The organism is Streptomyces sp. NPDC093071 (assembly GCF_044754545.1).
Lineage (GTDB): Bacteria > Actinomycetota > Actinomycetes > Streptomycetales > Streptomycetaceae > Streptomyces.
Genome location: NZ_JBIVPH010000015.1, coordinates 55,210 through 110,593, shown reverse-complemented (window position 1 = coordinate 110,593; position 55,384 = coordinate 55,210). Strand labels below are relative to the sequence as shown.

49 protein-coding genes and 1 tRNA gene (1 of these 50 cut by a window edge) are annotated in these 55,384 nt (G+C 73.1%); 20 read left to right on the top strand and 30 right to left on the bottom strand.

Annotation, left to right across the window (positions count from 1 at the left end; all coding sequences use genetic code 11):
• The 4 genes from ACIQD7_RS33105 to ACIQD7_RS33090 all read right to left on the bottom strand — a co-directional run.
• Positions 1-1,205, bottom strand: the 5' portion of a protein-coding gene (locus ACIQD7_RS33105) for an IS701 family transposase (RefSeq protein WP_402446822.1). It extends 16 nt beyond the left edge of the window; 1,205 of the gene's 1,221 nt are visible here — the first part of the coding sequence; it begins with the start codon at positions 1,203-1,205; the stop codon falls past the left edge of the window.
• A gap of 248 nt (positions 1,206-1,453) precedes the next feature.
• Entirely contained in the window at positions 1,454-2,674 is a 1,221-nt protein-coding gene (locus ACIQD7_RS33100; protein ID WP_402446819.1) for an MFS transporter, read from the bottom strand.
• 60 nt (positions 2,675-2,734) lie between these two features.
• Positions 2,735-3,343 carry a sigma-70 family RNA polymerase sigma factor gene (locus ACIQD7_RS33095; protein WP_402446816.1) on the bottom strand — a complete coding sequence of 203 codons (609 nt, stop codon included), beginning with the start codon at positions 3,341-3,343 and terminating at the stop codon, positions 2,735-2,737.
• 154 nt (positions 3,344-3,497) lie between these two features.
• Positions 3,498-4,442: a ScbA/BarX family gamma-butyrolactone biosynthesis protein gene (locus tag ACIQD7_RS33090; protein ID WP_402446813.1), complete on the bottom strand. Its 945-nt coding sequence runs from the start codon at positions 4,440-4,442 to the stop codon at positions 3,498-3,500.
• A gap of 112 nt (positions 4,443-4,554) precedes the next feature.
• Between ACIQD7_RS33090 and ACIQD7_RS33085 the strand changes: the two genes are divergently transcribed.
• Positions 4,555-5,181: a ScbR family autoregulator-binding transcription factor gene (locus ACIQD7_RS33085; RefSeq protein WP_402446810.1), complete on the top strand. Its 627-nt coding sequence runs from the start codon at positions 4,555-4,557 to the stop codon at positions 5,179-5,181.
• A gap of 301 nt (positions 5,182-5,482) precedes the next feature.
• On the opposite strand, the gene ACIQD7_RS33080 is transcribed toward ACIQD7_RS33085, so the two are convergent.
• On the bottom strand, positions 5,483-6,178 hold the full coding sequence (locus tag ACIQD7_RS33080) for a TetR family transcriptional regulator (protein WP_402446807.1): 696 nt from the start codon (positions 6,176-6,178) through the stop codon (positions 5,483-5,485).
• 176 nt (positions 6,179-6,354) lie between these two features.
• Between ACIQD7_RS33080 and ACIQD7_RS33075 the strand changes: the two genes are divergently transcribed.
• Positions 6,355-7,527, top strand: coding sequence for an IS701 family transposase (locus ACIQD7_RS33075; RefSeq protein ID WP_402446804.1), 1,173 nt, complete (start codon positions 6,355-6,357; stop codon positions 7,525-7,527).
• 52 nt (positions 7,528-7,579) lie between these two features.
• On the opposite strand, the gene ACIQD7_RS33070 is transcribed toward ACIQD7_RS33075, so the two are convergent.
• Entirely contained in the window at positions 7,580-8,578 is a 999-nt protein-coding gene (locus ACIQD7_RS33070; protein WP_402446802.1) for an NAD-dependent epimerase/dehydratase family protein, read from the bottom strand.
• A 250-nt stretch (positions 8,579-8,828) separates the two neighbouring features.
• Here ACIQD7_RS33070 and ACIQD7_RS33065 point away from each other — a divergent pair.
• From ACIQD7_RS33065 to ACIQD7_RS33055, 3 genes are all read left to right on the top strand, one after another.
• Positions 8,829-8,904: transfer RNA gene (locus tag ACIQD7_RS33065), tRNA-Arg, on the top strand.
• Positions 8,905-9,702: 798 nt separating this feature from the next.
• Positions 9,703-11,163, top strand: a complete 1,461-nt coding sequence (locus ACIQD7_RS33060) for a basic amino acid/polyamine antiporter (RefSeq protein ID WP_402446799.1) — start codon at positions 9,703-9,705, stop codon at positions 11,161-11,163.
• A gap of 70 nt (positions 11,164-11,233) precedes the next feature.
• On the top strand, positions 11,234-12,502 hold the full coding sequence (locus tag ACIQD7_RS33055; protein WP_402446797.1) for an arginine deiminase: 1,269 nt from the start codon (positions 11,234-11,236) through the stop codon (positions 12,500-12,502).
• Between the two features lie 90 nt (positions 12,503-12,592).
• On the opposite strand, the gene ACIQD7_RS33050 is transcribed toward ACIQD7_RS33055, so the two are convergent.
• The 6 genes from ACIQD7_RS33050 to ACIQD7_RS33025 all read right to left on the bottom strand — a co-directional run bounded on the left by ACIQD7_RS33050 (position 12,593) and on the right by ACIQD7_RS33025 (position 20,661).
• Positions 12,593-12,952 carry a DUF1269 domain-containing protein gene (locus tag ACIQD7_RS33050; RefSeq protein ID WP_402446794.1) on the bottom strand — a complete coding sequence of 120 codons (360 nt, stop codon included), beginning with the start codon at positions 12,950-12,952 and terminating at the stop codon, positions 12,593-12,595.
• A 177-nt stretch (positions 12,953-13,129) separates the two neighbouring features.
• Positions 13,130-13,774 carry an FxLYD domain-containing protein gene (locus ACIQD7_RS33045; RefSeq protein ID WP_402446791.1) on the bottom strand — a complete coding sequence of 215 codons (645 nt, stop codon included), beginning with the start codon at positions 13,772-13,774 and terminating at the stop codon, positions 13,130-13,132.
• 14 nt (positions 13,775-13,788) lie between these two features.
• The gene (locus tag ACIQD7_RS33040) at positions 13,789-14,883 is read right to left on the bottom strand and encodes a chemotaxis protein (RefSeq protein WP_121828356.1); all 1,095 of its coding nucleotides are present in this window, start codon (positions 14,881-14,883) and stop codon (positions 13,789-13,791) included.
• A gap of 98 nt (positions 14,884-14,981) precedes the next feature.
• Positions 14,982-15,509: a DUF1269 domain-containing protein gene (locus ACIQD7_RS33035; RefSeq protein WP_383410117.1), complete on the bottom strand. Its 528-nt coding sequence runs from the start codon at positions 15,507-15,509 to the stop codon at positions 14,982-14,984.
• A 130-nt stretch (positions 15,510-15,639) separates the two neighbouring features.
• Positions 15,640-17,700, bottom strand: a complete 2,061-nt coding sequence (locus ACIQD7_RS33030) for an MFS transporter (protein WP_402446786.1) — start codon at positions 17,698-17,700, stop codon at positions 15,640-15,642.
• Between the two features lie 159 nt (positions 17,701-17,859).
• Entirely contained in the window at positions 17,860-20,661 is a 2,802-nt protein-coding gene (locus ACIQD7_RS33025; protein WP_402446783.1) for a serine hydrolase, read from the bottom strand.
• A gap of 183 nt (positions 20,662-20,844) precedes the next feature.
• Here ACIQD7_RS33025 and ACIQD7_RS33020 point away from each other — a divergent pair, with 183 nt between their 5' ends.
• From ACIQD7_RS33020 to ACIQD7_RS33010, 3 genes are all read left to right on the top strand, one after another.
• Positions 20,845-21,543, top strand: a complete 699-nt coding sequence (locus ACIQD7_RS33020) for a GPP34 family phosphoprotein (protein WP_030219076.1) — start codon at positions 20,845-20,847, stop codon at positions 21,541-21,543.
• 210 nt (positions 21,544-21,753) lie between these two features.
• On the top strand, positions 21,754-22,614 hold the full coding sequence (locus ACIQD7_RS33015) for a helix-turn-helix transcriptional regulator (protein ID WP_121828359.1): 861 nt from the start codon (positions 21,754-21,756) through the stop codon (positions 22,612-22,614).
• Between the two features lie 190 nt (positions 22,615-22,804).
• On the top strand, positions 22,805-23,005 hold the full coding sequence (locus ACIQD7_RS33010; protein WP_053640748.1) for a DUF397 domain-containing protein: 201 nt from the start codon (positions 22,805-22,807) through the stop codon (positions 23,003-23,005).
• A gap of 106 nt (positions 23,006-23,111) precedes the next feature.
• On the opposite strand, the gene ACIQD7_RS33005 is transcribed toward ACIQD7_RS33010, so the two are convergent.
• From ACIQD7_RS33005 to ACIQD7_RS32995, 3 genes are all read right to left on the bottom strand, one after another.
• Positions 23,112-24,230, bottom strand: a complete 1,119-nt coding sequence (locus tag ACIQD7_RS33005) for an ADP-ribosylglycohydrolase family protein (protein WP_121828360.1) — start codon at positions 24,228-24,230, stop codon at positions 23,112-23,114.
• Positions 24,231-24,385: 155 nt separating this feature from the next.
• On the bottom strand, positions 24,386-26,971 hold the full coding sequence (locus ACIQD7_RS33000; protein ID WP_402446777.1) for a bifunctional FO biosynthesis protein CofGH: 2,586 nt from the start codon (positions 26,969-26,971) through the stop codon (positions 24,386-24,388).
• Between the two features lie 85 nt (positions 26,972-27,056).
• Positions 27,057-27,887, bottom strand: a complete 831-nt coding sequence (locus tag ACIQD7_RS32995) for an LLM class F420-dependent oxidoreductase (protein ID WP_402446774.1) — start codon at positions 27,885-27,887, stop codon at positions 27,057-27,059.
• Positions 27,888-28,163: 276 nt separating this feature from the next.
• Here ACIQD7_RS32995 and ACIQD7_RS32990 point away from each other — a divergent pair, with 276 nt between their 5' ends.
• Positions 28,164-28,913: a GNAT family N-acetyltransferase gene (locus ACIQD7_RS32990; protein ID WP_402446771.1), complete on the top strand. Its 750-nt coding sequence runs from the start codon at positions 28,164-28,166 to the stop codon at positions 28,911-28,913.
• A gap of 200 nt (positions 28,914-29,113) precedes the next feature.
• Positions 29,114-29,581 (top strand): carboxymuconolactone decarboxylase family protein, encoded by a 468-nt coding sequence (locus tag ACIQD7_RS32985; RefSeq protein ID WP_121828364.1) that lies wholly within the window; start codon positions 29,114-29,116, stop codon positions 29,579-29,581.
• On the opposite strand, the gene ACIQD7_RS32980 is transcribed toward ACIQD7_RS32985, so the two are convergent.
• Positions 29,547-30,047 carry a GNAT family N-acetyltransferase gene (locus ACIQD7_RS32980; protein WP_402446767.1) on the bottom strand — a complete coding sequence of 167 codons (501 nt, stop codon included), beginning with the start codon at positions 30,045-30,047 and terminating at the stop codon, positions 29,547-29,549. The genes ACIQD7_RS32985 and ACIQD7_RS32980 overlap by 35 nt on opposite strands.
• 56 nt (positions 30,048-30,103) lie before the next feature.
• Between ACIQD7_RS32980 and ACIQD7_RS32975 the strand changes: the two genes are divergently transcribed.
• A complete protein-coding gene (locus tag ACIQD7_RS32975; protein ID WP_402446764.1) occupies positions 30,104-30,316 on the top strand; it encodes a hypothetical protein in 213 nt (70 codons plus the stop codon).
• Positions 30,317-30,435: 119 nt separating this feature from the next.
• Here the strand turns inward: ACIQD7_RS32975 and ACIQD7_RS32970 are convergent, their stop codons facing one another.
• Positions 30,436-32,001 (bottom strand): APC family permease, encoded by a 1,566-nt coding sequence (locus ACIQD7_RS32970; RefSeq protein WP_402446761.1) that lies wholly within the window; start codon positions 31,999-32,001, stop codon positions 30,436-30,438.
• A gap of 523 nt (positions 32,002-32,524) precedes the next feature.
• Here ACIQD7_RS32970 and ACIQD7_RS32965 point away from each other — a divergent pair.
• Both ACIQD7_RS32965 and ACIQD7_RS32960 read left to right on the top strand, forming a co-directional pair.
• Positions 32,525-35,602: an AfsR/SARP family transcriptional regulator gene (locus ACIQD7_RS32965; protein WP_402446758.1), complete on the top strand. Its 3,078-nt coding sequence runs from the start codon at positions 32,525-32,527 to the stop codon at positions 35,600-35,602.
• Between the two features lie 203 nt (positions 35,603-35,805).
• Positions 35,806-36,024, top strand: a complete 219-nt coding sequence (locus tag ACIQD7_RS32960; protein ID WP_240449831.1) for a hypothetical protein — start codon at positions 35,806-35,808, stop codon at positions 36,022-36,024.
• A gap of 266 nt (positions 36,025-36,290) precedes the next feature.
• Here ACIQD7_RS32960 and ACIQD7_RS32955 read toward each other — a convergent pair whose 3' ends face one another.
• Complete coding sequence (locus ACIQD7_RS32955; protein WP_402446756.1) at positions 36,291-36,857, bottom strand: hypothetical protein; 567 nt, start codon at positions 36,855-36,857, stop codon at positions 36,291-36,293.
• 125 nt (positions 36,858-36,982) lie between these two features.
• On the opposite strand from ACIQD7_RS32955, the gene ACIQD7_RS32950 reads away from it, so the two are divergent.
• Positions 36,983-37,684 (top strand): hypothetical protein, encoded by a 702-nt coding sequence (locus ACIQD7_RS32950; RefSeq protein WP_402446754.1) that lies wholly within the window; start codon positions 36,983-36,985, stop codon positions 37,682-37,684.
• A gap of 13 nt (positions 37,685-37,697) precedes the next feature.
• On the opposite strand, the gene ACIQD7_RS32945 is transcribed toward ACIQD7_RS32950, so the two are convergent.
• Positions 37,698-40,136 (bottom strand): PQQ-binding-like beta-propeller repeat protein, encoded by a 2,439-nt coding sequence (locus tag ACIQD7_RS32945; protein ID WP_402446751.1) that lies wholly within the window; start codon positions 40,134-40,136, stop codon positions 37,698-37,700.
• Positions 40,137-40,294: 158 nt separating this feature from the next.
• Positions 40,295-41,137: a VOC family protein gene (locus tag ACIQD7_RS32940; protein ID WP_402446749.1), complete on the bottom strand. Its 843-nt coding sequence runs from the start codon at positions 41,135-41,137 to the stop codon at positions 40,295-40,297.
• A gap of 374 nt (positions 41,138-41,511) precedes the next feature.
• Between ACIQD7_RS32940 and ACIQD7_RS32935 the strand changes: the two genes are divergently transcribed.
• Entirely contained in the window at positions 41,512-42,159 is a 648-nt protein-coding gene (locus ACIQD7_RS32935) for a TetR family transcriptional regulator (protein ID WP_121828980.1), read from the top strand.
• 154 nt (positions 42,160-42,313) lie between these two features.
• Positions 42,314-42,979: a pyridoxal 5'-phosphate synthase gene (locus tag ACIQD7_RS32930; RefSeq protein WP_402446748.1), complete on the top strand. Its 666-nt coding sequence runs from the start codon at positions 42,314-42,316 to the stop codon at positions 42,977-42,979.
• Between the two features lie 17 nt (positions 42,980-42,996).
• On the opposite strand, the gene ACIQD7_RS32925 is transcribed toward ACIQD7_RS32930, so the two are convergent.
• The 4 genes from ACIQD7_RS32925 to ACIQD7_RS32910 form a co-directional block, all read right to left on the bottom strand.
• On the bottom strand, positions 42,997-44,877 hold the full coding sequence (locus tag ACIQD7_RS32925) for an AMP-dependent synthetase/ligase (RefSeq protein WP_402446746.1): 1,881 nt from the start codon (positions 44,875-44,877) through the stop codon (positions 42,997-42,999).
• Between the two features lie 186 nt (positions 44,878-45,063).
• Entirely contained in the window at positions 45,064-45,708 is a 645-nt protein-coding gene (locus tag ACIQD7_RS32920) for a TetR/AcrR family transcriptional regulator (RefSeq protein WP_402446743.1), read from the bottom strand.
• Between the two features lie 109 nt (positions 45,709-45,817).
• The gene (locus ACIQD7_RS32915; protein ID WP_402446740.1) at positions 45,818-47,164 is read right to left on the bottom strand and encodes a dicarboxylate/amino acid:cation symporter; all 1,347 of its coding nucleotides are present in this window, start codon (positions 47,162-47,164) and stop codon (positions 45,818-45,820) included.
• Between the two features lie 391 nt (positions 47,165-47,555).
• Positions 47,556-47,822, bottom strand: a complete 267-nt coding sequence (locus tag ACIQD7_RS32910) for a DUF4229 domain-containing protein (protein ID WP_121828976.1) — start codon at positions 47,820-47,822, stop codon at positions 47,556-47,558.
• Between the two features lie 129 nt (positions 47,823-47,951).
• Between ACIQD7_RS32910 and ACIQD7_RS32905 the strand changes: the two genes are divergently transcribed.
• Complete coding sequence (locus ACIQD7_RS32905; protein WP_402446737.1) at positions 47,952-48,485, top strand: GNAT family N-acetyltransferase; 534 nt, start codon at positions 47,952-47,954, stop codon at positions 48,483-48,485.
• 94 nt (positions 48,486-48,579) lie between these two features.
• Complete coding sequence (locus ACIQD7_RS32900) at positions 48,580-49,446, top strand: GyrI-like domain-containing protein (protein ID WP_402446734.1); 867 nt, start codon at positions 48,580-48,582, stop codon at positions 49,444-49,446.
• A gap of 48 nt (positions 49,447-49,494) precedes the next feature.
• Here ACIQD7_RS32900 and mqnE read toward each other — a convergent pair whose 3' ends face one another.
• Together mqnE and ACIQD7_RS32890 are read right to left on the bottom strand one after the other, a co-directional pair.
• Entirely contained in the window at positions 49,495-50,658 is a 1,164-nt protein-coding gene (gene mqnE, locus ACIQD7_RS32895; RefSeq protein WP_062754569.1) for an aminofutalosine synthase MqnE, read from the bottom strand.
• Between the two features lie 63 nt (positions 50,659-50,721).
• Positions 50,722-51,177, bottom strand: coding sequence for an Lrp/AsnC family transcriptional regulator (locus tag ACIQD7_RS32890; RefSeq protein WP_017241016.1), 456 nt, complete (start codon positions 51,175-51,177; stop codon positions 50,722-50,724).
• A gap of 137 nt (positions 51,178-51,314) precedes the next feature.
• Here ACIQD7_RS32890 and ACIQD7_RS32885 point away from each other — a divergent pair, with 137 nt between their 5' ends.
• The gene (locus ACIQD7_RS32885; RefSeq protein WP_402446731.1) at positions 51,315-51,452 is read left to right on the top strand and encodes a hypothetical protein; all 138 of its coding nucleotides are present in this window, start codon (positions 51,315-51,317) and stop codon (positions 51,450-51,452) included.
• On the opposite strand, the gene ACIQD7_RS32880 is transcribed toward ACIQD7_RS32885, so the two are convergent.
• From ACIQD7_RS32880 to ACIQD7_RS32870, 3 genes are read right to left on the bottom strand one after another with little or no spacing between them, the layout of a single operon-like run.
• Positions 51,449-52,117 carry a UbiX family flavin prenyltransferase gene (locus ACIQD7_RS32880; protein WP_402446728.1) on the bottom strand — a complete coding sequence of 223 codons (669 nt, stop codon included), beginning with the start codon at positions 52,115-52,117 and terminating at the stop codon, positions 51,449-51,451. The genes ACIQD7_RS32885 and ACIQD7_RS32880 overlap by 4 nt on opposite strands.
• Positions 52,118-52,147: 30 nt before the next feature.
• Positions 52,148-53,050 (bottom strand): menaquinone biosynthesis prenyltransferase MqnP, encoded by a 903-nt coding sequence (gene mqnP / locus ACIQD7_RS32875; RefSeq protein ID WP_390756672.1) that lies wholly within the window; start codon positions 53,048-53,050, stop codon positions 52,148-52,150.
• Positions 53,047-54,504 (bottom strand): menaquinone biosynthesis decarboxylase, encoded by a 1,458-nt coding sequence (locus ACIQD7_RS32870; protein ID WP_121828971.1) that lies wholly within the window; start codon positions 54,502-54,504, stop codon positions 53,047-53,049. Before ACIQD7_RS32870 ends, mqnP begins: the two co-directional genes overlap by 4 nt.
• Before the next feature lie 90 nt (positions 54,505-54,594).
• Between ACIQD7_RS32870 and ACIQD7_RS32865 the strand changes: the two genes are divergently transcribed.
• A complete protein-coding gene (locus tag ACIQD7_RS32865) occupies positions 54,595-54,984 on the top strand; it encodes a PLD nuclease N-terminal domain-containing protein (RefSeq protein WP_402446725.1) in 390 nt (129 codons plus the stop codon).
• 39 nt (positions 54,985-55,023) lie between these two features.
• On the opposite strand, the gene ACIQD7_RS32860 is transcribed toward ACIQD7_RS32865, so the two are convergent.
• A complete protein-coding gene (locus ACIQD7_RS32860) occupies positions 55,024-55,215 on the bottom strand; it encodes a hypothetical protein (protein WP_402446722.1) in 192 nt (63 codons plus the stop codon).
• Positions 55,216-55,384 lie beyond the last annotated feature (169 nt).

Below are 55,384 nucleotides of genomic sequence, written 5' to 3'. Positions count from 1 at the left end.
AGCCTTTCGTCGAGCGCACCCGCGTGCAGGAGCCGGTCGTAGACGTGGGCGGCGGAGACCAGGGTCATGTGGTGGTGCCAGCCGGGAAAGGAGCGGCCTTCGAAGTCGAGGAGCCCGTAGTCCCGTTCGAGCGTGGACACCGTCAGGCAGGTCCCGGGATGCGCCTGGGCGAGGGTCGTCAGCTGCTCCACCCGCCGCCCGGTCAGGCTGGTGATCCACACCCGGGGAACGCGCGAGTCCACCGGGCGCCACTCGGTGAAGATCCGGTATGTCCGGCCGGAGCCGGGCAGCCGCACCAGCTCGGAGACCACCCGCACCTGCCGGCCCCGCCCGCCCGGCGCGGCCAGGGTCACCGCGCGCGGCGGCAGGACGTGGTGGCGCTGGAGGAACTGCCGGGCGCCGACCTGGCCGAGCGGCGCGTCGGCGGCGCCGGGAACGGCCCGGGAGACGCGCGGGTCGGCGGGGAGCACCGGCAGGGCGGCGGGCACCGCCACCACGAAGTCGTGGCCGCGCCGGTCGAGGCCCGCGAGGAGCCGCCCGGCGTCGAGGTGCTCACTCAGGTCGGCCACCACCGGCACGTGGGCCGGCAGCCGGCGGGGCAGGGCGTCCGAGACCGAGTCCACCAGGTCGAGGACGAGCTCCCACACCGGGCGGTGCCGGGCCGAGTCGGGGATCCGGGCGCGCTCGCGCAGCTTCGCGTCCTCGTTCCACTGCTCGGGCAGCAGCAGCCGCCACTCCACCGGCAGGTCCTCGTCGCCGGTGGAGACGAAGGCTCCGAGTCCGACCTGGCAGCTGATGGTCCGCCCGGCGGCGGGGACGAAGCGGCGGTGCACCCCGCAGGTGTGCTCACCCCGCTTGGGCAGGACGACGGTGCCGATGGTCAGCGCCCGTAACGGGAAGTGTTCGCCCGTCAGCCGGATCAGCTCCTGCCGGGCGGGACCCCAGTCCCAGGGGCTGGCGCTGATGAACTGGTGCAGCGACTGGGAGGTGGTGGCCGGGACGGCGGAGACCGCGGCGGCGAGCCGGCGGATGGACTTCCGGCCCGGTGTGGTCAGCAGCCCCTGCAGGTAGAGCTGGGCCCAGCGGCGCTGGTCCGCCCTGGGCAGGTGGGCGAAGACCGATTCCGCGAAGCGGAAGACCCGCGCGTCGTGGCCCGGATCCGCCGCCCGGGCCGTGCTGTACTCCGCCGTGCTGTACTCCGCCATGCTGTGCTCCCCCCCATCAGGCACCACAGAAAGAATAACGAACACCCTCTATTTTTCGCGAGAGGGGAGAACCCTCCTTCTGTTCGACTTAGCCAAGTCGAACAGAGTGACGCCGGTTTTCGGCCACAGCGCGTGATCGGCGCCACGGCCGGCCCCCCGCGCCGACCGGGCGCGAACGGCCCGAGCGGCCGCGCGGAGGCGGCCACCGCGCCCCCCTGGACGCCCGCCCCGGCACGGCCGGCCCCCGGCTACGCGCCCGTGCCCGCCCGCCTGGCGGGGAAGCCGTGCGCCCGCGCGCCGACCACCACGACCAGGACCGGCACGATCAGGATCAGGACGCTCCACGGGAAGGCCCCGGAGCCGAAGCGGTCGAGCAGCAGCCCGCCGACCAGACCGCCGCCGGCCATGGCCACGTTCCACAGGGTCACGAGCATCGCCTGCGCCGCGTCGGCGGCCTCTTCGCCGCCCGCGTCGGCCGCCGCCGTCTGGAGCAGGGTCGGCACGCCGCCCCAGCCGAGGCCCCACAGCGTCACCGCCGCGTAGATGACGACGGTGTTGCCCGAGAGGACGGCGAGCGCGGCGGCCGCCAGCGCCATGAGCAGCACGCTCGCGATCGTCAGCACCCGCAGGCGGCGGTTGATCCCGGCGCCGACCGCCCAGATGCTCAGCAGGGACGCGGCGCCGAAGACGAGCAGCACCAGGTCGGTCGAGTCGCCCAGGCCGAGCTCGTCGAGGAAGATCGCGATGAAGGTGTAGAGGATGGTGTGCGCGAGCACGAGGACGAGCGTCACGAAGAGAACGGGCGTCACGCCGGGCACCTTCAGCGCGCTCAGCATCGGGTCCCCCTTGCCCTCCCGCCGCTGCCCCGGGTAGTCCGGCACGGCCAGGGCGATCCAGCCGAGCAGGATCACCGTGAGGACGGTCATGGTCAGGAAGGCCACCTGCCAGCTGACGGCCTTGCCGAGGAAGGTGCCGGCCGGGACGCCGAGCGAGAGGGCGAGCGGGATGCCGGCCATGGCGATCGCGATGGCCTTGCCCTGGAGGTGCGGCGGCGCCATCCGGCGGGCGTAGCCGGCGAGCAGGGCCCAGGCGAGGCCCGCGGCGACACCGGCGACGAAGCGGGCGCCCATGGTCAGCAGGTACGAGGTGGAGACCGCGGTCACCGTGTTGGCGACGGCGAAGCCGGTCATCGCGGTGAGCAGCAGCCGTTTGCGCCGCCAGGCGGCGGTGGCCGCGGTCAGCGGGATCGCGGTCAGCGCGGTGCCGATCGCGTAGACGGTGACCGTCTGTCCGGCCGCGGACTCGCTGACCCCGAGGTCGCCGCTCATCGCGGGCAGCAGGCCGGCCGGCAGGGTCTCGGTGAGGCTGGTGATGAAGACCGCCGTCGCGAGGGCGAGCAGGGCGAGCAGCGGCAGCCGTTGCGGCTCGGCCTCCTCCGTCCGTACGTCGGCGGGCGCGTGTGTGGTCATGGGGCATCAGCTCGCATCTCGGCCCGTCCGGGCCCGGGTGTCGTGGGGTGGGGGTGGGCTTCAGGCCCCGGCGGCGGACCCGGCGTCCGCCCGGTAGCCGAACTGTCCGTCCAGGAGCGACCGCAGCCGCCTGCGACCGCGGTGCAGACGGGAGTTGACGGTGCCGCAGGGGACGCCGACGAGCGAGGCGATCTCCTCGTACGGCAGGCCCTCGACGTCGGCGAGGTAGACGACGGTCCGGAAGTCGCAGGGGATCGACCGCAGCGCCTCGCTGATCACCGGGTCCGGCACCCGGGCCATGACCTGCGCCTCGACCGAGGGCAGCCCCTCGGCCGTGTGCGAGGCCGCGCGGGCGAGCTGCCGGTCCTCGATGTCCGAGCTGGCCGCGTACGTCTGCTCCACCCGCCGCTTGCGGCAGGCCGTCAGGTGGACGTTGGTGAGGATCCGGTAGAGCCAGGCCCGCAGATTGGTGCCGGGCCGGAACTGCTGGAAGCCGCGGTACGCCCGCGCGTACGCCTCCTGCACCAGGTCCTCCGCGTCCGCGGGGTTCCCGGTGAGCCGCATGGCCTGGGCGTACAGCTGCGGACGGTAGCCGACGGCGTCCCGCACGAAGCGGGCCGTCCGCTGCTCGTCCGTCTCGAGGGCGGGGGCGGGGGTCGTGTCCGTCATGGCCGGGAGCATTACATAGAAAACGTTCGGTTTTCTTTTGGGGCGTGAAGTTCCGCGACGACCTTGGCAACTTCCGTAAGGAGGTGTGAAACCGGCCCCCGGACACGGGTCCGGCCCGCCGCGGTGGGGGCGCGGCGGGCCGGGGCCGGGCGTACTAGAAGGCGGAGGCGTCCGCCATCTCGGCGACGGCCGAGAAGGTGGATCCCTCCCCCTGGAGGGCGTCCACCCGCAGCCGGTGGCGACCGGGGGCGGACTCCCCCGGGAGCGCCTCGGCCTCGATCCAGCAAGGCGAGTCGAACTCCACGTACCGGTTGAAGCGCACCTCCATGGAGAGCGGCAGCGCCGGCCCCCGGGACGGGTTCAGGGCGTGGGACGCCTGCCGTACGGACTCCAGCAGGACCATGCCCGGAACGTGGTCGACGGGGTGGTCGAAGAGGACCGGGTGCGTGGTGTCCACCCGCAGCCGCCAGCGGCCGAGCTCTCCGGAGGGGGAGAGCACCACGTCCTGGTCCCGGCCGCGGCCGACCAGACCCGGCGGGAGGGGCGACGTCGGCGCGGGTGCGCCGAGGAACATTCCGGCCGCGTCGCCGCGGCCCGCCCGCAGCCTGCTGTACACCTCGGGGGAATGACAGCCGAACTCGGTCTCGACCACGGCGAACGGCACGCCGTCGCGGACGAGTTCGATGCGCATCCTGATCGAGGCGGGCAGGTTCCGGCGGTACCGGATGTCGGAGCACGAGACGCGCAGCTCGACCTCGGCCGGCGTGCCCTTGATCCGCAGGCCCGACGGGTCGACCTCGTACCGCAGGTCCCGCCAGCTGAGCTGGTACCCGAAGGGCATGCCGTACGCGGCGTGGGCGAGCAGCGGAAAGGTCTGCCGGGCCGTCTCGCACAGCATCAGGGGGTCGTACATCCCGTGTTCGGATACGTAGAAGCAGTGGCTGCGCGGCCACTGCGCGCTGACGGTGAAGGAGTCGGGGCCGTTCCTGTGCCAGCCTGTCAGGAAGACCTCGGACAGGGCCGCCCGGTGGACGTACTCACGGGGGACCGTGGTGGTGAGCGGAGTGCGTAAAACCTCAGAACGTTCCTGGATAAGCATGCCTCTCCCCCTGGCGTGCGTATGTGGAGCCCGAGTGGATCTATCGATCGCACGGGCTTGCCTGTAAAATAAGGGCGTTCGTTTTTTTTGTCGAGGGGATTCAAGGGCCTTCATGGATGAGCCGAAGCAGGAACGGGCGGTGAAGACGCGGGACACCATCCTCCACGCGGCTGCCGAGGTGTTCGACGAGTGCGGCTTCAGCGGAGCCAGCATCAGCAAGATCATGGGCCGGGCCGGGGTGACCCAGGGCGGCATGTACTTCCACTTCAAGTCGAAGCGGGGCCTCGCCATGGCCGTCATGGCGAGTCAGCAGGACTTCGTGGAGCCCCCCAAGCGCTCCTCGGGTCTCCAGGCGCTGATCGACCTCACCTTCTACCTGGCCCGCGAGCTCCAGCGGAACGTGCTGTTCCGGGCGAGCGTGCGGCTCGCGGTCGAGCAGGGCGAGTTCGGCGTCCGGAGCGACACGGCCTACCAGGAGTGGGTGGACCACTTCCTGAAGCACCTGCGCACGGCACGCGAGCTGGGTGAACTCCTGCCGGACGTCGACGAGTCCGACTTCGCCACGACCCTCGTGGGCGCCTACACCGGGACCCAGCTCTACTCGAACATCGCGAGCGAGCGGAGGGACCTTCCACAGCGCGTCTCCCTGCTGTGGCAGTTCATGCTGCCGGCCGTCGCGACCCCCGAGGCCATCGGACAGCTCCGCATCCGCCCGGGCAGAAGCGGCCTTCCCGTCTGACGCCGGCCCCGAGGACCGCCGCGACGACGAACCGTCGCGGCCACAGCGGCGGAGACGGCACCCCAGCCCTCCGCCGACCGCCGGCCCGCGCCCTCCGGGGCGCTCCGGTCCGCTCGGTGCGTACGGTGGCGCACGGAGTCCGGTCCGCCCAATCCGCCCGGCCCTCCACGGCGCCCCGGTCCATTCGGCCCGCCCGGTTCGCTCGGTCCTTCACAGCGCCCCGGTCGACACGGCTCTTCACGGCGCCCCGGCCCGCCCGGTCCTCCACGGCACCCGGGCACGCCCGGCCCTCCGCGGCTCCTCAGTCCACCGAGTCCTCTGCGGCGCCCCGGTCCACCCGGCCCGCCGGGGCTCTTCCGTCCTCCCCGGACCGCCGGGCGTCCGGGGCGGTGCGCGTCCCGCCGGCGCCGCCCGCCGCCAGGACTCCCCCGAGAGCCAGCCGCCAGACCCGGTCCAGCTGATCGGCGGGCCCGCCCGGCCGGCCCTTCGCGCCCTGCCGCCCGCGCAGCGAGGTCTCCGCCCCGCCGGCCAGGTACTCCACCAGGGTCGTCACGTCCTCCGGCGGTGCGCCGTCGCGGAGCTGGCCCGCCCGGTGAGCCTCGTCGAGCAGGTTCCGGACCGTCGGCAGCCAGATGCCCGTCCAGGAGGCGCTCTCCGGGAGCTCCCGGGCCAGCCGGGCACTCGCCCGCACCAGGACCTCGTGCTCCATCAGCCGCGCGAGCTCGACGGTGAAGTCGACCACCGCGCTCAGCGCCGAGGTCCGCTCCGCGGTGACCCGCTTCAGCACGGTCCGCGTGAGCGCGCGCCCCTCCTCCCACACCGCCTCGGCCAGATCGGCCTTGGAGGCGAAGTGGAAGGTGACCGCCCCGATGGACACGCCCGCGGCCTTGCTGATCCGGGACAGCGACGTACCGGCGTATCCCTCGCGGTCGAACTCCACCGCGGCCGACCGAACGAGTCCCGCACGGGTGCGTACGGCCCTCTCCTGTTTCACCATGCTGTCTCCGAACGAGCACCTGAAAAGAGCATCCTGGGCGTGCCTCCCAAGGGTGGACAACGTCGAGTTGGTCAAGATGCGAGACAATTCTTCCGCACCCCTCTCGGAGACGGTCCCGTCGTCTCCGAGAGGGGTGCGACGCTCTCAGGAAAGAGAACGTTCGCTATTCTTTCACCATGGTCACCCCCCCGTCCGACGACGCCGTCTCCCGCTTCACCGAGCAGGTCTTCGAACCGCTGGCACGTGCCGACCAGCGCGCTTGGGCGTGGAGATACCTGCGGGCCCTGCTGGCCACCTCCGGCAAGAAGTCCGTCCGCCGGCTGGCCGCCAGCGTCTCGGCCTCGCCGACGGCGGCCCAGGCCCTGCACCAGTTCGTCAACGTCAGTCCCTGGGACTGGACCCCGGTGCGCGGGGAACTGCTCCGCTGGACCGAGCGGCGGCTCGCCCCGCGGGCCTGGGTCGTCGACCTGGCGGTGCTGCCGAAGCGCGGCGAGCACTCCTGCGGGGTGCACCACCGCTTCGTCACCGCCGCCGGACGGGCCGTCACCTGCCAGGTGGGCGTGGGCGCCTTCCTCGCCACGGCGGCCGACGCGGTCCCCGTCGACTGGCGCCTCCAGCTGCCCGGCACCTGGGGCAAGGACCCGCACCGCCGCCGGCGCGCCCGGATACCCGACGAGGTGGGCTTCCGGCCGCCCGAGCAGCACGCCCTCGAACTCGTCGACGCCCTGACCGCCGCGAGCCGCGCCGTCCCCGTCCCGGTCGTCGCCGACCTGGGGGCGACCCCCCGGGCGGGCGCCCTCGCGCGGGGGCTCGCGGCCCGGGGCCGGGACTTCGCGCTGGCCGTCCCCGACGGACTGCGGGTCAGGGCCGCGCGGTACCCCGGCCACCCGCCCCGCCCGCGCGGCGAGGAGTACGGTCCGGTGCACACGGCCCGCGGGATGCTCGGCCCCGTCCCGCCCCCGCGCCGCGCCGCGGGGGCGGCCCAGCCCGCCGGCCGCGAGCACCGCGCCGCGGCCACGACGGCCCTCGTCCACCCCGTCGACCGCCCTTCGGTGGGCACCCCGCACCGCGCCTACCTCCTCTTCGCGGCCCGCACCGAGGAGAGCGGGGCGCCGTCCCGGCTGTGGCTCACCAACATGACCCACGCCCGCACCGAGGACCTCCTCGCCCTCACCCGCTTACCCGTCCTCACCCGCCGCACCACCCGCCGTCTGGAGGACGACCTGGGCCTCCTCGACTTCGAGGGCCGCTCGTACCCCGGCTGGCACCACCACATGACCCTGGTCTCCGCCGCCTACGCCCTCCGCCACCTCCACCACCTCAGGTCCTGCGCGACCGCCGAAGCGTGACGGGGGCGCGATGCCGCCCACCCGAAAACGGCACCACCACGCCCGTACCCCCTCACCCGACCGAGCAGGCACTCCGATACCACTCGGCGGCCGCGTCCAGCCGGGCGAGCGGCCCGAGACCCGGCGGGCAGGCCGCGAGGCGCCAGATCTCGGCGCTGTCGTACCAGTGGTCCCGTGCGAGGAGCGCGAACTGGCGCTCGTTCAAAGGGCTCCGCGAGGCGCGCAACAGACGCAGGCACTCCTCCCAGGCCAACTCCTCCTCCACCGCGGGGAGCACCCCGGAGGCCGCCAGGGAGGCCAGGAGATCACCGGTGCGGACGGGCAGGGGATGGCTCGCGTGCCAGACGGTCCCGCCGACGGGCCGGGAAGAGGACGCCAGGCGAACGAAGAGACGCGCCAGATCATCCACGTCGACCATCGAGAGCAGCCCCCGCCCCCCGTCCCACAGCCCCGGTGCCACGTCGAGGAGCCGGGTGAGCGCGGGCACCACCCACCGGTCGCCGGCGCCCGTCACCAGGCCGGGCCGGAGCACCACCGCGCCGGCCGCCAGCGCGTGCTCCTCGGCGGCGAGGCGGGTCCGGCTGGCCGCCGAGGTGGGGGCGGGGGCCACCTCGTTCACCGCGATCCCCCGGTGGGGGCCGGGCCCGTAGACGGCGGAGGTGGACAGATGCACCATCCGCCGGACACCCGCGCGCCCCGCCTCACCGGCCAGGGCGGCGGTGCCCCCGACGTTGATCCGGGCGCACCGCTCCTCGTCGGGGCCGAGCGCGGCGGCCAGGTGCAGCAGCACGTCCACTCCCCCACAGGCTCCGTCCACCGTACGGGGCTCCGAGAGGTCCACCGGAACCCACTCGTCGACGAGTGCGGCGGCCTCGTCCGGCAGCCGCCGGCCCAGCACCCGGATGACGAACCGCTCCCGACCCGGCAACTCGTCCCGCCCCCGCGCCAGCGCGCCCAGCACCGCCGACCCGATGAAGCCCGTGGCGCCCGTCAGCGCGACGCGCCGCGTCCCTCGCGTCCTCGCCGTCCGTTCCTGCTGGGGTTCCACCATGGGGCGCACCGACCTCCCTAGAAAAAAACGAACGCCCTTATTTTATAGAACACCCCCACGAGCCGACACCCCCGGGGACACCGCACCCACACCTCCACCGACCACCCACGAGGACCGACGCCTCGACCCCCACACTCAACCCGCGATCCGCTACCCTGTCTGGGACCGCCCGCCGTGGCGGTCGCCTTCCTTGTCGCGGCACGACTGTCTCCTCACACGGAGCATTCAGCCAGGTCGCACGCAAGGCCCCGCCTTCGTAGCTCAGGGGATAGAGCACCGCTCTCCTAAAGCGGGTGTCGCAGGTTCGAATCCTGCCGGGGGCACCAAACGCACGACCCTGCCCCGGGGGCCCTCCCCGGGAAGGGAGCTCGCTCGGCCTCGGACGACCTGTCCGGGGCCGTTTGCGCGGGCACCGTGCGAGCGGACTCGGCGGCGGGCCGACCTCTCCCTCGTACAGCTCGTCGAAGCGGCCCGCATCCCGGACGTCGCGCCGAAACTCGGCATCGAGAGGATCACCGGCGACGCCCTGTTCTCCCGGCGCGACGACGCCCCACCCCGGAAGGGCGGCATCCGCACCACCGACACCGAAGGCCTGTGTTCCACCGGTTTCGCCGTGCCGGCCGGGTCCACGGGAAACCCCTCAGCGCGAGCCACTGCGAGCACTGCGGCACCGTCTACGACGACTCCGACGTCTACGCGAACGGAAACGGGGTGCGGATCGGCGTCATCCAGGTCGCGGCCCCGGCCGGTCAGATCATGGGCGGTCAGGGCGACAGCGGCGGCCCGATGTTCAAGACGGTGTCCGGCGGCGTGCAGGCCCGGGAATCCCCATCCGTGCGCCGGGGACGGGATGTTCGCGGTCAACGACGCCCCCGCCGACAAGTAGCGCCGGCGCGCGCGGAGGCCCGGCCCTTTCGCCTGCGCGGACCTGATCGGGGAAGACCCCCCGTCCTTCGTGGACGGGGGTCTTCCGCGTGCCCGGCCACGCTCGACTCGGGCGTATATACCGGGACAATCCATTACATCCGGATTAAGTTCCCTTGTAGCGCGCGGCCGTGGCGCGCGCCGGGCACGGGGCGATCCCCGCCGTTCCCGGCGGAGCCGGTCCTTCGGAGAGGTATGCCATGAGCCATGCGGACACCGGTGTCGAGGCCTCCGCCGGCGGGAGCCCTCCGGCGGCGAAGCTCACCCTGCTGACGCTCACCGCGATGGTGGTCGGCTCCATGGTCGGGGCCGGTGTCTTCTCCCTGCCCCGGCGGTTCGCGCAGGAGACCGGGGTCGCCGGGGCCCTGATCGCCTGGGCGGTCGCCGGTGTCGGCATGTTGATGCTCGCCTTCGTCTTCCAGACGCTCGCGGTCCGGCGCCCCGACCTGGACGCCGGCGTCTACGCGTACGCCAAGGCCGGCTTCGGCGAGTACCTCGGCTTCTTCTCGGCCTTCGGCTACTGGGCCAGCGCCTGCGTCGGGAACGTGACCTACTGGGTCCTCATCATGTCGACGGTCGGCGCCGTCGCCCCGGCGCTCGGCGACGGCGACACCGCCCTCGCCGTCGTCCTGTCCTCGGCCGGGCTCTGGTGCTTCTTCCTGCTCGTCCGGCGCGGGGTCAAGGAGGCCGCCGCCATCAACCGGATCGTCACCGTCGCGAAGATCGTCCCGATCCTCTTCTTCGTCGTCCTGGCGCTCTTCTACTTCGAGCCGTCCGTCTTCGCCGACAACTTCGGCGGCGCCGACTACGCCGGCTCGCTGTTCGACCAGGTGCGCGGCACCATGCTCGCCACCGTCTTCGTCTTCCTCGGCGTCGAGGGCGCGAGCGTGTACTCGCGGCACGCCGAGCGCCGGGAGGACGTCGGGCGCGCCACCGTCCTGGGCTTCCTCAGCGTCTTCGCCGTCTTCGCCTCGGTCACCATCGTGTCGTACGGGATCATGCCCATGGGCGAGATCGCCGGGCTCCGGCAGCCCTCCATGGCGGGCGTCCTGGAAGCCGCCGTCGGCACCTGGGGGCAGGTCTTCGTCAGCGTCGGCCTGATCGTCTCCGTCCTCGGCGCCTACCTCGCCTGGACCCTGATGGCCGCCGAGGTGCTGTTCGTCGCCGCCAAGGACAAGGACATGCCCCGCTTCCTCGGGCGCTCCAGCGGCGACGACGTGCCCGTCCCGGCCCTGCTGATGACGACGGCGCTCAGCCAGGTCTTCCTGGTCGTCACCGCCTTCTCCGACAACGCGTTCAACTTCGCCCTCGACCTGACCAGCGCCCTGACCCTCATCCCCTTCCTGCTGGCCGCCGCCTTCGCCCTGAAGATCGCGCTGCGCCCCGGGACGGAGGGCACGGCCGGGCGCGGCACCCGGCGCGAACTCGTCGTCGCCGCCGTCGCCACCCTCTACACCGCCTTCCTCCTCTACGCGGCCGGGCTCAAGTTCGTCCTCGTCTCCTTCATCGTCTACGCCCCCGCCACCTTCCTGTTCGTCAAGGCCCGGCGCGAGCAGGGCCGGCGCCCGTTCTCCCCCGCCGAGGCCCTCATCTGCGCCGTCTCCGTCGCCGGGGCGGTCCTCGGCGTCGTCGCCCTCGCCCTCGGGTGGATCGAGCTCTGATCCCCCGGCCCTTCGGAGAACCCGCCGAAGGCCCCGTCGCAGACCCCCGCTCCCCCGGAAAGGCCGGCCCATGACACCTCCCGACACCCGCCCCCTCCCCTCCGCCGCGCTCGGCGTGCACTCCGAGGTCGGGCGGCTCCGCAAGGTCCTGGTCTGCTCCCCCGGCCTCGCGCACCGGCGCCTGACGCCGACCAACTCCGACGACCTGCTCTTCGACGACGTGATGTGGGTGGAGAACGCCCAGCGCGACCACGCCGACTTCGTCGCCGAGCTCACCCGGCGCGGGGTCGACGTCGTCGAGCTGCACCACCTGCTCGCCGAGACCCTGGCGGTCCCCGGGGCCAGGGACTGGCTCCTCGACCGGAAGATCGTCCCCAACGAGGTCGGACTCGGCCTCGTCGACGACACCCGCGCCTTCCTCGACTCCCTCCCGCCGCGCGAACTCGCCGAGTTCCTCATCGGCGGCCTCTCGACCGCCGACCTGCCCGACGCGTTCCGCTCCGGCTACGTCTCCCTCGCCCGGGAGGGCGTCGGCGCGCGCGAGTACCTCATGCCGCCGCTGCCGAACACCCTCTACACCCGCGACACCACCTGCTGGCTGTACGGCGGCGTCACCCTGAACCCGCTGTACTGGCCCGCCCGCCACGGCGAGACCCTCCTCATGAAGGCCGTGTACGCCTTCCACCCCGACTACACGGGCGCGACCGTCTGGTGGGGCGACCCCGAACAGGACTGGGGCCAGGCCACCTTCGAGGGCGGCGACATCATGCCCGTCGGCAATGGCGTCGTCCTCATGGGCATGAGCGAGCGGACCTCGCGCCAGGCCATCACCCAGGTCGCCCGCGCCCTCTTCGAGAACGGCGCCGCCGAGCACGTCGTCGTCGCCGGGATGCCGAAGCTGCGCTCGGCCATGCACCTCGACACCGTGTTCACCTTCGCCGACCGCGACGTCGTCACGCTCTACCCGCGGATCATGGACGCCGTCCACACCTTCTCGCTCCGGCCGGACGACCGGGCCCCCGGCGTCGAGATCACCGACGAGGGCTCCACCCCGTTCGTCGACGTCGTCGCCGGGGCGCTCGGCCTCCCCGGCCTCCGGGTGATCGAGACCGGCGGGGACGCGTACGCCTCCGAGCGCCAGCAGTGGGACAGCGGGAACAACGCCGTCGCCCTCGAACCCGGCGTCGTCTTCACCTACGACCGCAACACGCAGACCAACGCCCTGCTCCGGAAGGCGGGGGTGGAGGTCATCACCATCGTCGGCGCCGAACTCGGACGCGGGCGCGGCGGCGGCCACTGCATGACCTGTCCGCTGATCCGCGACGCCGTGGAGTTCTGACGCCCGGTCACCGGACAGGCCGTCGACCCTTCCCGGTACGGCGTGACGTACGTGACGCGACGCCGTACGGGAAGGGCCGACGGCCCCGTCTCAAGCCGTCTCCGGCCCCGCCCCCGTCAACTGCTCCGCCAGCTCCCGCTCGCTCTCCTCCGGCAGGGAGGTCTTGAGGACGGTGCCGCCGAAGGGCTCCAGGGCGGCGGCGAACCGGTCCTCGGTGATCTTGGAGGCCATGACGACGACCGCCGCCGAGCCGGGTTCGAGGAACTCGCTCACCTTCTGGCGGAAGCCCCGGTCGACGCCCATCTGGTTCAGCTTGCCGACGAGGCCGCCGAGGGCCGCGCCCACGGCCCCGATGCCGGGGGTGAGGACGATCATGCCGAGGACCAGCCCCCAGAGCGCCCCGGCCGTGGCCGAGAGGGCGATCTCCTCTCTCTTCGCGGGGGTGTCCACATGGGTCTCGCCGTCCTCGTCGACCCGGACGACGGCGAGGCCCTTCAGCTCGACGACGTGGTCGTCGCGGAGCCGCTGGACCGTTGTGAAGGCCTCGCGGGCGACGGCGTGGTCGTCGTAGCCGATGACGATGAGCTCGGACGCGGGGTTCTCCTCCGTACGGGGCGGGGCGGCGGGTCAGTACCGCTGCGCCTTGGTGAGCCTCGGCGTCAGCACCGGTTCGGCCGGCTCCCGGCTGATGACCAGGGGCTGCTTCCGCCCGCCCGGCGCGAGGTCCTCGGCGCCGGTGAACTGCGTCTCGACCACCTTCCCCGACGGGTCGAGGAAGTCGACCTGGACCGCGTAGGACGCCTCCTCGTCGGTCTTGTTGGTGATCGTGACGACCACGGCGAGCCGGCCGTCCGTCTCGGCCCTCGGCTTGCCCGTCATCGCGACCTCGCCCAGGGCGTTCCCCCGGCCCTCCACGCCCTTCAGCGCGTCCTCGGCCTGCTTGCGGGAGCGCTCGGTCTCGGCGCCGATCGACGCCGCGCGCTCGGACTCCCGCGCGGACGCCGAGGCCGCAGCGGACGACGCCGACTCGCGCGCGGCGGAGGCCGCCGAGGACGCCGCCGAGGCGAGGGCGGAGGGGGCGCCGCCGGAGAACGAGGCGGTGTCGGGGGGCGTGGGGCCGTCGCTGAAGGTCGGGGAGCGGCCCTCGTCGCCGCCCGAGTCGCAGGACACCAGGCCGGCCGCGCCGAGCGCGGTGACGACGACGGCGACGGCGGCGCCCGCCGCCCGGGTGCGGAACCGTTTCCCGGCGGTGCGGGACGGTGTGGTGCTCATGGGGTCTCCCGGGGTCAGTAGCGCAGGACGGCGGCGATGCGGGCGACGTCGGCCAGGGAGTCGTCCCGGACGAACCGCACCTCGGCCCCCGTCTCCAGGGCCTGCTCGACGATCTCGTCCACGATGTCGTCGCGGGCGTCGAGGTCGGAGGCCTCCGCCGGTTCGAGGTGGTCGCCGTAGTCGCGCACGACCGCCCGGAAGTGCTCCTCGACGGCGAGCAGGTGGATCCGGCCCTCCTTCGCGGCCTGCCACACCTCGTCGAGGCCGCCGGCGTACTCCCGCCGGCCCCGGGCCGCGTCCAGCTCGGCCAGGACGGTGGTCGTCAGGGCCGCCTCGTGGGCGGCGATCAGGGGCTCCACCGCCTTCCGCACGGCCTCCGCGGGCCCGTGCCCCAGGCCGCCCTGCTGGACGGGGACGGTCCCCTGCGGCAGGGACCCGGTCTCCTCCAGGAGGGAGACGGCGGGCGCCTCGCCGAGCACGTACAGCGGGCGGGACTCGGAGGCGAGGACGGTCCGCAGCGCCTGGTGCGCGTCCCGGAAGAAGGCGCGGGTGTCCTCGTCCCGGAAGGTGCTCGGCACGTCCCCGACGCGCTCCTCGCGCTCCACGTCCTGGGGCTCCAGGCTCCGCTCGAACGGGAAGCCGTCCCCGGTGTGCTCCACGGTCCGCTCCGGCCCGCCGCTCCACAGCGAGACCCGGTCGGCGGCCACGGTCAGTGCCCAGTAGGGGCGTTCGGCGGCCTGCGCGGCGACGAGGTTGCGGGTGAGGAAGGTGTCCGCGAGGACCACCCGCTCCGGCACCTCGCGGGCCACCGTCCACACCTGGTGCTCGCCGGGCGCCACGAAGATCACCAGGCCGTCCTCCGCGTGCACGAGGTCGATCTCGGCGGCGGCCCGCTCCAGCTGGTCCCGCACGTCCGCGCGCCGCTCCCGCGTCACGGCCGGGTCCTCCTCCAGGGCCTTCTCGGCCCGCGCGAGGAGGTTGCGCAGCCGGACGGGGTCCTGGGCGCTGTCGGGCTCGCGGCGGTGGGTCGGCATCACGAGCGACACGGCGGGGTACGGGCGGGGCTGTCGCAGCTTGGCGAGCGCGTCGGCACTGAGCGCGGGGTGCATGGGAGGCCTTTCGGATGGGGGGAGGGGTGGGGGCCACGCGTACGGGAGGGGCACCCGTACGGGCCCGGGCCCGGGACGTCGTGGGGCGGGGCCCCGGCCTAGGGGGTCGTGGCGGAGACGTGGACGGGGCCCGGCCCGTCCGGCCGGCCCGTGAGCTGTTCGGACAGTTCCCGCTCGTCCTCGTCGCTGAGCGAGGTCTTCAGGACCGTGCCGCCGTGCGGCTGCATCGCCGCCGTGAACTTGTCGTCCGTGATCTTCGACGCCATGATCACGACCGCCGCCGAGCCCGGCTTCAGGAGGTCGCCCACCTGCTCGCGGAAGCGGTCGTCGACGCCCGACTTGGCGAGCCTGCCGACCAGGCCGCCCAGGGCCGCGCCGGTCACGAGGCCGACGCCGGGCAGCAGGAACAGGATCCCGAAGATCGCTCCCCACAGGGCGCCGGTGGCGGCGGTGGAGGCCACCACCCGGCTGGAGGTGTCGACGTGGGTGCGCCCGTCGGCGTCGACCGAGACCGTCGCGAGCCCGTTCAGGCGCACGACGTGGTCCCGTTGCAGGTCCTGCACCGTGCCGAGGGCCCGCTCGGCCTCGGCGGGGTCGTCGTAGCCGATGACGATGAGCTCGGACATCCCTGTCCACCTCCAGAAGGCGCCGTGCGGGGCGCCACGGTCCACGCACCGACATCCTTGTCCGGGATGTCCGTTTCCGCGACTCGGTGGAGGCGTCCGGGGCCCTACGGAAGGGCCTGGGGGCGGCGGCTCAGCGCAGCTCCTCCGGGCAGGCCGTGCCCCGGGAGAGCTTGTACGGGGAGCCCAGGCGGTAGACGCCCGCCTTCGGCGCGACGAGCTCCGTCCACTCGTCGCCCTCCGCGTCCGCCTCCGTCTTGAAGAGGCAGCCCTCCACGTTGGCGAAGACCTTGGGGAGCTCGGTCTCCGACTCCTCGCGGGCCAGCTTCGACTCCTCGGTCTCCTGGGGCGGCTCGATCTTGCCGCCGTCCTCGTCCATGAGGGCGAGCCACGGCGAGTACGGCACGCGGATGAGGACCCGGCCGGGGCTGTCGACCCGGATCACGACCTCGTTCGCCGCCACGCTCTCGACCCGGGCGGGCGGCTCCGCGAGCGGCGTCGGGTCCGCGACCTCGTACAGGCGCCAGTTCGCGTCCGACCAGACCTGCTTCAGGTACGGCAGGCCCTTGTCGACCAGCTCCGCCTCCCGCTCGGCGCCGGAGTCGGGGGCGCCGGTCGGCAGGACCACGAAGTGGACGGCCCAGCGGTCGAGCCAGTCCTGGTAGTTCACGGCGTTGAGGGTGTCGTCGTAGAAGAGCGGGTTGCGCTCCATGTCCGCCTGCCGGTTCCAGCCCCGCGCCAGGTTGATGTACGGGCTGAGCGCGGAGGACTCGCGGTGGCTGGAGGCCGGCACGACCTCGACCCGCGCCTTGCCCGCGCCCCGCACCTGGAGCTGGTTGACCAGCGGCGCCAGCTCGCGCGCCCAGGAGGCGTCCGGGGCGGTGCGGATGACGTCGTCGACGCCCTTGAAGCCGATCCAGAAGTTCAGGCCCGCGAAGGCGAGCAGCAGCGCGTACCAGCGCCGCGAGCGCGGCGCGGTGTACGGCAGGGCGGCGAGCAGCACGACCCCGGCGAAGAGCATCGGGAGCCGCGAGATGTTCGAGCCGATCTGCGAGTCGATCGCCCAGGTGAGGAAGGTGCCGACCACGTACACGGCGGCGGCGGTGCGGACCGTCCGCCAGTCATTCGGCACGAGGAGGAGGACCAGGGCCCCGAAGACCATCGGGAGCGCGGCCGAGCCGAAGGCCATCGGCTGGGTGCCCGAGAAGGGGAAGAGCCAGGAGGAGAGCGCGACCACGGCCACCGGCGCGAGCCCGAGGGCGTACGCGCCGGGGCGCCGCTTGTTGAGGAAGAGCGCCGCCGCCGCCACGCCGAGGAAGAGCCCGGCGACCGGACTGCACGCGGTCGCGAGCCCGGCGAGCGGGGCGGCGACCGCGGCCTTGGCCCAGCGCTTGCGGCGCCAGCGGTGCGGCCAGCAGAAGACGGCGGCGACCGCGCCGACCGCGAACAGCATCCCGAGGCCGAAGGTCACCCGGCCCGACAGGGCGTTGCAGAGGAAGGCGAAGACGCCCGCGACCGCGCAGGCCATCGGATTGCGGACCGTCCGCACCCGCACCAGGATCAGCGCGGTCAGCGCGGCCGACAGGGTGCCGGTGATCATCATGGTGGTGCGGACGCCGAGCAGCGACATCAGGTACGGCGAGACGACGCTGTACGAGACCGGGTGCATCCCGCCGTACCAGGCGAGGTTGTACGCGGAGTCCGGGTGCCGTCCGACGAACTCGGCCCACGCGTCCTGCGCGGCCAGGTCCCCGCCGCTGTTCGCGACGAGGAAGAACCAGAGGACGTGGGTGAGGGCGGCGAGCCCCGTGGCCACCATGACGGTGTGGCGGCGCTTCCGCCGCCGCACCGGAGCGGCCTGCTCGGGGGCGGGCCGCTGTGCCGGAAGCGGTATTCGCGAGAGCGAAGGGGCCCCGGGTGCGGGGACGGCTCCGGGGACGGTGTCACCGGGCGCGGGGACGGCGTCGAGGAGGGCGTCCCCGACCGGAGCGGACGCGGTACGGGAGCCGGTACGGGCGTCCGGGCCGGAGCCGGTACGGGAACCGGAGCCGGTACGGGAGTCCGGGCCCGAGCCGGTGCGGGAGCCGGTGTCGGCGGCGGGCTCCGCGGTGCCCGTCGACGGGGCGGCGGAGGCCGGGAGGGGGTCGGAGGGGGAGTCCGCGCGGTCGGCGCGTGTCGGCTCGGCGGTGGTCACTGCGGCCCTTTCCCCTACGTCCCGTACGTCCCGTCTCGCTCCGCGCGGAGGTCCACGCGCGCTTCTCGTCGCCCGGAAACGCTAACAGCAGGACGCCCCGGAGAACCGGGGCGTCCAGCCGTGCGGGTGGCTCCCGGGCCACCCCGCCGCCGAGGGCGGTCAGCCCACGCGGGTGAGCTTCTTGTCGAAGCCCGGCTCCACCAGGTCGGCCTGGAGGGCCACCGGGGAGCTGACCCGGCCCGCGCCCGTACCGATCGACACCTGGCCGACGACGTCGCCCGCCTTGCCGCTGTGCGGGACGGCCCTGCCGCCGTCGGTGAGGTCCAGCTCCACCTTCAGGCCCGGCCAGCCGACCGCCTTGAGCTCCTTGGTGGCGACGACCGGGGTCTTCCCGCCGAGGCCGTCGTCGACGTAGCCGAGGACCTGGCCCTTGCGGACCACGGCGGCCGAGGTCACGTCCTTCTGCGCCCGCTTGATCAGCTCGTAGCTGTAGTCGATGGAGAGCTGGAGCTTGTCGCCCAGGTACTGGGCGTTCTTGGCCCCCATCACGATGCCGAGGATCCGGCGGTTCTGGCCGTCGACGATGGTGTTCGCCGACCAGAGCAGGTTGCCGCCGGCCGGGGTGGAGGAACCGGTCTTGATGCCGCCGACACCCGGCTTGAGCAGGATGTTGTTGTTGTTCTCGATCCGCTTGGGGAGGCCGTCGATGGTCACGTTCGGCGTGTTCACGATCTCGCGGAACACGTCGTACTGCATGACCGCCTTCGCCAGCTTCAGCTGGTCCTTCGGGGTCGAGACCGTGCTGTCGAGCAGGCCGGACGGGTCCGTGTACGTGGACTGGGTCATGCCCAGCTCCTTGGCCGCGGCGTTCATCTTCTCGACGAACGCGGCCTCGGAACCGGCGTCCCAGCGGGCGAGCAGCCGGGCCACGTTGTTCGCGGAGGGGATCATCAGGAGCTGGAGCAGCTCCTTCTGCGAGTAGGTCTGGCCCTCCTGGACCGCGGCGGTCGACTCGTGCTCCGCCTTGCCCTGGTCGGCGGCCTTCTTGTCGATCTCGATCTCGGGACCGTTCTGCTTCCCCCTGAGCGGGTGGTCGCGGAGGATCACGTACGCCGTCATCGTCTTGGTGACGGACGCGATCGGGGCCGGCTTCTGGGGACCGTACGCGCCCATGGAGCCGACGCCCTCGACCTCGACGGCGCCCTGCCCCTCGCCGGGCCACGGCATCTTCAGCTCGCCGCCCTCGAAGGTGTAGGTCGGCGCGGCGGAGAGCGTCAGGGCGGGCGCGGGCAGCGGGCGGACCATCTGCGCGATCGCGAAGACGATCAGGAGGAGCAGGACCAGCGGGGTCCAGATCCGGACCCGGCGCAGGGTCGTCCGCAGCGGGCTCGGCGGCGGGGGCGGGGTGTTCGTCAGCTCCGCGAGCAGGTCGAGCGGGGGGAGCGGCGGCAGCGGCTGCTGCCGGGTCCGCTCCGGCTCGGCGAGCGCCGGCGGTACGGGGGCGGGCGCGGGCGCCTCGGGTGCGGACTCGGCCTCCGGGGCCTTCCGCTCGGCCGGGATGTCGGGCCGCAGCGGCAGGAAGGTGCTGGTGCGCTCGCTGTCCGGATCCGTGTCCGCGCCCGCGCCCACCGACCCGGCCGGAAGCTTCAGGGCGGTCGTCGGCTGGTCGACGGGCGGACGGATCATCTTGAACATGGCCGTCGGCTGATCGACGGGGGGCTCGTCGTCCTCGGAAGCGTGGCCGGCGGCCTCGGAGCCGCCGGAGCCGCCGGAGTCGCTGGGGCTGCCTGAGGCCTTGGGGCTGCTGGAGCCGCCGGAGCTGCCGGAGTCGCTGGCGCCCTCGGAGCCGCCGGAGTCGCTGGAGCCGCTGACGCCCTCGGGGCTGCTGGAGCCCTCGGAGTCGCTGGAGTTGCCGGAGCCGCTGGAGTCCCCGGCGGGCTCCGGGGCCTTCGCGGGGGTGGACTTGGCCTCGGCGGCCGGTTTCCGGGCGGCGAACCAGGAGTCGACGGGGGCCTTTTCGTCGGCGGGGGTCTTGTCCTCGACGGAGGTCTCTTCGTCGGCGGAAGCCTCCCCCTCGACGGGGACCTTCCCCTTGGCGGCCTCGGCGACCTCGACGGCCTTGGCGCCCCCGCCGGTCCCGGCGCCCTTGGCGCCCTCGGCGACCCCGCCGGTCTCAGCAGTCTCGGCCCCCTCGGTGTCCCCGACGGCCCCGGCACCCTTGGCACCTCCGACGGCCTCAGTGCCCCTGCCAGCCGAGGCACCCCCGGCACCGCCGGCGTCCCCGACCGCCTCGGCGCCCTCGGCGCCCTCGGCGCCCTCGGCGGCCCCGACGGCCTTGGCACCCTCAGTGCCCTTGGCGGCCTCGGCGCCCTCGACGTCCTCGCCGGACGCGTCGGCCTCCCCAGCCTCGACGGGCTCCACGGCTCCGGCCGGCTCGGCGGCCTCCGCCCCCGGCTCGTCCTCGCCCGTGGCGTCGCCCTCGGGCCCGGCGCCCGGCTCGGCGCCCGCCCGGGGCTCCTCCGCGGTCTCGGCGGCCTCCGGGGTCTCCGGGGTCTCCCCGGGGCCCCCGGGCGCCTCCTCGGCCGTCCCGGCGGCCCCGCCGGGCTCCTCCGCCGCCGTGGCGACCCACGCCGCCACGGCCGCCTTGAGCCGCTCGCTCTCCGGCTCGGACTCGGGCGCAGACGTGGACTCGGGCTCGGAAGCGGACACAGGCGCGGACGCGGACTCCGGCTCGGCGCCCTCAGACGCGTCGTCCCCGGACGTACGCGGCGTCAGGGTCTTGAACACGGCGGTCGGCTGGTCGACCCGTACCGGGGGGTCCGAGGGCTCCGCGGAGGGCGACGCGGGCTCTGACTCCCGGAGCACGGAAAGCCGGGGATCCCGGCCGCCGCCGCCCGAGGCCGCCGCCGTCTCCTGCGACGACCCCTGCTGCTCCGCCTTGTCGGGGGACTCGCCCGCCACCGTGCCTCCTCCATGCGTCATACGTACGTCCGAACCGTCTACCAGTGTCCTGTGTGAACCCCTTGGCCCCCGTGCTAGACGAGAACGACATACCTACCGGTTCCCGGAGGAACCACCCGGGCGCTCTCGACAGATGAATGTGAGAGGGGTCACCCTGTCATTCATCCACGCGGGGAGGCATGGATGGGCAGGAGCCGCAGAACCATTCCGGAGGAGCTTCTGCTGCTCGCTCTGGACCCGACCACGGGTACCACAGCGCAGCCGCAGTCGCTCGACCTCGGCCTGGCCGGAGCACAGCTAGTGGAGCTGGCGCTGGCAGGCCGGATAGCCCCTGACGGGGATCGTATCGCCGTGGTGATGCCACGGCCGACCGGAGATCCGACACTGGACTCCGCACTGGAGCTGCTGCGCAGGCGCGGCAGCCCGGTCCGGGCCGTCCACTGGATAGGCGGACCCCGACTGGGGCTCCGTCAGACGTATCTCTCGCATCTGGAGCGATGCGGCATGGTCCATGCCGTGGAGGGCCAGATGTGCGGGGTGTTGCCGACGACTCGCTACCAGGCGACGGACACGGCGATCAGTCGGGAGATCCGTGCCCGGCTGGACAGTGCGATCCGCACCGGCGTACCGCCGGACCCGCGGACCGCGGCGCTCGCCGCGCTGGCCCATGCGGTCGGTCTCGGCAAGCACCTCTACCCCGGCAACGAAGGACGGTCGTCGCGGTCCCGGCTGCGCGACCTGATCCGGCACGACCCGATGGGCGGACTCGTGGCGCACGCCGTGATGGACGTCCAGAACGGCGCGGGGGCGCAACCGCGCCGAAGCGCCCAGGGCGTTCCGGCGCAGCCACGCGGCGGCATGGCCCGCGCGGCGGCGCACTGAGCACCACGGCACCGCAGCACCACGGCGCCGCGGTAACAAGGCGCCACACGAACCATCCCGGGAGCCGCACAACAGTGCGGGGCGGTCTGGACGACCGCCCCGCACATGTGCGTTGTCCCCGTTTCCCAGCGCACGCACGGCCTTTGGTGGCAGTCTGCCAAGCGTCAGGCACACACAGCTACGCAGCAGACAGCCGGAGGTGCAGTTTCCGTGGCGTCCAACGTCAACCCCACCGTCAGGCGACGCCGATTGGGCCAGGAGCTGCGCAAGCTCCGGGAGGCGAAGAACATGACGGCCGAGCAGGTCGCCGAGCGCCTCCTCGTCTCCCAGTCCAAGATCAGCCGGCTCGAGAACGGCCGCCGTTCCATCAGCCAGCGTGACGTCCGCGACCTGTGCGGCGTGTACGAGGTCGAGGACGAGCGCATGGTCGACTCCCTCATGCAGATGGCCAAGGACTCGCGCCAGCAGGGCTGGTGGCACGCCTTCGGCGACATCCCGTACAGCGTCTACATCGGTCTGGAGACGGACGCGGAGAGCCTGCGGATGTACGAGCCGCAGATCATCCCCGGACTGCTCCAGACCCACGAGTACGCCGAGGCCGTGATCGCGGGGGCGCTGCCGGAGTCGACGCCCGCGGACATCGAGAAGCGGGTCCAGGTCCGCACCCGCCGCCAGGAGCGGATCCGGGACGAGGAGCGCCCGCTGCGCCTGTGGGCGGTGATCGACGAGGGCGCGCTGCACCGGATCGTGGGCAGCAGGCGGTTGATGGTGCAGCAGCTGGAGCACCTGCTCGAACAGTCGCAGCTGCCGCACGTCACCGTGCAGGTGATGCCGTTCGACATGGGCGCGCACCCGGGGATCAGCGGGCAGTACTCGATCCTGGAGTTCCCGGACACCTCGGACTCCAGCGTGGTCTACATCGAGGGCGTCACGAGCGACCTGTACCTGGAGAAGGCGCAGGACGTCGGCAAGTACAGCGTCATGTACGAGCACCTCCGGGCGCAGGCGCTGAACGTCGACCAGACCAGGGAGTTCATCTCGAAGATGGCCAAGAAGCACGCCCAGGGCTGAGGCCCGGAGCGGGTGGGCAGGCACCGTACACGCAGTAATCGCTCCCACGGAAGCCTCGTTGGAATATGCCACTCGGACGTGTGAACGCCGGTCCCGTCGCCCGGGACCGGCGAGTAGCGTCGATCACGTCGTCGAGAACGTCGGCGCGACACCCCACTGGCAGAAACTGGCAGAACCGGAGCTGAGCAGCATGGCGATTATTCAGGGTGGTACGGACACCTGGACGAAGTCCTCCTACTCGGGTGGGAACGGGGCCTGCGTCGAGGTGAAGTCCCCCGTCGTGGCCGCGATCGCGGTGCGGGACTCCAAGGCCCCCGAGGGCCCGTCCCTCTCGTTCGGACCGGGTTCCTGGAGCGCCTTCGTCGGCGAGGTGAGCACCGGGGCCCTCTAAGGCCCCCGGTGCCCCGAGCGGTCACCAGCAGCACGCAAGAGCCCTCTCGTCCGGTCCGCCGTCCTGGCCGAGGGGGCTCGGTCCTTTTCCGGACCGCCCGCGCTCCTCAGCCCCTCGGGTAGCGCGCCAGCCAGCCCGGCGCGGACTCCTCGGGGGTGTGCAGGGCGGCGCCCTGGGTCATCTCCATCGCGAAGTCGTCCGCCAGCTCCAGGACCGTCCCGCGGCCCTCCAGTTCGGCCAGCCAGGCCGGCGGGAGGGCCGTGTCGCCGTGCAGGGCGCCGAGCAGGGCCCCGGTGAGCGCGCCGGTCACCGGCGAGGGCCCGTCGTGGTTCACGGCGAGCCGCAGCCCGTGCCGCACGTCCTCGCCGACCAGGGCGCAGTAGACGGCCGCCGCCAGCTGCCCCTCGGCCCGGTCCTCGTCCGCCCCGAGGGCGGCCACCCGCTCCGCGTCCGGCACCCCTTCCCGTACGGCTCCGAGGGCGCGGCCGAGGGCTTCGGTGACCGGCTCGTGGCCGGGGCACTCCGCGAGCTGCTCCAGGGCCACGGCCACCGCCGCCTCCACCGGGCCGCCGCGGGCCAGGCCGTGGACGACGAGGGCGAAGGCGCCCGCCGCGAGCCGGGCGGCCGGGGCTCCGTGCGTCTGGGCCGCGCACTCCACGGCGAGCCGGCGGACGAGCTGCGGCTCCCAGCCGACGAGCAGTCCGAAGGGGGCCGAGCGGACGAGGGCGCCGGAGTCGCCGGCCTCCGGGTTCTTCGGCTTGTCGGGGGTGCCGAGGTGCTCGTCGCCGAAGCCGGTGAGGCAGGCGCGGGGCGGGTTGCGGCGGGCGTAGAGCCACTCCTCGTGGGCGAGCCAGCCGTTGTCCTTGCGGCGCTCGTCCGGGCCCCAGTCGCGCTGGGTGGCGGCCCAGCGCAGATGGGCCCGGTGGACGTCGGTGGGCGGGTGCCAGGCGCCGGTGTCGCGGCGGACCTGGGCGCGGATCAGGCCGTCGACGGTGAAGAGGGTCATCTGGGTCGCGGCGGTGACGGCGCCCCGGCGGCCGAAGGCCGGGACGGGGTCGGTGAGTCCGTCAGGTCCGTGGGCCGCGCGCAGCTCCGCGAGGGAGGAACCGCCGGCGCCCGCCCCCAGCGCGTCGCCGAGCGCCCCGCCGAGCAGACAGCCCCGCACCCGGGCCCGGAAGTCCTGCTGCTCGGCACGGCCCCACACGGCTGCGGCTGTCGTGGCCACGACGTGCCCTCCCCCGGTCGGCGGTTCGCTGTCGGTTCCCTCGCCGCACTGTAATGGACCGGGTGTGCCCGTCCGGGGGACGGAACGTTATGTGTTCCGACACCCTCGGGGCCGGTTTTGACCACACTCCGCCGGGCTACGACCCGGGGGCGTCCTCACTCGGCCGGGAGCACCGGGAGGAGTTCCGGCAGGTGTCCGTCGGAGGCCTCCGCCGTGCGCCGCCGCTCCTCGGGCACCTCCCCGTAGAGGGTCGTGCGGGGCTTCGCCGGGCGGCCCGCCGCCTCCGCGATGGCCTCCAGGTCATTGATCGAGCGGTACGAGCCGTAACTCGACCCGGCCATCCGGGAGATGGTCTCCTCCATCAGGGTTCCGCCCAGGTCGTTGGCGCCCGAGCGGAGCATCTCGGCGGCGCCCTCCGTGCCCAGCTTCACCCAGCTGGTCTGGATGTTCGGGATGTGCGGGTGGAGGAGGAGCCGGGCCATCGCGATGACCGCGCGGTTCTCGCGGGCCGTCGGGCCGGGGCGGGCGATGCCGGCCAGGTAGACGGGCGCGTTGGTGTGGATGAAGGGGAGCGTCACGAACTCCGTGAAGCCGCCGGTCTCCCGCTGGATGCGGGCCAGGGTCCGGAAGTGGCCGAGCCAGTGCCGGGGCTGGTCCACGTGCCCGTACATCATCGTGGAGGAGGAGCGCAGGCCCAGTTCGTGGGCGGTGGTGATCACCTCGATCCAGGTGGCGGTGGGCAGTTTGCCCTTGGTGAGGACCCAGCGGACCTCGTCGTCGAGGATCTCGGCGGCCGTGCCGGGGATCGAGTCGAGCCCGGCCTCCTTCGCGGCCGTCAGCCACTCGCGGATCGACAGGCCGGTGCGCGAGGCGCCGTTGACGACCTCCATCGGGGAGAAGGCGTGCACGTGCATCCCGGGGACGCGCTCCTTCACCGCCCGCGCGATGTCGAAGTAGGCGGTGCCGGGCAGGTCGGGGTGGATGCCGCCCTGCATGCAGACCTCCACCGCGCCGACCTCCCAGGCCTGTTCGGCGCGGTCGGCGACCTGGTCGAGGGAGAGGGTGTACGCGTCGGCGTCGGTGCGGCGCTGGGCGAAGGCGCAGAAGCGGCAGCCGGTGTAGCAGACGTTGGTGAAGTTGATGTTCCGGGTGACGACGTACGTGACGTCGTCGCCGACCACCGACTTCCGCAGGTCGTCGGCGATCCGGGTCAGGGCGTCCAGGGCCGGGCCGTCCGCGTGGAGGAGGGCCAGGGCCTGCGGGTCGGTGAGCCGCTCCGGGTCGTCGGCGGCGACGGCCAGCGCCTCGCGGACGTCGGTGTCGATGCGCTGCGGCACCATCCCGGGGGCGGCGGCCTCCCGCAGCGACTCCCAGTCCCCGTACACCTCGTCGAAGTCGTCGCGCCGGTCGGCCGTGCGGCCCTCGGTGTCGATGGTGCGGTGCAGATCGGTGCGGCCGGTGGCGGCGAAGGCCTCGTCGGGCTCCTGCCAGGGCAGGCCGCGCACGGGCGCGTCGGGGTTCGCGAGACCCGTCTCGGGGTCGGCGAGGGCGCGGACGTGCGGGAGGACCCGGGGGTCGAGCCAGGGTTCTCCCCGGGTGACGAACTCGGGGTAGACGCAGAGGCGTTCGCGCAGTTCGAAACCGGCGGCGGCGGACCGCTCGGCCAGCTCCTCGATCCTCGGCCAGGGCCGCTCGGGGTTGACGTGGTCGATGGTGAGCGGCGAGACCCCGCCCCAGTCGTCGATACCGGCCGCGATCAGCCGCTCGTACTCGGCGTCGACCAGGTTCGGCGGGGCCTGGAGGCAGGCGGAGGGGCCCATGATCAGGCGGGCGACGGCGACGGTGGCGACCAGGTCGTCCAGCTCCGCGTCCGGCATCCCGCGCATCGCCGTGTCCGGCTTGGCGCGGAAGTTCTGGATGATCAGCTCCTGGACGGAGTGGTACGCGCGGGCGACGCGGCGCAGCGCGAACAGCGACTCGGCCCGCTCCTCCAGGGTCTCCCCGATGCCGAGCAGCAGCCCCGAGGTGAAGGGCACGGAGGAGCGGCCCGCGTCCTCCAGGACCCTGAGCCGCACGGCCGGTTCCTTGTCGGGGGACCCGTAGTGGGGGCCGCCGGGCTCGGACCACAGCCGGGTCGCGGTCGTCTCCAGCATCATCCCCATGGAGGGCGCGACGGGCTTGAGGCGCTGGAAGTCGGTCCAGGAGAGCACCCCGGGGTTGAGGTGCGGGAGGAGGCCGGTCTCCTCCAGGATCCGGATCGCCATGGCCCGCACGTACGCGATCGTGTCGTCGTAGCCGTGCGCGTCGAGCCACTCGCGCGCCTCCGGCCAGCGGTCCTCGGGCTTGTCCCCGAGCGTGATCAGGGCTTCCTTGCAGCCGAGTGCGGCGCCGCGCCGTGCGATGTCGAGGACCTCGTCGGGGGACATGAACATCCCGTGCCCGGCCCGGCGCAGCTTGCCGGGGACGGTGACGAAGGTGCAGTAGTGGCACTTGTCGCGGCACAGGCGGGTGAGCGGGACGAACACGCTCTTGGAGTACGTGATGACGCCCGGCCGCCCGGCCGCCTCCAGACCGGCGTCCCGCACGCGCCCGGCGGACGCCACCAGGTCCGCCAGGTCGTCCCCGCGCGCCCGCAGCAGCACGGCGGCCTCGGAGACGTCGAGCGCGACCCCGTCCCTGGCCCGCCTGAGGGCCCGTCGCATGGCGTTCTCGGTGGGACGTGCTGCCTGGTGATCGGTCATGGACCGAGCATACGAGCGGGCGCGGGAAGCCGGGTTCGGGTCCCCGCACCCGGCTGCCCGCCCGGCGGTCCGGGAGTTCGGGTCCTCACAGGTACCGCGCGTACGCGTCGAGCACCCCCAGCACCTCCCCCTCCTCCCCCGGCGGCAGTTGGAGGACCACCTCCTCGCAGCCGAGGTCCGCGTAGTATGCGAGCTTGTCCGGGTTCGGCAGGACCGCGTACGGGACGACGTGGAGCGCCTTCGGGTCGCGGCCGGCCTCCTCCCACGCCGTCCGCAGGACCGGGAGGGCGTCCGCGAGGCCCCGGCCGCCGATCGGCAGCCAGCCGTCGGCCTGCGCGGCGATCTGCGCGAAGAGCTTCGGGCCCGCCGCCCCGCCGACGAGGATCCGGGGCGCGCCGCCGGCCGGCTTGGGCCAGGCCTCGGAGGCCCGGACGGACTCCCCCGACTCCCCGGCGTACGCGGTGGGTTCGGGGGCCCACAGGGCCTTCATCAGGTCGATCCGGTCGCGGCCGAGCCTCCGGCGGGACGCCCAGTCGACCCCGTGGTCGGCGGCCTCCTCCCGGTTCCAGCCGAAGCCGACGCCGAGGGTGAAGCGGCCGCCGGAGAGGTGGTCGAGGGTGGCGATCTGCTTGGCGAGCGAGATCGGGTCGTGCTGGGCGATGAGGGTGATGCCGGTGCCGAGCCCGAGGCGTTCGGTGACGGCGGCGGCCTGCCCGAGGGCGACGAAGGGGTCCAGGGTCCTGCCGTACTCCCGGGGCAGCTCGCCGCCCGCCGGGTAGGGCGTGGCCCGTTCGACGGGGATGTGGGTGTGCTCGGGCAGGTAGAGCCCGGCGAAGCCGCGCTCCTCCAGCTCGCGCGCCAGCCGCACCGGGGTGATGGTCTCGTCGGTCAGGAAGATCGTGGTCGAGATCCGCATACCGGCACGGTAGGGGGTGGGGCGGAGTTTTCCGAGGGGTGCGACGGGAGCGGCGGGAAGGCGGCCCCGGCCGGATGCCCGGCGCGCCCGGCGCTCAGCGCCGAGACCCGGCCCGGGTACCGCGGGTCCGGCGGCGACTCGGGCAGCGGCTCCCGTACGGCACGGTCCCGGCCGTCCGGCCCCGCCGGCCCGTCCTCGGAGCACGTGCCGCCCCCGGTTCCCTTCCCGCCCGGAAAACCGCCTGCGCCCCGCGCGTCCCGCCCCTACCGTGGCCCGGTGCTGAAGCGAATCGAGGCGTACTACGACGCCGTGCCCCGGTCCTCCGCCCGCGCCGAGGAGTTCGGGCCGCTGACCCTCTTCGTACGGGAGGGGGAGGGCTGGCCCTTCTACGCGCGGCCCGCGCCCGGTCACGAGGGGGAGGTCCCGGTCGGGGCCGTGGAGCGGGTGCGGGCCCGGCAGCGGGAGCTGGGGGTGCCCGAGGCCTTCGAGTGGGTCGCGGAGACGGCGCCGGGGCTGCGGGCGGCCGTGGAGGCGAGCGGGCTCACCGTCCACGAGCACCCGCTGATGGTCCTGGCGGGCGACCCCCTCGCCGTGCCGGAGCCCGCGGGCGTCGCCGTACGGATGGTGGACGCGGACGATCCGGGTCTGGAGAGCGCCGTCGCCGCCCCGTACGCCGCCTTCGGCTTCCCGCCCGAGCCCGGGACGGCCGAGCGGACCGCCGAGCGGATCGCGGCCGGTCTGACCCGGGTCGCGGCGGCCTTCGCGGGCGGTACGGAGGGGAAGGCCGCCCTCGCGGCCGGGCAGCACCAGCCGGTGGGGGACGTCTCCGAGGTCGTCGGCGTCGGCACCGTCCCGGCGGCCCGGCGCCGGGGCCTCGGCCTCGCGGTGACGGCCGCCCTGGTCGCGGACGCCCGGTCCCGGGGCGCGGACCTGGTGTTCCTGTCGGCCTCGGACGCGGACGTGGCCCGGCTCTACGGCCGCCTCGGCTTCCGCACGGTGGCGACGGCGCTCATCGCGGAGGCGTAGGGGGCGGGGGGTGCTTCGGGGCCCGCGCGCCTGGTCCGGGCCCGGCTCCGGTCCCGAAGCACCCGGACCCGGCCCCGGCTCCGGCTCCGGCTCCGGGAAAAACTTTCGGGGAAAGTTCCCCGGCCGTGTCACATCCCCGGCCCCCGTTCCGTCGTTGCGGTGAAAGCACCTGCCGAACGAGACGCCGAGGAGCGATCACCATGGCGCACACCCCCGAGGCCCGCATGACCAACCCCGCCTACGTCCTGCCCGACGCCGGTCCCGCGATCCAGGCCCTCGTGAAGGCCACCCGCCAGGGCGGGGTCTCCGAGGAGATCCTGGAGCTCGTCCACCTGCGGGCCAGCCAGATCAACGGCTGCGGCTTCTGCGTCGACTACGGCGCGAAGAACGCCCGGAAGGCGGGCGTGAGCGACGAGAAGCTGTTCGCGGTCGCCGCGTGGCGCGAGGCGCCGTACTTCTCCGACGAGGAGCGGGCGGCCCTCGCGCTCGCCGAGCACGCGACCCGCATCGCCGACAGCACGGACGCCGTGCCGGACCCGGTGTGGGACGCGGCCGCCGACCACTTCGACGAGAAGCAGCTCGCCTCCATCGTGCTGATGGTCAGCCTGACGAACTTCTTCAACCGGATCAATGTCACCGTCCGGCAGCCGGCCGGCGTGGCGATCTGACCGCACGGGCCCCGCGCACCATCAGGACGTCGACCGGGTCCTCGGACTCGGTCGTGAAGCCCTCCCGCTCGTAGAGGCGGCGGGCCGCGCTCCCCTGGAGGACCACGAGGCGGACGGGCACCCCGTCCGCGTCGGCCCGGTCCAGCAGCTCGCGCAGCACCGCCGTCCCGAGCCCCCGCCCCTGCACGTCGGGGGCCAGGTAGAAGTGCTCCAGGTAGAGCCCTTCGCCGCCCTCGTACGGGCGCAGGGTGACGCTCCCCGCGAAGGCGCCGTCCACCTCGACGACGGAGGTGTGGGCGGGCGAGAAGCCGTCGCGCAGCCGCTGCCGCACCCGGTGCCCGTCGTAGCGGCCGAGCCGCACCAGGTCGTCGCGCATCACCTCGGCCCGCAGCTCGGCGACGGACTCGACGTCCGCCGCCCGGCCGGGGCGCAGCGCCCAGTTCACCGTCTCCCCCGCAGTTCCCATGGGCGGCATCCTAGGGAACTCGTAACCGGACCCGGCCGCTCCGCGTTGGAGCGGGCATGAAGAGGATCCTCACCGCCGTAGCCCTGACCGCTTTCGCCGCCGCCAGCGCCGCGGGGGCCGCCGGCACCGCGGCCGCCGACACCGGCGGCGTGAACCTGCCCTCGGTCGTGCCGCTCAGCGGCGTCCTGACTCCCGAGGCCGCGCCGGCCGGCACGCCCGCCCTGCCGCCCGCGAACGCGGCGGTGGAGCGCCTGCTGCCGAAGCTCTGAACCGTCTGAACCAGCCGGGCGGCACCGGACGCGCGAAGGCGGCGGGACCCCCCACGGGCCCGCCGCCTTCGCGTCTCCGCGACGTCACGACGTCACGACTCAGGAGTGCGCCGGTCCGCTCAGTCGGCCACCACCAGGGACGGGGTCTCCTTGGTCAGGACCTCGCCGCGGAAGAAGGCGGGGCTGCGGCGCTGCATGACCAGCATGATCACCACGCCGAGGAGCAGCAGGCCGACGCCGATCACGAAGACCGAGCCCATGCCGAGGACGGCGGAGCCGGAGCCGTACGCCGGGTCCCACATGTCGTACAGGGTCTTGCCGAAGACGGCGGTGAGCATGAGGCCGCCGAGCAGCGGCATCAGGCCCTTGAAGGCGAAGTCGCGGAAGGAGCGGAACAGCTCCTTGCGGAAGTAGCGGACGCAGGCGAAGGCCGTGAGCGCGTAGTAGAAGCAGATCATCAGGCCGAGGGCGTAGATGGTGTCGACCAGGACGTGCTCGCTGACCAGGGTCATCACCGTGTAGAAGGCGCCGGTGGCGACACCCGCGACGACCGTGGCCCGGCCGGGGGTCTTGAAGACCGGGTGGACCTCAGTGAAGGACTTCGGCAGCGCCTCGTACGTGGACATCGCGAGGACCGTGCGGGCGACCGGGATGAAGGTCGTCTGGAGGCTCGCGGCGGCGGAGGCCAGGACCGCGACGAAGAGCAGGACGCCGAGGGTGGGGCCCATGACGGGGCCCGCGAGGGCGGCGAAGACGTTGTCGGAGGTCTCCGGGTTGGCGAGGCCGAGGCCCTGCTCGCCGGAGCCGACGGCCATCTGGGCGGCGATGCCGGTGGCCAGGTAGGAGCCGACCAGGACGACCATCGCGATGAGGGCGGCGCGGCCGGGGGTCTTCTCGCTTCCGGTGGTCTCCTCGTTGGTCGCCATGCAGGCGTCCCAGCCCCAGTACATGAAGATCGAGAGCGAGAGTCCGGCCGTGAAGGCGGCGAAGGACTGCACCGCGAAGGGATTCATCCAGGACCAGGAGAAGTCGACCGAGGTCTCGAAGGAGCCGGCCTTCGTGAGGGCCATGCCGACGAAGACGGCGAGGACGACGAGCTGGAGGCCGACGAGGGCGTACTGGACGCCCTTGGTGGCGGTCATGCCGCGGTAGCTGATCGCGGTGGCGGCGGCGATGAGCGTCAGGCAGGTGACGATGTGGACGGCCTTGTTGCCGTCCAGGGCGGCGACGGATTCGCTGCCGGTGATCTCGCCCGCGAGGAGCCAGAAGTAGGAGGTCGCGACGCCGGCCAGGTTGGAGAGCACGATGATCGTCGCGATGACCAGGCCCCAGCCGCACATCCAGCCGATCTTGGGCCCGAAGGCCTTCACGGTCCAGGTGAAGGAGGTGCCGCAGTCCGGCATGGCCTTGTTGAGCTCCCGGTACGCGAAGGCGACGAGGAGCATCGGGAGGAAGCCCGCGAGGAAGACGGCGGGCATCTGGAGCCCGACCTCGCCGGCGGTGGAGCCGAGCGTCGAGGTCAGACAGTAGACGGGGGCGACGGTGGAGACGCCGATGACGGCGCTGCCGAGGAGGCCGACGGAGTTCCCGCCGAGTCCTTTGGTGCGCACGCCGTGGGCGTCGCCCGGGGCGTCGGCGCCCCTTACCGTGTCTCCGGCCAGCGGCCGCGCTTCCACCTGAGTCATGAACAGGACGTTAAATGCTGCGGTTTCCACATCCGGAGGTTCGGAATCCGCGCGGGTGATCGATCACCGCCTTGCATTGCGGGGGTCGAGGTGGACACTCGCCAATGATTGAAAGATCGACCAACCGGACCACCCGACCAACCGGTAGGTCCGTCGATCGACGTCCGATATGCGGGAACCGCAGCTCGGCCCCAAATGTCCGTTTCGAAATTTTCCCGAGGAATTTTTCGCGCGGCCACCAGGGGCTTCGGCCGGGGGCGGGGGCGGTACGGGGCCCGGCGCCGTGACGGCGGAACGGGGCGCGGGAGGGGACGCGGAACGGGATCCGGAGCCGGTCGGACCCCGCCGGACCCCCTACCACCCCCGCCGCCGCCGCGCTCCCGGCGGAACCCCGCCGACGCCCCGCCGACGCCCCGTACAACGGTCCGGCAACGGCTCCGCTCCGGTCCGCCCGATGCTGACGGACCCCCTCCGGACAAGGCAGACTGTCCTGGGCGAAACCAGCGGTACGGCAGGGGGAGCTATGGACCGTGAGGACGGGCCGCGAGTCCCGGCGCAGCGGGCTGCGGAAACGGGCGGGAACGCCCCGGGGGACCCGACGGGCCCGGTGGTCCCGGAGGCCTCGGACGGGCCGGTGGATCCGGTGCCCCCGACGGGAACGGCGCGGGCGGGCGAGGCTACGGACACGGAGCGGGCCGACACCGCCGGAGCGCTGCGTTTCGGTGTGCTCGGGCCCGTGCGGGCCTGGCGGGGCGACGCGGCCGTGTCCACCGGATCGCCGCAGCAGCGCGCCCTCCTCGCCGCCCTCCTCCTGCGCGGCGGCCGGACCGCCACCGCCGCCGAGCTGATCGACGCCCTCTGGGGCGAGGAACCGCCCTCCCAGGCCCTCGCGGCCGTCCGCACCTACGCCTCCCGGCTCCGCAAGGCCCTCGGCCCCGAGGTCCTGGTCAGCGAGTCCGGCGGCTACGCCCTGCGCGCCTCCGCCGCCGCGCTCGACCTCACCACCGCCCAGGAGCTGGCCGGCGAGGCCGAGAAGCTGCGGGCCGGCGGGGACCGCGCGGCGGCCCGGGCGCGGCTCGCCGAGGCCCTCGACCTGTGGGACGGCGAGGTCCTGGCCTCCGTGCCGGGGCCGTACGCCGAGGCGCAGCGCACCCGCCTGGAGGAGTGGCGGCTCACCCTCCTGGAGACCCGGCTCGACATCGACCTGGAGGTCGGCGCGCACGCCGAGGCCGTCTCCGAGCTGACCGCGCTCACCGCCGCGCACCCGCTGCGCGAGCGCCTGCGCGAACTGCTCATGCTGGCGCTCTACCGCGGCGGACGGCAGGCCGAGGCGCTCGCCGTGTACGCGGACACGCGCCGGCTGCTCGCCGACGAACTGGGCGTCGACCCGAACCCCGAGCTCTCCCGGCTCCAGCAGCGCATCCTCCGGGCCGACGCCGAACTGGCCCGGCCCGTCGAGGAGCCCGCCCCGGCGGCCGCGCCCGTCGCGCGCCCGGCCCAGCTCCCGGCGACCGTGCCGGACTTCACCGGCCGCGCCTCTTTCGTACGGGAGCTGGGCGCCCGGCTCGCCACCGCCGAGGGCCACGTCATGGCGGTCTCGGCGCTCGCGGGCATCGGCGGCGTCGGCAAGACGACGCTCGCCGTGCACGTGGCCCACGAGGCCCGGCCGCACTTCCCGGACGGGCAGCTGTACGTGGACCTCCAGGGCGCGGGGTCCCGCGCCGCCGCGCCCGAGACCGTCCTCGGCTCCTTCCTGCGCGCGCTCGGCACCCCGGACTCGGCCGTCCCCGACTCCCTGGAGGACCGGGCCGCGCTCTACCGCTCCACGCTGGACGGACGCCGGGTCCTGGTCCTCCTGGACAACGCCCGGGACGCGGCCCAGATCCGCCCGCTGCTGCCCGGTACGGCGGGCTGCGCGGCCCTGGTCACCAGCCGGATCCGGATGGTCGACCTGGCGGGGGCGCACCTGGTCGACCTGGACGTGATGTCCCCGGAGGAGGCGCTCCAGCTCTTCCTGAGGATCGTCGGCGAGGAGCGGGTGCGGGCCGAGCGGGAGGCCGCGCTCGACGTGGTCGCCGCCTGCGGCTTCCTGCCCCTGGCCATCCGCATCGCCGCGTCCCGGCTCGCGGCCCGCCGGACCTGGACGGTGTCGGTCCTGGCGGCCAAGCTGGCGGACGAGCGGCGGCGGCTGGACGAGCTCCAGGCGGGCGACCTGGCGGTCAAGGCGACGTTCGAGCTGGGCTACGGGCAGCTGGAGCCGGCCCAGGCCCGCGCCTTCCGCCTGCTCGGCCTGGCCGACGGCCCGGACATCTCGCTCGCGGCGGCCGCCGCCGTCCTCGACCTGCCGCTCTGGGACACGGAGGACCTCCTGGAGGCGCTGGTCGACACGTCCCTGCTCGAATCGGCGGCCCCGGGCCGCTACCGGTACCACGACCTGGTCCGGCTCTACGCGCGCGCGTGCGCGGAGAGGGACGAGCAGTCCCCGTCGGAGCGGGAGTCGGCGCTCTCCCGGCTCCTGGACTTCTACCTGTCGACCGCCGCCCGCGTGTACGCCATCGAGCGTCCCGGCGACCGGCTGGTCGACCACCTGGAGCCCACCGCGTACGACGGCCTGTCCTTCACCGACCGCCACGAGGCCCAGGACTGGCTCTACGCGGAGGCCGACTGCCTCCTGGCCACGGTCCGCCAGTCCGCCGCCTCCCCGGGAACGCTGCGGCGGGGGGTCGACCTGCTGTGGGCGTCGCTCGACCTCGCGGAATCGGGCGCGAACTCCCGGGAGTACGAGGCGGTGGCGACGGTGCTGCGGGAGGCGGCGGGGCGGGTGGGGGACGTCCGGGCGAAGGGCCGCGCGGCGCTCACCCTGGCGTACGTCCAGCACGTGACGGGCCGGTTCGACGAGGCGGACGGCGAGGCCCACGAGGCGATGGACCTGGCGTCCTCGACCGGGGACGCCCTCCCCCTGTGCTGGGCCGCCAACGCCCTCGGGATCATGGCGCTCTACCAGGGACGCACCGAGGACGGGGAACGCTTCCTGACCCAGGCCACCACGGCGTTCCGCGCCTGCGACGACGAAGCCGGTGAGGCCAGCGCCCTGTGCAACCTCTCCCGCATCCACCTGGCCATGGGCCAGACGGACGTCGCGGTCGAACTGGCCCAGCGCGGAACCGAGATGTACGCCTCGATGGGGCACGCGCTCAAGGGCGCCAACGGTCGCTACGCGCTGGGGCTCGCGCTGACCGCGAGCGGGCGGCTCGACGAGGCCTCGGCCCGGCTCGCCGAGGCCCTCGAAGTCTTCCGGGACAGCCGGCAACGCCTCTGGGAGGGCATGTCGCTCTTCCGGATCGCCGAGGTGGACATCGCCGCCCGCCGGTACGCCCAGGCCGCCTCGAACTCCGAACTGGCGCTGGTCGTCCTCCGCGGGGTCGGCGGCGAGTGGCGTCGCGGACAGGTCCTCGTCGTCCTCGGCCGCGCCCTGTCCGGGATAGGGCAGCACGGCCGGGCACGGGTCTGCTGGCAGGAGGCGCTGGACATCTTCATCGAACTCGGCTCTCCGGAGGAAGCGGACGTGCGGGCCCTGTTGTTGGAGACCGCCGCCGCGTAGCCGCTGAACTGCCCGTTCATCGTTCGTTTATGGGCTCGGGGCAGTCTTCTCCACACGATCCGTCGCGTCGGGGGGCAGACGGGTCGCCGGTAAGGCCGTCACACCGTCGCACTAGGGTGAACGGCTCCGGGTGGGACCGCCCAGCAGTCCACGGGGGAACGGCCGGACGGTCCCACCCGCCCCATCCGAAGTAACAACGGGAGATGATCAACATGGCCGACCTGGACCCCACCAAGCCGAGCGCCGACGGCGAAGAGATCGTCAACAAGAACATGCACGCGACCGACGCTCCGCTCGCCGACTCGGTGGCCGCGAAGATCGGCATCAAGGGCAACATGCACGCCACCACGGAGCCGATCGACGGCACCGCCGGCGCGACCACGAACGGCAACATGCACGCCACCACGGAGCCGGCCAACTAGTCCACTCCCGACGGGGAAAGGGCCGCGGCGGCGACTTCGGGGGAGCCGCCGGGGCCCGAGAGGTCCGGTCGACGGGGGAGCACACGGGCTCGGGGGACGTCCGGCGGAACCAGGGGGGATCCGCCGGAACGGGGCCCGTGCGCGACGCGGTCGGACCACCGCACAAGGAGGGGTCGGGCACCTGCCCGGCCCCTTCGGCGCGTCCGGTTACCGGCGCGCGGACGGGCGGGCGGCACGGTGCCGACGAGCCGGACCCGCCACCGCGCCTACCGCGCGCGGACGTCGTACACCCAGCAGTTCCTCACCCGGTCGACCGCCTTCGGGTTCTTCATGGCGACCTCGAAGGTCTTCCGCTCGTGGGCCCCGACGGTGACGACCGCCTCGGCCGAGTCCACCGCGTTCCCCGCCGCGCCCTTGAACTCCAGGGTGACCCGGTACGTCTTCTCGACCGCGTCGTGCGAGGTGACCTCCAGGGTCGCCGTGGTGTCCGCCGCGCGGGCCGTCCTGCCCTTGCCCTTCTTCCGGGCCGGCTTCACGCAGTCGACCACCACGACCTCGACCTCGGAGCCGGTCGTGGTCACGGTGGGGGACGGGGCCGTCGTGCCGCCGCCCGACCCGTAGTCGTCGTTGTCCTTCTCGGAGCTGGAGCAGCCGCCGCCGGAATCGTCGTCGTCGGAGGAGTGGCCCCGGCTCTTGCCGCTCTTGCTCGTGCCGCTCTTGCTCTTCCCGCTGCCGCCGCCGCTGCCGTGGCCGCCCTTCCCGGTGTGGAAACCGGTCAGCGCGAGCACCACCACCGTGAGCGTCGCCGCGAGCTTCAGGCGTGTCCGTATCATCAGCGCCCCCGTCCTGGCTGTCGTGTTCGCGCCACCCTAACGGTCGCTTCCGCGCCACCTGGCGGCCCCCTCCGACCGGGCGTAGCGTCGGGAGCGAGAGCCGGACCACTCAGGAGGCCGCTTCGATGATCCGTAACGTCGCCGGCGCCGTTCTGGCTCTCGCCGGAGCGACGGCCGCCGTTCTGAGCCCCTTCCGTGCCTGGTACGACGGCCGTCACGGGCGTGACTACGCCATGGACGAGCTGTTCACCGGCATCACGGAGGCGAAGGCCGACCTCTGGTGGTCGCTCCTGCTGCCCTTCGCCTTCGCCGCCCTCCTCACCCTCGTCGGCGTGGTGCTCCGCTCCCGCCTCCTCGTCGGCCTCGCCGGGCTCGTCGTCCTCGGCTTCACCGTCTTCTGGATGGTGCGGGTCGGGCAGTACGAGGGGAGCCTCACGGTCGACGGCGGCGGCACGGGCCTCGGCGACGGGGTCGCGAACGCCCTCGGCGGCGGAATCCTGCTGCTGCTCGGCGCCCTCGTCATGTCGGGGCGGAGAGGACGGAGGGCCCGCGAGGGGCCGGAGGAGCGGACGGGGCGGGCGGGGCGGGCATGGCCGGAGGAGCCGCGGGCATACGCGGCCCCGCCCGGCGGCCCCGGTCCCGGAACAGGACCCGGACCCGGACCCCGGGAGGATCCCGTCGCCGACCCCTACGGGGCTCCCGCGGGCGACCCCCGGGAGTCCGCCGCCCCCGGCCCGTACGACCCCTACGGGTCCGAGCCGACCCGGACCTTCGAGGTCCCCGACCGGGAACGGGACCGGGGCCAGGACGGCCCCGGGCCCCGCTGAGGGGCCGGGTCCGTCAGCGGGCCGCCGCCGAGCCCCGGCCCGTAGCCGTGCCCTTCACCGCGTCGAGCGCGTACACGCAGCGGTCCTTGCTGCACGCGTACACGACCCCGCCCTTCGCCACCGGCGAGCCGGTGATCTCGCCGCCGGTCGCGAGCTTCCAGCGCAGCTGACCGCCGGTCGCGTCCAGGGTGTAGAGGACGTGGTCGGCCGAGCCGAAGTGGATCCGGCCGTCCGCGACCACCGGGGAGCCGACCAGCTCGCCGCCCGCCGCGAACCGCCACCGGGGCGTGCCGGTGACCGCGTCGAGCGTGTAGAGCGCGCTGCCGCTGCCGACGTGCACGTTGCCGTCGGCGACGAGCACCGGCTCGGTGGACTGGCGCTGCTCGGTCGCGATCCGCCAGCGGTCCTGGCCGGTCGTGGCGTCGAGCGCGTACACCGTGCCGAGGTGGTCCGCGAGGTACACCCCGCCGCCGGTGACGGCCGGGCCCGGCGCGAAGGCCGGCGGGGAGAGGAAGACGGCCGGGGCCTCGAAGTGCCAGCGGACGTGCCCGGCCGCGATGTCGATCGACAGGACCCGGGTCCCGGCCGACACGTACACGTAGCCGTCCTCGGCCGGCGCCACCCGTACGGGTACTCCCCCACAGGAGGCGGCGTCCCCGATCGGGTACGACCAGCGCTCCGCGCCGGTCCGGGCGTCGAGGGCCTGGAGCCGGGCGTCCCGCCACACGTACACGGTGTCGCCGTGCAGAGCGGGCCCCGCCTCCGGGGTCTCGAAGTCGGTCTGCGCCCCGGTGACCTCCCACAGCATGGCGCCGTTGGAGGCCTCCCGGCCCTGGACCCCGCCGCCGCGCGTGCCGGTGACGACCGTGCCCCGGTCGACCTGGAGCGCGTACACCCAGGCGTCGGTGTGCAGCCGCCAGCGCTCGCCGCCGTCGGAGGCGTCGAGGGCGTACAGGGTCGGGCCGTCGGAGGCGTGGATGCGGCCCCCGGCGACGGCCATGGACCAGGCCACGTCCCGGGTCTTGAACTGGCGCCGGCCGCTGCCCGTGTCCAGGGCGTGCACCTCGAAGGAGGTGACGTACAGCAGGTCGCCGTCGACGACCGGGGTGCCCCAGACGTCGTTGGACATGCGGAAGCGCCAGGGCCGCCAGTGGCCGGGCTCCGGCGGGGGCGGGTTGGGCCCCGTGCCGCCCTGCGCGGGCACGTTCAGCGGGCGGGAGCCGGGCGGCGGGCCGGGCTCGGCGCCGTGCGGGCCGCCGCCGGGCGGCCGGATCCAGCCGGTCGCGGGGCCCGCGTCGGCGCCCCGGCCGACGGCGAGCGCCGCCCGGGTGTCGGCGACCCGGGGGCCGGGGCCGATGGGCACGGCCCCGCCGCCGAGGCGCACGGGACCGCCCGCGCTCTCGGCGGGGCCCGCGTGCCGGCCGCCGACGGGCTCGGGCCTGCGGCCGCCGCCCCCGGGCCCGCGCTCCGGGCCGTACGGGTCGGGGAACGGGCCCGGCGGGTCCGACGGCGGCGGGGGCGGGGGCACGGCCGGGACGGGCGGGGCGGCGGGGGTGCGGCCGCCGCCGCGCCGCCGCTCGATCATGGCGGTGGCGCTCAGCGGCAGCCAGGCCGAGGCCGTGCCGCTGTCGTCGCTGCCCGGGCCGAAGAGGTGCGGGGCGAGCTGCGCCTGCAGATCGGCCGGGCTGGGCCGGCGGGTGACGTCCATCTGCATGCAGGACTCGATGAGGGGCCGCAGCTCCTCGGGCAGGCCCTCCAGGTCGGGGCCCTCCCGGAGCAGCATGAAGACGGTCTCGACCGGGTTGGCGCCGTGGTAGGGCGCGTGGCCGGTGGCGGCGAAGACCAGCATCGAGCCCAGCGAGAAGATGTCGCTGGCGCCGGTGACGCTGCGCGAGTCGCGGGCCTGCTCGGGCGACATGTAGGCGGGGGTGCCGACGGCGACGTTGGTCATGGTCAGCCGCGTGTTGGAGACGCCGGACGCGATGCCGAAGTCGATCACCCGGGGGCCGTCCTCGACGACGAGGACGTTGGAGGGCTTGAGGTCGCGGTGGACCAGGCCCGCCCCGTGGATGGACTGGAGGGCCTCGGCGACGCCGGCCGCCAGCCAGCGCACGGCCTGGGCCGGGAGCGGCCCGCACTCGTTCACTATCTCTTCGAGGGAGGGCGCCGGTACGTAGGCGGTGGCCAGCCAGGGCACGGCGGCGCGCGGGTCGGCGTCGACGACGGCGGCCGTGTAGAAGCCCGAGACGGCCCGCGCGGCCTCCACCTCCCGGGTGAAGCGGACCCGGAACAGCTGGTCCTCCGCGAGCTCCGTGCGCACGGTCTTGATCGCCACGCGCCGGCCCGAGGCCGAGCGCGCGAGATAGACCAGGCCCATTCCGCCCGCGCCGAGCCGGCCCAGCACCTCGAAGGGCCCGATGCGTCTCGGGTCGTGCTGCGTCAGCTGCTCCACTTGCCTGCCACCTCCCCGTACGGGCCATGAGGGTACGGCCCCGTGGCCCTGATTCTTCCTGTCCGGGGGCCCGGTGGCGAACCCGGGGGCGGATCGGGGTGTCGCCTGGTAGGGGGGACGGCCCGGTGCGGGGTGAGGCGGGCGGGACGGTTACGGGCCTATCGGGCCGTACCGTCCGTTTTCGTCCCGGCTTCCGGTCCGCCTTCCGGCCCGGTTTCCGGCCCGGCTTCCGGCTCGGCGAGCACCGCGAAGAGGGCGCCCTGGTTGTCGCGGAGGACGGCGACGCGGCCGTGCGGGGTGTCGCGGGCCGGGGTGACGACCCGGCCGCCGAGCCGGACGGTGGTGTCGCAGGCCGCGTCGCAGTCGTCCACGGCGAAGTAGGCGAGGACGTGGCCGGGCATCTCGGCGGGGAAGTCGTCGGTGATGACGGCCCGGCCGCCGAAGGCGCTGTCGTCACCGGGCCGGGAGCCGGGGGGCGACCAGACGCGGTAGTCGAGGTCGGGGCCCGCGCCCTCCTCCTCGGGGTCGGCCTGACGGCCGAGGTAGCCGAAGACGGTGGCGTAGAAGGTGTCGACGGCGTCCGGGCGGCGCGTGTACACCTCCATCCAGCAGAAGGCGCCCGGCTCGTTCACCGCGGCGAAGCCGTCGTCCTCGCCCGCCTGGCGGAGGCCGAAGACGGTGCCGCCGGGGTCGGCGGCGAGCGCCAGGACGCCGAAGGGGCCGACGGGGTAGGGGTCCATGACCATCCGGCCGCCGGCGGCCCTGATCCGGGCGGCGAGGGTGCCGGCGTTCTCGGTGGCGAGGTAGACGGTCCAGGTGGTGGGCATCCGGCCGTCCCTCTTGGGGACGAGCCCGGCGACGCGCCGCCCGCGCAGGAGGGCCTCGTCGCGGTCGGGGTCGAAGGTCCAGCCGAAGAGCTCGCCGTAGAAGCGCTTGCCCGCCTCCAGGTCGGGGAGCTGCGCGTCCACCCAGCACGGGGTGCCCTCAGTGCGTACGGCCATGGCTCCACGCTAGGGCGGCGGCACCGGCCGCGCGCGCCCCGGCGGGCGGGCGGAGGGGGTCCGGCGGGGCGGGCGGAGGAGGGTCCGGCGGGGTGGGACCCTTGCGGTGCCTGGGTTGTCCACCGAAGTTGTCCACAGACTGTTCATAACTCTATTCGGGTACGGGGTCCCCCGTTCGGCCCTGACTCCCCCGGCGCCGCCCACCCCTCCCCGCCCCCTCCCCCACACCGATATTGGCTCAATACCGACCGTCCACTTTTCCTCACCCTCCGCCCCGCACCCGCGCCCACCTCGGAGAACGTGGACGGACGGGGGTGCACCCCATTTGCAGTCGGCCGAATCGCGCCCTGAGGCCCCGTCGGTAAGCTGACGGCATGACAGGACAAGTACGCACCGTCGACGGCCGCGTGGCCGGTCGACGCGGTCAGGCGACGCGGCAGAAGCTGCTCGACTGCCTCGGTGAGATGCTCAGCTCCTCGCCCTACCGGGACGTCAAGGTCATCGACGTGGCCCGGAAGGCGGGTACTTCACCCGCGACGTTCTATCAGTACTTCCCGGACGTCGAGGGAGCGGTTCTGGAGATCGCGGAGGAAATGGCGAAGGAGGGCGCCGGGTTGGCCGACCTGGCCTCCGGCCGCTCCTGGGTCGGCAAGGCCGCCTGGCAGTCCTCCGAGGACCTGGTCGAGGGCTTCCTGGACTTCTGGCGGAAGCACGACGCGATCCTCCGGGTCGTGGACCTCGGCGCCGCCGAGGGCGACAAGCGGTTCTACAAGATCCGCATGAAGATCCTGAACTCGGTCACCAACTCCCTGACGGACGCGGTGAAGGAGCTCCAGGCCAAGGGCAAGGTCGACAAGGAGGTCGGCCCCGCCGCGATGGCCGGCTCCCTGGTGACGATGCTGGCCGCGGTCGCGGGACACCAGAAGGGCTTCCAGACCTGGGGCGTGAAGCAGGCCGAACTGAAGCCGAACCTGGCCCTGTTGGTGCACCTGGGCATCACCGGCAAGAAGCCGACCAGATAGCCGCCCCCTTCCTTCCCCCGTCCTGTCGCCGACGCCGGCGGCGGCCCGCACCCCGGGACCGCCGCCGGCGCCGCCGTCTTCCGGGCCGTACGGGGGAACGGACGCGAAGGGGGACGCCCCCTGACTACCGTGCCCCCCTGACTACCGTGACCCCATGACGACCGACTTCGACCGCGCCCTGCGTTCCCTGCGGGTCTGGGACACCGAGCTGCCCGCCTTCGACCCGGCGGACGCCCCGCCCGCGCCGCTGGCCCTCTTCCACGAGTGGTTCACGGCGGCCGTCGCGGCCGGCCAGACCGAGCCGCACACCCCCGCCCTGGCCACCGCGGACGAGGACGGCCGCCCCGACGTGCGGGTGGTGATGCTGCACGGCGCCGACGCGCGCGGCTGGCACTTCGCCTCGCACTCCACCAGCGCCAAGGGCCGCCAGCTCGCCGCCCGCCCGGAGGCCGCGCTCAACTTCTACTGGCCGGTCCAGGGCCGCCAGGTCCGGGTCAGGGGCCACGTCGCCACCGGCACCCCCGAGGAGGCGTACGAGGACCTCCGCGCCCGCACCACCGGCGCCCTCGCGGCGGCCCTGGTCGGCCGCCAGAGCGAACTCCTGGACTCCCCCGGGACCCTCGCCGAGGCGAGCGCGGCGGCCTGGCACCGCGCGGAGACGGAACCGGACGCCCCGGCCCCCACCTGGACCCCCTACACGGTCGAACCGGCCGAGGTCGAGTTCTTCCAGGGCGACGCCCACCGCCGCCACGTCCGCCTCCGCTACCGCCGCGACCCGTCGGCGCCGGACGGCTGGATCCGCGAACTCCTCTGGCCGTAGCGCCCGTTCACCGGCCCCTACTCGCTCCCCACCGGATACATCTCCTCGATCTCCCGCGCGAAGTCCCGCAGCACCGCGCCCCTGCGGAGCTTCAGGGACGGGGTCAGGTGGCCCGAGGTCTCGGAGAAGTCGGTGGTCAGGACGCGGAAGGCGCGGATGGACTCGGCGCGGGAGACGAGGCGGTTGGCGTCGTCCACGCCCCGCTGGAGGGCGGCGAGGAGTTCCTCGTCGCGGGTGAGCTCCCAGAGCGCCAGGTGGTCCTTGCCCCGCATCCGCCGCCAGTGCGACAGGCCCTCGTGGTCCAGGGTGATCAGGGCCGTGACGTACGGGCGGTCGTCGCCGAGCACCATGCACTGGGCGACCAGCGGGTGGGCGCGCAGCCAGTCCTCCAGCGGGGCGGGGGCCACGTTCTTGCCGGCCGAGGTGACGATGATGTCCTTCTTGCGGCCGGTGATCCGCAGATAGCCGTCCTCGTCGAGCGAGCCCAGGTCGCCGGTGGGGAACCAGCCCTCGTCGGTGTACGGCACGGCCGCCCCGCGCTGCGCGTCCCAGTACCCGGCGAAGACGTGGCCGCCCCGGAGCCAGACCTCGCCGTCGTCGGCGATCCGGACGGCGGTGCCCGGCAGCGGCCAGCCGACGGTCCCGGTGCGCGGCCGGCGCGGCGGGGTGACCGTGGAGGCGGCCGTGGTCTCCGTCAGGCCGTACCCCTCGAAGACCTCGACGCCCGCGCCCGCGAAGAACTCCGCGAGCCGGGCGCCGAGCGGCGAGCCGCCGCAGATCACGTACTTCACGCGCCCGCCGAGCGCGTTCCGTATCCGCCGGTAGACCAGCGGGTCGTACAGCGCGCGGGCGGCCCGCAGCGGCAGCGAGGGCGAGGCCTCCTGGCCGTAGCGGCGGGCGACCCGGGCGGCCCGGTCGAAGGAGGCGGCCTTCCCGCCGCGTTCGGCGGTGGCGCGGGCGGCGTTGAAGACCTTCTCCAGGACGTACGGGATGGCGAGGAGGAAGGTGGGCCGGAAGGCGGCCAGGTCGGCGAGGAGTCCGTCGCCCTCGACGGAGGGGGCGTGCCCGACCCGCACCCGGGCGCGCACGCAGCCGACGGAGACCATCCGCCCGAAGACGTGGGAGAGCGGCAGGAAGAGCAGGGTGGCGGCGGGCTCCTTGCTCTCCGAGACGAAGACGGGGTGGAGGAGCCGGACCGCGTTGTCGACCTCGGCGAAGAAGTTGGCGTGGGTGAGGGCGCAGCCCTTGGGGCGGCCGGTGGTGCCGGAGGTGTAGACGAGGGTGGCGAGGGTCTCCGGAGTGAGCAGCCCCCGGCGGGCGGTGACGGCCTCGTCGGAGACCCGCTCCCCCGCCCGCCGGAGCAGCTCGACGGCCCCGGCGTCGATCGTCCAGAGGTGGGCCAGGCCGGGCAGTCGGGGCCGTTCGGCGGCGACCGTCCGGGCCTGGGCGGGGTCCTCGACCACGCAGGCGGCCGCGCCGGAGTCCTGGAGGATCCAGCGGGTCTGGAAGGCGGAGGAGGTGGGGTAGACGGGGACGGTGACGAGTCCGGCGGCCCAGGCCGCGAAGTCGAGCAGGGTCCACTCGTAGGTGGTGCGGGCCATCAGGGCGAGCCGGTCGCCCGGTTGCAGGCCGTGGGCGATGAGGCCCTTGGCGACGGCGTGCACCTCGGCGGCGAAGGCGGCGGCCGGGACGTCGTACCACGCGCCCTCGGGTCCCTTGCGGGAGAAGAGGGGGGCGTCGGGGTCCTGGCGGGCGTTGTCGTACGGCAGGTCGGCGAGGGAGCCCCGGGCGATCCGGGGGACGAGGGCGGGGACGGAGACCTCCCGCACCCGCCCGTCGATCAGGAACTTGTGCGGTTCGACCGGCTCGGTCCCGGCTGCGGCGGTGGCGACGGACACGTGCGGCTCCTCGGTCTTCGCGACGAACTGAGACGTGCGGGGACGAGCGGGGCGTGCGGGCGTGCGGGCGTGCGGGCGTGCGGGCGTGCGGGCGTGCGGGCGTGCGGGGTCGAACTGGGTTGGCGTGCGGGCGCGTTGAGGCCCGCGACGATTTAACCAGTCGGTAACCTTACTGCGCGGTAAGGCTCAACGGGGAGACCAGCGCTCGCTTTTCATGAGGTTCCCGAGTCCGGCCCAGGCGAAGTTCATCAGCGTCGCCGCCGCCTCCTTCGCCGTCACCCCCGGCGTCTCGTTCGCCCAGGTCGCCAGCGACTCCGCCGAGCCGACCAGGGCCTGCGCGAGCGCGGTCACGTCCCGCTCCGTGATGGTCCCGGCCCCGTGCGCCGCGCGCGCCGCCTCGCCGATCAGCCCCGCCACGTAGTCCGCGATCCCCTCCCGCATCCGGGACGCCTCGGTCGCGAACGGCTCCCCCTGCGTCCGGGCCTGCCGGCTCAGCACCACCCAGGAGTCGGGGTGCTCGGCGGCGTACGTGAAGAAGGCGAGCAGTCCCGCCCACAGCCGCTCGTCGGGCGGCAGCTCCCCGTCCCCGACCCCGGCGGCCACGGCGGCGAGCAGCGCCTCGGCCTCCCGCCGGATGCAGGCGGTGAAGAGCTCCTCCTTGGAGTTCAGGTAGAGGTACACCAGCGGCTTGGAGACCCCCGCGAGCTCGGCGATCTCGTCCATGGAGGCCGTCTGGTAGCCGTGCCGCGCGAAGCTCCGCACGGCCGCGTCCAGCATCTGCCGCTCCCGCACGGCCCGCGGCAGCCGCCGCGACTTCGTACCGTCGGCCATGACGCCCACCCCCTCTTCCCGCCACCCGCGAGATCGTCCGACCGCCCCCGAGCAGCCTAGTGCCCCCGCCCATCGGGGGGCGGGGGCACCGGGAGCCGTCACGGGTCGGTCAGGCCGCGACCAGGACCTTCTCGTCCTCGGTCCGCGTCCCGGTCGGGTCGTCGATCGGGGACGCCGAGGCGTTCTCGTACGCGGTGTGGTCGAGGATCTTCTCGCGGGCGGCGACGATCACCGGGACCAGCGCCTGGCCCGCGACGTTCGTGGCGGTGCGCATCATGTCGATGATCGGGTCGATCGCCATGAGCAGGCCGACGCCCTCCAGGGGCAGGCCCAGGGTGGAGAGGGTCAGGGTCAGCATGACGGTCGCGCCGGTCAGGCCGGCCGTGGCCGCCGAGCCGACCACCGAGACGAAGGCGATCAGGAGGTAGTCCTGGATGCCGAGCTGCACGTCGAAGATCTGCGCGATGAAGATCGCGGCGAGCGCCGGGTAGATCGCGGCGCAGCCGTCCATCTTGGTGGTGGCGCCGAACGGGACGGCGAAGGAGGCGTACTCCTTCGGGACGCCGAGGCGCTCGGTGACCTTCTGGGTGACCGGCATGGTGCCGACCGAGGAGCGGGAGACGAAGGCCAGCTGGATGGCGGGCCAGGCACCCTTGAAGAAGTGGAGCGGGCTGATCTTGGCGACCGTGGCGAGCAGCAGGGGGTAGACGCCGAAGAGGACGATCGCGCAGCCGACGTAGACGTCGGCGGTGAAGGTGGCGTACTTGCCGATCAGGTCCCAGCCGTAGTCCGCGATGGCGAAGCCGATGAGGCCGACGGTGCCGATCGGGGCGAGGCGGATGACCCACCACAGGGCCTTCTGGAGCAGTTCGAGGACCGACTCGGAGAGGGCGAGGATCGGCTTGGCGCGGTCGCCGAGCTTCAGGGCGGCGATGCCGGCGACGGCGGCCATGAAGACGATCTGGAGGACGTTCAGCTCGGTGAAGGGCGTGATGACGTCCGTCGGGACGATGCCGGTGAGGAAGTCGATCCAGGAGCCCTCGCGCTTCGGCAGCTTGCCGTCCTGCGGGGTGAGGCCGGTGCCGGAGCCCGGGTTGGTGATCAGGCCGATCGCGAGGCCGATGGCGACCGCGATCAGGGAGGTGATCATGAACCAGAGCAGGGTGCGGGTGGCGAGCCGGGCGGCGTTGTTCACCTTCCGCAGGTTGGTGATCGAGACCAGGATCGCGAAGAAGACGAGCGGGGCGACGGCCAGCTTGAGCAGCTGGACGAAGATGTCGCCGACCTGGCCGAGGGTCTCCTTCAGCCAGGAGACGTCCTGGCTGCGGGCGATCCAGCCGAGCAGGGCGCCGAGGACCAGACCGGCGATGATCTGGACCCAGAAGGGGACCTTGGGTATCCGGGACGAGGACTTGGCCTCGGGAGCCTCGGGGGCCTCGGAAACGGACGCGGACACAGACACACTCCACAGGGCGTATCGGGGGAATACGGGGACGGGGGTGCGGCGCACACGCGCGCTCGTGCGCGGGGCCGCTGCATGATGCCGGGGAGGTCAGAGCTCGCGGCGACAACAGGCCGCGGACATACAGCGGCAGAGATCGACGTGCAGGCGCGCCACGAGCGGGTTGCTCGCGGCGTCGGTGAGGCGCGCTGCGGTCTTCATGTCGAACACGTTAACACTTGAACTTTGAGAACCTCAAAGCTCTTCTTTGGGGTACGGGGACGCCCCTCCGCCTCCGAAACGCAGAAACCCCCAGGCCGGAGCCTTGGAAGCTCCTACCCGGGGGTAGATGTGTGATGAAACTTACGGAATCCTTACGCGGTCTCCACGGCCGGAGGACGGGGCCCTACGACGCGTCCTCGCGGGACCGGTTCTCCGCGAGGCGGCCCTTCGCGCGGTCGACCTTCTCCACGATCTCGGCGCTCATGTCGTCGCGCTGTCCGCGCAGGAGGACGAAGCTGAGCGGGGCGGAGACGACGATGGAGAGGACGAGGACCCAGAGCAGGTTGGAGTCGCCGAGGCCGCGCGGCAGCACGCCGACGTAGACCAGCCCCCACAGGGCGAGGAAGGACCCGGCGAAGATGCCGAGCCGCAGCACCGTGTAACGGAGCATGTCAGTCCACTCTTCCGTTCCGAAAAGATCCCCTACGGGACGAACGTCCTCCCCAGTGAAGCACGGGGCCGCTTCCCCCTGGGAACCAACCCCCTTGAGCACCCGATGGGTAATGGATACCCTCACCTAATGACCCTTACGTTCGAGATGGACCCGGCGGTCGGCCCCGCGCTACGCGACGGCGTCCTCGCCCTCTGGGCCGACGTCTCCAACGCGGGCGGCGCCGTCGGCTTCGTCCCGCCCGTCACCCCCGACGAGATCCGCCCCGCCCTGCTCCGGCACCTCGTCGACATGGCCCGCGGCGACACCCGTCTGCTCGTCGGCCGCGACGAGGACGGCGAGGTCGCCGCCACCGCCTTCTTCACCTTCAACACCCACCCCCTGATGACGCACTGGGTGTGGCTCTACACCGTGATGGTCCACCCCCGGCACCAGGGCAGGGGGTACGGACGCGACCTCATGGACGCGGTCGAGCGCACCGCCCGCACCGCCGAGGGATTCGAGGCGGTCGAGGCCGTCCGGCTCACCTGCCGGGGCGGCACCGGCGTCGACGGCTTCTACGCCAAGTCCGGCTACAAGGAGGTCGGCCGCGTCCCCGGCGCGATCCGGGTCGCCCCCGGGGACGACCGCGACGACATCGTCATGCTGCTCCCGCTGACCTGACGGGCCGCACCCGACCGGAACGGGCACGGGATGTCGGGTCCGGCACCGGGCCCCCTTCCTACGGTGAGGACACGGAAAAGGAAGGACGGACCACGTGCTGGAGCGGCTGAACCGGGCCCTCGACCACATCGAGGAGCACCTCCGCGACGACCTCGACCCGGCCGAACTGGCCCGGATCGCGACGACCTCGGAGTACCACTTCCGGCGCCTGTTCTCGGCGCTCGCGGGGATGCCGCTGTCGGAGTACGTACGGCGCAGGCGACTCACCGTCGCGGGCGCCGAGGTGCTCGCCGGCGAGCGGACGCTCCTGGAGGTCGCGGTGCGCTACGGCTACGGCTCCGGGGAGGCCTTCGCCCGCGCGTTCCGCGCGGTGCACGGCGTCGGCCCCGGCGAGGCCCGCCGCACCGGGGCCGCGCTGCGCTCCCAGCCGCGCATGTCCTTCCGCCTCGTCGTCGAAGGGAACAGCACCATGCGGTACAGGATCGTGGAGAAGGACGCCTTCCGGATCGTCGGGCGCGGGGCCCGGGTCCCCCTGGTCCACGAGGGCGAGAACCCGGCGATCGCCGCCCACATCAGGTCCATCGGGCAGGAGGGCCTGGCCCGGCTCGCCCGACTCTCGGACGGGGAGCCCGGGGGCGTCCTGTCGGCGGTCACCCACCTCTCGGACAGCCGCGAGGAGGGCGCCGAGCTGGACTACTGGCACGGGGCGGTGAGCGGCGCCGACGTCCCGGAGGAGTTCGACGCGCTCGACGTGGCCGCCGGGACCTGGGCCGTCTTCGAGAACGAGGGCCCCTACCCGAAGGCCCTCCAGTACCTCTGGCGGGACGTCTTCACCCAGTGGTTCCCGTCCAACCCGTACGCGAGCAGGCCGGGCCCCGAGCTGCTCGCCGTACGGCCCTCGGAGGACTGGACGACGGCGCGGGCGGAGCTGTGGATCCCGGTGGAGCGCACGGAGGCGTGAGAAAGGGCTGGTGAGAGACTCCTCACCAGCCCTTTCCCGGCACTCGCGTCAGACCCGCATCGGCTGCGGCGACTCCCGCAGCTCCGCGTCCGGGCCCGGGTACTCGCGGATGATCTCGTACCGCGTGTTCCGCTCGACCGGCCGGAAGCCCGCGTCCCGGATCAGTTCGAGCAGGTCCTCGCGGCCCAGCTTGTTCGGCGTGCCGTAGTTGTCGGCGTCGTGCGTGATCTTGTACTCGACGACCGAGCCGTCCATGTCGTCGGCGCCGTGCTGGAGCGCGAGCTGCGCGGTCTGGACGCCGTGCATGACCCAGAAGACCTTCACGTGCGGCACGTTGTCGAAGAGCAGCCGGGAGACCGCGAAGGTCTTCAGGGCCTCGGCGCCGGTCGCCATCGTGGTGCGCGCCTGGAGCTTGTTGCGGACCTTGCCGTCCTTCATGTCCACGAAGTCGTGCTGGTAGCGCAGCGGGATGAAGACCTGGAAGCCGTTCGTCTCGTCCTGGAGCTCGCGCAGCCGCAGCACGTGGTCGACGCGGTGGCGCGGCTCCTCGATGTGGCCGTAGAGCATGGTCGAGGGGGTCTTGAGCCCCTTCTCGTGGGCGAGCCGGTGGATCCGGGACCAGTCCTCCCAGTGGGTGCGGTGGTCCACGATGTGCTGCCGGACCTCCCAGTCGAAGATCTCGGCGCCGCCGCCGGTCAGCGACTCCAGACCGGCCTCGATCAGCTCGTCGAGGATGTCGGAGGCGGAGAGCCCGGAGATCGTCTCGAAGTGGTGGATCTCGGTGGCCGTGAACGCCTTGAGGGAGACGTTCGGGAGGGCCTTCTTCAGCTCGGAGAGGGAGCGCGGGTAGTAGCGCCAGGGCAGGTTGGGGTGCAGCCCGTTGACGATGTGGAGCTCGGTGAGGTTCTCGTTCTCCATCGCCTTCGCGAGGCGCACGGCCTCCTCGATGCGCATGGTGTACGCGTCCTTCTCGCCCGGCTTGCGCTGGAAGGAGCAGTAGGCGCAGGAGGCGGTGCAGACGTTGGTCATGTTCAGATGCCGGTTGACATTGAAGTGGACCACGTCGCCGTTCTTGCGGGTCCGGACCTCGTGGGCCAGACCGCCGAGCCAGGCCAGGTCGTCGGACTCGTACAGGGCGATGCCGTCCTCACGGCTCAGCCGCTCACCGTCCCGGACCTTCTGCTCCAGCTCACGCTTGAGCCCCGCGTCCATGCGGCCGCCTCCCTCTTCTCCGATATCCGTGCTTCGCCGTTCACCGTACTCTCAGGGCCGCCGTCAGCCCTCCTCGGGCAGCTCCCCGACGCGGTTCTCCCACTTGGTGGAGAGGACGATCGTCGTGCGGGTGCGGGAGACGCCCTTCGTGCCGCTGAGGCGGCGGATCGTCTTCTCCAGGCCGTCGACGTCGTTCGCGCGCACCTTGAGCATGAAGGAGTCGTCGCCGGCGATGAACCAGCAGTCCTCGATCTCGGCGAGGTCCTTCAGCCGGCGGGCCACGTCCTCGTGGTCGGCGGCGTCGGAGAGCGAGATGCCGATGAGGGCGGTGACGCCGAGGCCGAGCGAGGCGGCGTCGACGGTGGCGCGGTAGCCCGTGATGACCCCGGCCGCCTCCAGACGGTTGATGCGGTCGGTGACGGAGGGGCCGGAGAGGCCGACGAGCCGGCCGAGTTCGGCGTACGAGGCGCGCCCGTTCTCGCGCAGGGCCTGGATGAGCTGCCTGTCCACGGCGTCCATAGGTATGAGGCCTTCCATTGTCCAGCGATACCGCGAGTTTAGGTATAGAATCTAAGGTACACAGGGACGACACCCTGTGAATCTTTCAACAGATCAGCGTCGATCTTTAAGAACCTTCGGGTTCGGAACCTTCAGGAGTGGTGTTCACCGTGTACACGATCGAGATGGCCTACGCCCGTATGCGCGAGCTGCAGGACCTGGCCAACCGCTCGCGTGCCCACCAGCCCGTCCCCGCCTCGAAGCGCGCTCAGCAGAAGCGCGCCAAGAAGCGCTAATCGGACCGGAGAGCCGCACCCAGCTCTCCCTCCCAGCGGCGGTACAACCGGTGCGGCACCTTCGCCGCGTCCAGTACCCGCCCGGCGACGAAGTCCACCAGGTCCTGGATGTGCGTCGCCCCCGCGTAGAACGCCGGAGAGGCGGGCAGCACCACGGCGCCCGCCTCGTCCAGCGCCACCATGTGCCGGAGCGTCTGCCCGTTCAGCGGGGTCTCCCGCACGGCGACCACCAGCGGCCGCCGCTCCTTCAGCGTCACGCTCGCGACCCGCTGCAGCAGGTCCTTCGAGAGCCCCAGGGCCACTCCCGCCACCGCGGCGGTCGAGGCGGGCACCACCAGCATCCCCTTCGCCGGGTACGACCCCGAGGACGGGCCCGCGCCCAGGTCCCCGGCCGGCCAGTACCGCACGTCGTCCAGGTCCGCCTCGAACGTATCGGGCTTCCCGTCGGCGCCCCGCGCCAGCCAGGCCGCCAGGTCCTCGCGCCAGTGCGCGTCCCGGAAGGAGATCCCGGTCTCGTCGAGCAGGGTCAGCCGCGAGGCCCGCGACACGACCAGGTCGACGCTCTCCCCGGCGGCGAGCAGCCCCCTCAGGACGGCGGCGGCGTACGGCGTGCCCGACGCCCCGGAAACCCCCACGATCCAGGGGGTGCGCTTGCCGTCGTTCATGCCGTCGAGCCTATCCGTGAGGGGTCCGGGCTACGGGGTGAGCCCGCGGACCAGCAGGTCGAGGAGCGCGCAGACGAACAGGCTGATCCCGATGAAGCCGTTCGTCGTGAAGAACGCGCGGTTCAGCCGGGACAGGTCGTGCGGCTTCACGATCGTGTGCTCGTAGCAGAAGGCCACCACGACGACCGCCAGGCCGATCCAGAAGAAGACCCCGGCGCCGGTGGCGAGCGCGTACCAGACGAGCAGTCCGGTGGTCACGACCGCCGAGCCCCGGGCGCCCCACAGGGCGGCCGGGATACCGAAGCGGGCCGGGACCGACCTGACGCCGTGCGCCCGGTCCGCCCGTACGTCCTGGCAGGCGAAGATCAGGTCGAAGCCGCCGATCCACACGCCCACCGCGAGCCCCAGGATCACCGCGTCCCAGGACCACTCCCCGGTCACCGCCAGCCAGGCCCCGATGGGCCCGATCGCCTGGGCAAGACCCAGGATCGCGTGCGGGAAGTTCGTGAACCTCTTCCCGTACGGGTAGACCACCATCGGCACCACGGCGAGCGGCGCGAGCGCCAGACAGAGCGGGTTCAGCAGGGCGGCGGCCCCCAGGAACACCACGACGGCGATCCCGGCCCCGGTCCACGCGGACCGCACGGACACCGCCCCGGTCACCAGCTCCCGGCCGGCCGTCCGCGGATTACGCGCGTCGATCTCGCGGTCGATGATCCGGTTGCAGGCCATGGCGAAGGTCCGGAGCCCCACCATGCAGACGGTGACGAGCAGCAGCGTCCACCAGTGGATCCGCCTGTCCGTCTGGAACATCGCGGTGAGCGAGGCGATGTAGGCGAAGGGCAGCGCGAAGACCGAGTGCTCGATCATGACGAGCCGCAGGAAGGCCTTGGTGCGTCCGGGCTGGGCGCCCGGTACTGCGGCGGTGGTCACAGCCCGTACTCCTTCCAGCGACGGTCCACCAAGGCGGCCGTCGCCGGGTCCGACTCGACCATGTCCGGCCAGCCGCCGTCCCGGGTGTAGCCCTCCTCGGGGAGCTTCTTCGTGGCGTCGATGCCCGCCTTGCCGCCCCAGAACTGCTGGTAGGAGGCGTGGTCGAGGTGGTCGACCGGGCCCTCGACCACGGTGAGGTCCCGGGCGTAGTCGGTGTTCCCGAGGGCCCGCCAGGCGACCTCGTGCAGGTCGTGGACGTCGCAGTCCTTGTCGACCACGACGATCAGCTTGGTCAGCGACATCATGTGCGCGCCCCAGATGGCGTGCATGACCTTCTGCGCGTGCTTCGGGTACTTCTTGTCGATCGAGACGATCGCGCAGTTGTGGAAGCCGCCGGACTCCGGCAGGTGGTAGTCCACGATGTCCGGCACGATGATCTTGAGCAGGGGCAGGAAGAAGCGCTCCGTCGCCCGCCCGAGCGGCCCGTCCTCGGTCGGCGGCCGGCCGACCACGATCGACTGGAGCAGCGGACGCTTCCGCATCGTCACGCAGTCGATCGTCAGCGCGGGGAAGGGCTCCTGCGGGGTGTAGAAGCCGGTGTGGTCGCCGAAGGGGCCCTCCGGGAGCATCTCGCCCGGTTCCAGCCAGCCCTCGATGACGACCTCGGCCTGCGCCGGGACCTGGAGCGGCACGGTCTTGCAGTCGACCATCTCGATCCGCTTGCCCTGCACGAAGCCGGCGAAGAGGTACTCGTCGATGTCGCCCGGCAGCGGGGCCGTCGAGGCGTACGTCACGGCCGGCGGGCAGCCGAAGGCGATCGCGACCGGCAGCCGCTCGCCCCGCTCGGCCGCCACCGCGTAGTGGTTCCGGCTGTCCTTGTGGATCTGCCAGTGCATGCCGATGGTGCGCTTGTCGTGCCGCTGGAGCCGGTAGAGGCCGAGGTTCCGCACGCCGGTCTCGGGGTGCTTGGTGTGGGTGAGCCCCAGGTTGAAGAAGGAGCCGCCGTCCTTCGGCCAGGTGAAGAGCGCGGGCAGCTTCTCCAGGTCGACGTCGTCGCCGGTGAGGACGACCTCCTGCACGGGCGCGTCGCCGGACTTCACCTTCTTCGGCGGCACGTGGACCATCGAGCCCAGCTTGCCGAAGGCCTCGCGGACCCCGACGAAGCCCTGCGGCAGCTCCGGCTTGAGCAGCCCGCCGATCTTCTCGCTGATCTCGCCGTACGACTTCAGGCCGAGGGCCTTGAGCAGCCGGCGGTCCGTCCCGAAGACGTTCATCGCCAGCGGCATCGAGGAGCCCTTGACGTTCTCGAAGAGGAGCGCCGGGCCTCCCGCCTTGTTCACGCGGTCGACGATCTCCCCGACCTCCAGGTACGGGTCGACTTCGGCCTTGATGCGCTTGAGGTCGCCATCACGCTCGAGGGCCCTGAGCAGCGAGCGGAGATCGTCGTAAGCCATAGGGGCAAGTATCGGTCACCGGCTACCCTGGACCTGTCACCGGGGCCGCCGAAGCGCGCCCCCGCCACCGCTTCCAGGGGGCTGTCCCACATGCTCAGGGCGCTGCTGTTCATCCTGCCGCTGGCGCTGATGATCTACGCCTTCATCGACTGCCTCAACACCCCGGAGGAAGAGGTCAAGCACCTTCCGAAGCCGGTGTGGGCCATCGTGATCCTGCTGTTCTCCATCGTCGGCGCGATCGGCTGGATCGTCGCGGGCAAGGAGCGCGGGCCGAAGGGCCGGTCCGGCACGGGGCGCGCGGGGCGCGGGGGCGGCTGGGTGGCCCCCGACGACAACCCGGAGTTCCTGAAGTCCCTCAAGGACGACGGGGCCGCCCCGAAGGCCGACGACGACGGCCTCCTCAAGGACTGGGAGGCGGACCTGCGGCGCCGCGAGGAGGAGCTGAAGCGGCGCGAGCGGGGCGAGGAGAACGAGGCCTGACGGACCCGGGGGCCTCTGGACGAGGCCCCCGCCCCGGTCTCAGTTGTCGGAGCCGACGGTGTTCTCGTGACCGGCGTTGAAGACGTCACCGCCCGCGAACTGGAGCCAGTCGCCGAAGACGATCGTGTACGAGTCCTCCGGCTCGTAAGCGACGTGCACGTCGGCACTGGCGGCACCGGCGGCGCCCAGGACGAGGGCGCCGGCGGCGAGGGCGGTCAGCAGGGAACGCATGGAAGACCTCTCGGTTCGGGGAAAACGACGGGCTACTCCGCGGAAACCCGGCACTCCGCAAGCTAGGCCCCGCGCCCCCGGCCACCCGTTCACCGGGCCGGTACGGCGACGGATCCTCAGCCGATCGGCGGCAGGGGCGGGGGCGGGCGGGGCCTCGGGGACGGGTGAC

What these genes read in the sequence shown, in the direction of transcription:
- ACIQD7_RS32960 (WP_240449831.1), top strand. Translation starts at nt 35,806, where the DNA reads ATGATCAACATGGCCGACCTGGACCCCACCAAGCCGAGCGCCGACGGC.
- ACIQD7_RS33080 (WP_402446807.1), bottom strand. Translation starts at nt 6,178, where the DNA reads ATGGTGAAACAGGAGAGGGCCGTACGCACCCGTGCGGGACTCGTTCGG.
- ACIQD7_RS33095 (WP_402446816.1), bottom strand. Translation starts at nt 3,343, where the DNA reads ATGACGGACACGACCCCCGCCCCCGCCCTCGAGACGGACGAGCAGCGG.
- ACIQD7_RS32940 (WP_402446749.1), bottom strand. Translation starts at nt 41,137, where the DNA reads ATGGCCGTACGCACTGAGGGCACCCCGTGCTGGGTGGACGCGCAGCTC.
- ACIQD7_RS32880 (WP_402446728.1), bottom strand. Translation starts at nt 52,117, where the DNA reads ATGAACGACGGCAAGCGCACCCCCTGGATCGTGGGGGTTTCCGGGGCG.
- ACIQD7_RS32985 (WP_121828364.1), top strand. Translation starts at nt 29,114, where the DNA reads ATGGCGCACACCCCCGAGGCCCGCATGACCAACCCCGCCTACGTCCTG.
- ACIQD7_RS33055 (WP_402446797.1), top strand. Translation starts at nt 11,234, where the DNA reads ATGACACCTCCCGACACCCGCCCCCTCCCCTCCGCCGCGCTCGGCGTG.
- ACIQD7_RS32955 (WP_402446756.1), bottom strand. Translation starts at nt 36,857, where the DNA reads ATGATACGGACACGCCTGAAGCTCGCGGCGACGCTCACGGTGGTGGTG.
- ACIQD7_RS32860 (WP_402446722.1), bottom strand. Translation starts at nt 55,215, where the DNA reads ATGCGTTCCCTGCTGACCGCCCTCGCCGCCGGCGCCCTCGTCCTGGGC.
- ACIQD7_RS32965 (WP_402446758.1), top strand. Translation starts at nt 32,525, where the DNA reads ATGGACCGTGAGGACGGGCCGCGAGTCCCGGCGCAGCGGGCTGCGGAA.
- mqnE (WP_062754569.1), bottom strand. Translation starts at nt 50,658, where the DNA reads ATGGACGCGGGGCTCAAGCGTGAGCTGGAGCAGAAGGTCCGGGACGGT.
- ACIQD7_RS32975 (WP_402446764.1), top strand. Translation starts at nt 30,104, where the DNA reads ATGAAGAGGATCCTCACCGCCGTAGCCCTGACCGCTTTCGCCGCCGCC.
- ACIQD7_RS32870 (WP_121828971.1), bottom strand. Translation starts at nt 54,504, where the DNA reads ATGGCTTACGACGATCTCCGCTCGCTGCTCAGGGCCCTCGAGCGTGAT.
- ACIQD7_RS33035 (WP_383410117.1), bottom strand. Translation starts at nt 15,509, where the DNA reads ATGTCCGAGCTCATCGTCATCGGCTACGACGACCCCGCCGAGGCCGAG.
- ACIQD7_RS32905 (WP_402446737.1), top strand. Translation starts at nt 47,952, where the DNA reads ATGACCCTTACGTTCGAGATGGACCCGGCGGTCGGCCCCGCGCTACGC.
- ACIQD7_RS33040 (WP_121828356.1), bottom strand. Translation starts at nt 14,883, where the DNA reads ATGCACCCCGCGCTCAGTGCCGACGCGCTCGCCAAGCTGCGACAGCCC.
- ACIQD7_RS32930 (WP_402446748.1), top strand. Translation starts at nt 42,314, where the DNA reads ATGACGACCGACTTCGACCGCGCCCTGCGTTCCCTGCGGGTCTGGGAC.
- ACIQD7_RS32920 (WP_402446743.1), bottom strand. Translation starts at nt 45,708, where the DNA reads ATGGCCGACGGTACGAAGTCGCGGCGGCTGCCGCGGGCCGTGCGGGAG.
- ACIQD7_RS32980 (WP_402446767.1), bottom strand. Translation starts at nt 30,047, where the DNA reads ATGGGAACTGCGGGGGAGACGGTGAACTGGGCGCTGCGCCCCGGCCGG.
- ACIQD7_RS32970 (WP_402446761.1), bottom strand. Translation starts at nt 32,001, where the DNA reads ATGACTCAGGTGGAAGCGCGGCCGCTGGCCGGAGACACGGTAAGGGGC.
- ACIQD7_RS33045 (WP_402446791.1), bottom strand. Translation starts at nt 13,774, where the DNA reads ATGAGCACCACACCGTCCCGCACCGCCGGGAAACGGTTCCGCACCCGG.
- ACIQD7_RS33060 (WP_402446799.1), top strand. Translation starts at nt 9,703, where the DNA reads ATGAGCCATGCGGACACCGGTGTCGAGGCCTCCGCCGGCGGGAGCCCT.
- ACIQD7_RS32935 (WP_121828980.1), top strand. Translation starts at nt 41,512, where the DNA reads ATGACAGGACAAGTACGCACCGTCGACGGCCGCGTGGCCGGTCGACGC.
- ACIQD7_RS32890 (WP_017241016.1), bottom strand. Translation starts at nt 51,177, where the DNA reads ATGGACGCCGTGGACAGGCAGCTCATCCAGGCCCTGCGCGAGAACGGG.
- ACIQD7_RS33100 (WP_402446819.1), bottom strand. Translation starts at nt 2,674, where the DNA reads ATGACCACACACGCGCCCGCCGACGTACGGACGGAGGAGGCCGAGCCG.
- ACIQD7_RS32865 (WP_402446725.1), top strand. Translation starts at nt 54,595, where the DNA reads ATGCTCAGGGCGCTGCTGTTCATCCTGCCGCTGGCGCTGATGATCTAC.
- ACIQD7_RS32950 (WP_402446754.1), top strand. Translation starts at nt 36,983, where the DNA reads ATGATCCGTAACGTCGCCGGCGCCGTTCTGGCTCTCGCCGGAGCGACG.
- ACIQD7_RS33010 (WP_053640748.1), top strand. Translation starts at nt 22,805, where the DNA reads ATGGCGATTATTCAGGGTGGTACGGACACCTGGACGAAGTCCTCCTAC.
- ACIQD7_RS33070 (WP_402446802.1), bottom strand. Translation starts at nt 8,578, where the DNA reads ATGGTGGAACCCCAGCAGGAACGGACGGCGAGGACGCGAGGGACGCGG.
- ACIQD7_RS32910 (WP_121828976.1), bottom strand. Translation starts at nt 47,822, where the DNA reads ATGCTCCGTTACACGGTGCTGCGGCTCGGCATCTTCGCCGGGTCCTTC.
- ACIQD7_RS33090 (WP_402446813.1), bottom strand. Translation starts at nt 4,442, where the DNA reads ATGCTTATCCAGGAACGTTCTGAGGTTTTACGCACTCCGCTCACCACC.
- ACIQD7_RS33000 (WP_402446777.1), bottom strand. Translation starts at nt 26,971, where the DNA reads ATGACCGATCACCAGGCAGCACGTCCCACCGAGAACGCCATGCGACGG.
- ACIQD7_RS33020 (WP_030219076.1), top strand. Translation starts at nt 20,845, where the DNA reads ATGGGCAGGAGCCGCAGAACCATTCCGGAGGAGCTTCTGCTGCTCGCT.
- ACIQD7_RS33085 (WP_402446810.1), top strand. Translation starts at nt 4,555, where the DNA reads ATGGATGAGCCGAAGCAGGAACGGGCGGTGAAGACGCGGGACACCATC.
- ACIQD7_RS32995 (WP_402446774.1), bottom strand. Translation starts at nt 27,887, where the DNA reads ATGCGGATCTCGACCACGATCTTCCTGACCGACGAGACCATCACCCCG.
- ACIQD7_RS33075 (WP_402446804.1), top strand. Translation starts at nt 6,355, where the DNA reads ATGGTCACCCCCCCGTCCGACGACGCCGTCTCCCGCTTCACCGAGCAG.